At 44.8% G+C, this 57,671-nt stretch carries 48 protein-coding genes (1 of these 48 running past the window's edge); 46 read left to right on the top strand and 2 right to left on the bottom strand.

The genetic code is table 11. The annotated features are described in order from the left end of the window. The 15 genes from BJR36_RS14195 to BJR36_RS14125 form a co-directional block, all read left to right on the top strand. Positions 1-781 carry the 3' portion of a KilA-N domain-containing protein gene (locus BJR36_RS14195; protein WP_091235524.1) on the top strand. The gene continues 56 nt to the left of window position 1, outside the view, so 781 of the gene's 837 nt are visible here — the last part of the coding sequence; the start codon falls outside the window, past its left edge; it ends in the stop codon at positions 779-781. Between the two features lie 200 nt (positions 782-981). Further along, a complete protein-coding gene (locus tag BJR36_RS14190) occupies positions 982-1,437 on the top strand; it encodes a MarR family winged helix-turn-helix transcriptional regulator (protein WP_330387939.1) in 456 nt (151 codons plus the stop codon). Continuing rightward, complete coding sequence (locus BJR36_RS14185; RefSeq protein ID WP_278276591.1) at positions 1,427-2,866, top strand: MFS transporter; 1,440 nt, start codon at positions 1,427-1,429, stop codon at positions 2,864-2,866. The genes BJR36_RS14190 and BJR36_RS14185 overlap by 11 nt, the downstream gene beginning before the upstream one ends. A gap of 123 nt (positions 2,867-2,989) precedes the next feature. After that, on the top strand, positions 2,990-3,727 hold the full coding sequence (locus BJR36_RS14180) for an MBL fold metallo-hydrolase (protein WP_091235522.1): 738 nt from the start codon (positions 2,990-2,992) through the stop codon (positions 3,725-3,727). A 27-nt stretch (positions 3,728-3,754) separates the two neighbouring features. Next, entirely contained in the window at positions 3,755-4,135 is a 381-nt protein-coding gene (locus BJR36_RS14175) for a ribosomal maturation YjgA family protein (RefSeq protein WP_091235521.1), read from the top strand. Between the two features lie 1,345 nt (positions 4,136-5,480). Then, a complete protein-coding gene (locus BJR36_RS14170; protein WP_091235519.1) occupies positions 5,481-6,437 on the top strand; it encodes a flavodoxin family protein in 957 nt (318 codons plus the stop codon). A 116-nt stretch (positions 6,438-6,553) separates the two neighbouring features. Then, the gene (locus BJR36_RS14165) at positions 6,554-7,495 is read left to right on the top strand and encodes an ROK family glucokinase (RefSeq protein ID WP_091235518.1); all 942 of its coding nucleotides are present in this window, start codon (positions 6,554-6,556) and stop codon (positions 7,493-7,495) included. 37 nt (positions 7,496-7,532) lie between these two features. Continuing rightward, positions 7,533-8,543 carry a sugar phosphate isomerase/epimerase family protein gene (locus BJR36_RS14160; protein WP_091235516.1) on the top strand — a complete coding sequence of 337 codons (1,011 nt, stop codon included), beginning with the start codon at positions 7,533-7,535 and terminating at the stop codon, positions 8,541-8,543. 15 nt (positions 8,544-8,558) lie between these two features. After that, positions 8,559-8,954 (top strand): C-glycoside deglycosidase beta subunit domain-containing protein, encoded by a 396-nt coding sequence (locus tag BJR36_RS14155; protein WP_091235515.1) that lies wholly within the window; start codon positions 8,559-8,561, stop codon positions 8,952-8,954. 6 nt (positions 8,955-8,960) lie between these two features. Further along, positions 8,961-10,589, top strand: a complete 1,629-nt coding sequence (locus BJR36_RS14150) for a response regulator transcription factor (protein WP_091235514.1) — start codon at positions 8,961-8,963, stop codon at positions 10,587-10,589. Positions 10,590-10,606: 17 nt separating this feature from the next. Beyond that, positions 10,607-11,650, top strand: a complete 1,044-nt coding sequence (locus BJR36_RS14145) for a sensor histidine kinase (protein WP_091235512.1) — start codon at positions 10,607-10,609, stop codon at positions 11,648-11,650. Between the two features lie 50 nt (positions 11,651-11,700). Next, on the top strand, positions 11,701-13,134 hold the full coding sequence (locus BJR36_RS14140) for an ATP-binding cassette domain-containing protein (protein WP_091235510.1): 1,434 nt from the start codon (positions 11,701-11,703) through the stop codon (positions 13,132-13,134). A 148-nt stretch (positions 13,135-13,282) separates the two neighbouring features. Continuing rightward, positions 13,283-14,311 carry a sugar ABC transporter substrate-binding protein gene (locus tag BJR36_RS14135; RefSeq protein WP_091235509.1) on the top strand — a complete coding sequence of 343 codons (1,029 nt, stop codon included), beginning with the start codon at positions 13,283-13,285 and terminating at the stop codon, positions 14,309-14,311. Positions 14,312-14,838: 527 nt separating this feature from the next. Beyond that, a complete protein-coding gene (locus BJR36_RS14130) occupies positions 14,839-16,314 on the top strand; it encodes a sugar ABC transporter ATP-binding protein (RefSeq protein ID WP_091235507.1) in 1,476 nt (491 codons plus the stop codon). A 12-nt stretch (positions 16,315-16,326) separates the two neighbouring features. Beyond that, positions 16,327-17,301: an ABC transporter permease gene (locus BJR36_RS14125; protein ID WP_091235506.1), complete on the top strand. Its 975-nt coding sequence runs from the start codon at positions 16,327-16,329 to the stop codon at positions 17,299-17,301. A gap of 32 nt (positions 17,302-17,333) precedes the next feature. Here BJR36_RS14125 and BJR36_RS14120 read toward each other — a convergent pair whose 3' ends face one another. After that, positions 17,334-18,896 carry a PucR family transcriptional regulator gene (locus tag BJR36_RS14120; RefSeq protein ID WP_091235505.1) on the bottom strand — a complete coding sequence of 521 codons (1,563 nt, stop codon included), beginning with the start codon at positions 18,894-18,896 and terminating at the stop codon, positions 17,334-17,336. A 307-nt stretch (positions 18,897-19,203) separates the two neighbouring features. Between BJR36_RS14120 and BJR36_RS14115 the strand changes: the two genes are divergently transcribed. From BJR36_RS14115 to BJR36_RS14055, 13 genes are all read left to right on the top strand, one after another. Then, positions 19,204-19,551 (top strand): cupin domain-containing protein, encoded by a 348-nt coding sequence (locus tag BJR36_RS14115; RefSeq protein WP_091235503.1) that lies wholly within the window; start codon positions 19,204-19,206, stop codon positions 19,549-19,551. Positions 19,552-19,982: 431 nt separating this feature from the next. Next, the gene (locus tag BJR36_RS14110) at positions 19,983-20,774 is read left to right on the top strand and encodes an SDR family NAD(P)-dependent oxidoreductase (protein ID WP_091235501.1); all 792 of its coding nucleotides are present in this window, start codon (positions 19,983-19,985) and stop codon (positions 20,772-20,774) included. A 29-nt stretch (positions 20,775-20,803) separates the two neighbouring features. Then, positions 20,804-21,724, top strand: coding sequence for a 3-hydroxyacyl-CoA dehydrogenase family protein (locus tag BJR36_RS14105; RefSeq protein WP_091235500.1), 921 nt, complete (start codon positions 20,804-20,806; stop codon positions 21,722-21,724). Positions 21,725-21,826: 102 nt separating this feature from the next. Next, positions 21,827-22,765, top strand: coding sequence for a cyclase family protein (locus BJR36_RS14100; RefSeq protein WP_091235498.1), 939 nt, complete (start codon positions 21,827-21,829; stop codon positions 22,763-22,765). Positions 22,766-22,848: 83 nt separating this feature from the next. Continuing rightward, positions 22,849-23,694 (top strand): beta-keto acid cleavage family enzyme, encoded by an 846-nt coding sequence (locus BJR36_RS14095; RefSeq protein WP_091235497.1) that lies wholly within the window; start codon positions 22,849-22,851, stop codon positions 23,692-23,694. 49 nt (positions 23,695-23,743) lie between these two features. After that, positions 23,744-24,922, top strand: a complete 1,179-nt coding sequence (locus tag BJR36_RS14090; RefSeq protein ID WP_091235496.1) for an acetyl-CoA C-acetyltransferase — start codon at positions 23,744-23,746, stop codon at positions 24,920-24,922. Between the two features lie 218 nt (positions 24,923-25,140). Beyond that, entirely contained in the window at positions 25,141-25,797 is a 657-nt protein-coding gene (locus BJR36_RS14085; RefSeq protein WP_091235494.1) for a CoA transferase subunit A, read from the top strand. Continuing rightward, on the top strand, positions 25,797-26,450 hold the full coding sequence (locus BJR36_RS14080; protein ID WP_091235492.1) for a 3-oxoacid CoA-transferase subunit B: 654 nt from the start codon (positions 25,797-25,799) through the stop codon (positions 26,448-26,450). The genes BJR36_RS14085 and BJR36_RS14080 overlap by 1 nt, the downstream gene beginning before the upstream one ends. Positions 26,451-26,620: 170 nt before the next feature. Further along, positions 26,621-27,586, top strand: coding sequence for a flavodoxin family protein (locus BJR36_RS14075; protein WP_091235490.1), 966 nt, complete (start codon positions 26,621-26,623; stop codon positions 27,584-27,586). 109 nt (positions 27,587-27,695) lie between these two features. Then, complete coding sequence (locus BJR36_RS14070) at positions 27,696-27,923, top strand: HPr family phosphocarrier protein (RefSeq protein ID WP_169823708.1); 228 nt, start codon at positions 27,696-27,698, stop codon at positions 27,921-27,923. Between the two features lies 1 nt (position 27,924). Further along, positions 27,925-28,521: a nitroreductase family protein gene (locus tag BJR36_RS14065; RefSeq protein WP_091235486.1), complete on the top strand. Its 597-nt coding sequence runs from the start codon at positions 27,925-27,927 to the stop codon at positions 28,519-28,521. A gap of 331 nt (positions 28,522-28,852) precedes the next feature. After that, a complete protein-coding gene (locus BJR36_RS14060; RefSeq protein WP_091235484.1) occupies positions 28,853-30,265 on the top strand; it encodes an MFS transporter in 1,413 nt (470 codons plus the stop codon). 250 nt (positions 30,266-30,515) lie between these two features. Further along, entirely contained in the window at positions 30,516-31,334 is an 819-nt protein-coding gene (locus BJR36_RS14055) for a sugar phosphate isomerase/epimerase family protein (RefSeq protein WP_091235482.1), read from the top strand. A gap of 231 nt (positions 31,335-31,565) precedes the next feature. Here BJR36_RS14055 and BJR36_RS14050 read toward each other — a convergent pair whose 3' ends face one another. Further along, positions 31,566-31,907: a nuclear transport factor 2 family protein gene (locus BJR36_RS14050; protein ID WP_091235480.1), complete on the bottom strand. Its 342-nt coding sequence runs from the start codon at positions 31,905-31,907 to the stop codon at positions 31,566-31,568. Between the two features lie 259 nt (positions 31,908-32,166). On the opposite strand from BJR36_RS14050, the gene BJR36_RS14045 reads away from it, so the two are divergent. From BJR36_RS14045 to BJR36_RS13960, 18 genes are all read left to right on the top strand, one after another. Beyond that, on the top strand, positions 32,167-34,566 hold the full coding sequence (locus tag BJR36_RS14045) for a GH39 family glycosyl hydrolase (protein ID WP_091235478.1): 2,400 nt from the start codon (positions 32,167-32,169) through the stop codon (positions 34,564-34,566). Positions 34,567-34,736: 170 nt separating this feature from the next. Continuing rightward, on the top strand, positions 34,737-35,702 hold the full coding sequence (locus tag BJR36_RS14040; protein ID WP_091235476.1) for a flavodoxin family protein: 966 nt from the start codon (positions 34,737-34,739) through the stop codon (positions 35,700-35,702). Positions 35,703-35,724: 22 nt separating this feature from the next. Further along, the gene (locus BJR36_RS14035) at positions 35,725-37,143 is read left to right on the top strand and encodes an MFS transporter (protein WP_091235474.1); all 1,419 of its coding nucleotides are present in this window, start codon (positions 35,725-35,727) and stop codon (positions 37,141-37,143) included. Between the two features lie 412 nt (positions 37,144-37,555). Beyond that, positions 37,556-37,972, top strand: coding sequence for a C-glycoside deglycosidase beta subunit domain-containing protein (locus tag BJR36_RS14030; RefSeq protein ID WP_091235472.1), 417 nt, complete (start codon positions 37,556-37,558; stop codon positions 37,970-37,972). 23 nt (positions 37,973-37,995) lie between these two features. Next, a complete protein-coding gene (locus BJR36_RS14025) occupies positions 37,996-38,967 on the top strand; it encodes a sugar phosphate isomerase/epimerase family protein (RefSeq protein ID WP_091235470.1) in 972 nt (323 codons plus the stop codon). Positions 38,968-39,048: 81 nt separating this feature from the next. Continuing rightward, the gene (locus BJR36_RS14020) at positions 39,049-40,791 is read left to right on the top strand and encodes a CocE/NonD family hydrolase (RefSeq protein WP_091235467.1); all 1,743 of its coding nucleotides are present in this window, start codon (positions 39,049-39,051) and stop codon (positions 40,789-40,791) included. Positions 40,792-41,736: 945 nt separating this feature from the next. Beyond that, complete coding sequence (locus BJR36_RS14015) at positions 41,737-43,182, top strand: FAD-dependent oxidoreductase (RefSeq protein WP_091235465.1); 1,446 nt, start codon at positions 41,737-41,739, stop codon at positions 43,180-43,182. A 91-nt stretch (positions 43,183-43,273) separates the two neighbouring features. Beyond that, positions 43,274-45,397 (top strand): FAD-dependent oxidoreductase, encoded by a 2,124-nt coding sequence (locus tag BJR36_RS14010; RefSeq protein WP_091235463.1) that lies wholly within the window; start codon positions 43,274-43,276, stop codon positions 45,395-45,397. Positions 45,398-45,420: 23 nt separating this feature from the next. Continuing rightward, positions 45,421-46,617 carry an NADH-ubiquinone oxidoreductase-F iron-sulfur binding region domain-containing protein gene (locus BJR36_RS14005; RefSeq protein ID WP_091235462.1) on the top strand — a complete coding sequence of 399 codons (1,197 nt, stop codon included), beginning with the start codon at positions 45,421-45,423 and terminating at the stop codon, positions 46,615-46,617. 14 nt (positions 46,618-46,631) lie between these two features. Beyond that, the gene (locus BJR36_RS14000) at positions 46,632-46,874 is read left to right on the top strand and encodes an acyl carrier protein (RefSeq protein ID WP_091235460.1); all 243 of its coding nucleotides are present in this window, start codon (positions 46,632-46,634) and stop codon (positions 46,872-46,874) included. A gap of 108 nt (positions 46,875-46,982) precedes the next feature. After that, on the top strand, positions 46,983-47,390 hold the full coding sequence (acpS, locus tag BJR36_RS13995) for a holo-ACP synthase (protein ID WP_091235459.1): 408 nt from the start codon (positions 46,983-46,985) through the stop codon (positions 47,388-47,390). 309 nt (positions 47,391-47,699) lie between these two features. Next, positions 47,700-48,713, top strand: a complete 1,014-nt coding sequence (locus BJR36_RS13990; protein ID WP_091235458.1) for a phosphate acyltransferase — start codon at positions 47,700-47,702, stop codon at positions 48,711-48,713. Beyond that, positions 48,710-49,801 (top strand): butyrate kinase, encoded by a 1,092-nt coding sequence (gene buk / locus BJR36_RS13985; protein WP_091235456.1) that lies wholly within the window; start codon positions 48,710-48,712, stop codon positions 49,799-49,801. The genes BJR36_RS13990 and buk overlap by 4 nt, the downstream gene beginning before the upstream one ends. An 871-nt stretch (positions 49,802-50,672) precedes the next feature. Beyond that, positions 50,673-53,090, top strand: a complete 2,418-nt coding sequence (locus tag BJR36_RS13980) for a GH39 family glycosyl hydrolase (protein WP_091235454.1) — start codon at positions 50,673-50,675, stop codon at positions 53,088-53,090. A gap of 269 nt (positions 53,091-53,359) precedes the next feature. Then, entirely contained in the window at positions 53,360-53,776 is a 417-nt protein-coding gene (locus tag BJR36_RS13975; RefSeq protein ID WP_091235453.1) for a C-glycoside deglycosidase beta subunit domain-containing protein, read from the top strand. Positions 53,777-53,784: 8 nt separating this feature from the next. Further along, positions 53,785-54,750, top strand: a complete 966-nt coding sequence (locus BJR36_RS13970) for a sugar phosphate isomerase/epimerase family protein (protein WP_091235451.1) — start codon at positions 53,785-53,787, stop codon at positions 54,748-54,750. Between the two features lie 62 nt (positions 54,751-54,812). Further along, positions 54,813-55,859 carry a Gfo/Idh/MocA family protein gene (locus tag BJR36_RS13965; protein WP_091235532.1) on the top strand — a complete coding sequence of 349 codons (1,047 nt, stop codon included), beginning with the start codon at positions 54,813-54,815 and terminating at the stop codon, positions 55,857-55,859. Between the two features lie 228 nt (positions 55,860-56,087). Then, positions 56,088-57,203, top strand: coding sequence for a Gfo/Idh/MocA family protein (locus BJR36_RS13960; RefSeq protein ID WP_091235450.1), 1,116 nt, complete (start codon positions 56,088-56,090; stop codon positions 57,201-57,203). Positions 57,204-57,671: the final 468 nt, after the last annotated feature.

Here is a 57,671-nt window from a genome sequence, read left to right as displayed (position 1 = left end):
TACATCAGATTTTGAGAATGAGTTTATTTCCCTCACAGATATTGCGAAATATAAAAGTGATGCACCTAACGATGTTATTAAAAATTGGATGAGAAACAGGGATACTATAGTTTTTCTGGGATTATGGGAGAGTTTGCATAATCTAGATTTTAAACCCGTCGAATTCGACGGGTTTAAAAATGAAGCCGGTTCAAATGCATTTACAATGTCACCAACAAGATGGATAGAAAGTGTAAACGCAATTGGGATTGTCAGTAAATCAGGTCGTTATGGTGGAACTTTTGCCCATTCTGATATTGCCTTCGAGTTTGCATCCTGGGTTTCTCCAGAGTTTAAGTTGTATATCATTAAGGACTATAAACGTCTTAAGACGGAGGAAAATAGTCGATTATCTTTAAATTGGAATCTTAACAGAGAAATTTCAAAGCTGAACTATAAAATTCACACAGATGCAATTAAGGATAATCTTATTCCACTAGAATTAACACCGCTTCAAGTGTCTTATACTTATGCGAGTGAAGCAGATATGCTTAATGTAGTGTTATTTGGTAAGACTGCCAAACAATGGAGAGATGAAAATTCTGACAAAAAGGGAAACATACGTGACCAGGCAACAATTTATCAGTTGCTTGTATTGTCAAATATGGAAAGCTATAATGCTATTTTGATCAAACAAGGAAAGACGCAGGCTGAACGCATGCAACTATTACATGAATTGGCTGTTCAACAGATGACGACATTAAATGCATTGGATTTGAAGAATATTCCGGGTATTAAATAAAAAGAATAGCCAATTATTAGAATACAGCCCGGTATGGCTATTGCATTCACGCAGGATTCACAACCTTCGCCCTCAATCTTGAGGGCCTTTTTCGTGGAAAGACAATGGCGCTGATGCTCTTTTGAAAAACAAGTTGACATGTCAACAAATCAGGGCTTATACTAATCTTGTTGACATGTCAACGAAAAGGAGGCAACAAATTGAGTGAAATTATGAATTTTTTAAAACTGAACGCTAAAATATTCCGGAACGCACAGGTTTATCTGGACAGAATATTGAAAAAATATGAACTGAGCAGCGGAACCTTCCGGTATCTGTTCATCCTTGAGATGAATGAAGGAATCAGCCAGAACAAGCTGAGCCGCGCTGTCGGCAATGACAAGGCGATGTCGTCCAGAACGGTTATGAAATTGATGGAATCAGGATATATCCGCAAAGAGGAAGATAAGAAGGATGCAAGGGGCTGCAACCTGTACCTGACTGACAAGGCGAGGGAGATTATTCCGAAGCTTCATGAGGAACTCGAAGCTTTTGAAAACCTGATCACCATCGATCTGACGGAAAGCGAAAAATCAATCGTCGTGAATTCCCTGTTTAAGGTTTTTCAGAATACCCAGAAGGCAATCGAGAAAGGAGGGGTGGAAATTGGAGAATAACAACAGAAAAGGAAGCAATAAATGGTTGGTTCTGGTCATTGTACTGATGTCATCATTTATGGCATCCCTCGATGGAAGCATTGTAAATGTGGCACTTCCGGTCATGGCTGACAGCCTGCATGTAACGACGGCAGGCATTCAGCTTGTGGCGACGAGCTACCTGATCACGATTGTCGGAGTCATACTGATATTTGGAAAACTGGGAGATACGCTTGGAAAGACGAGAATGTTCAGCATCGGTCTGGGCCTGTTCACTTTGGGTTCCCTTCTCTGTGGGATCACAGACTCGTTTACAGTGCTGATTCTTGCAAGGATTGTCCAGGCAATCGGAGCTGCAGGAACCATGGCAAACAGCCAGGGAATCATTACGGAAACTTTTCATCCGAGTGAAAGGGGCAAGGCTCTGGGGCTTGTGGGAACTTCTGTTGCCCTGGGATCCCTTGCAGGACCGGGGCTTGGCGGAATCATCATAGGAGGAGTCAGCTGGAAATACATTTTCCTTATTAACGTGCCGATCGGATTGCTGTCCCTGCTTGCGGCAGTCAGACTGCTTCCAAAGAGCCAGAAAAAGGCAGAGGAAAAGCTTGATGTGGTAGGAGCGTTACTGTTCATGCTGTCGGTCATCCCTTTATTCACAGCTTTGAATGAGGGGGTAACGGCAGGATTTACAGAGCCTCTGATTCTGACGGGATTCGCCGTGTCTGCAGTGGCTTTCATCCTGTTCCTTTCAGTAGAGAAGAAAAAGGAAAATCCGCTGCTGCAGCTGCAGATCTTTGAGAACAGGCTGTTTTCCCTAAGCATCCTATGCGGATTCATCAGCTTCGTGGCAATCTTCTGCAGCAACATGGTCCTGTCTTTCTATCTGCAGAAAGTAATGGGGTATACACCGCAGAACAGCGGGTTTATACTGATGGTATATCCGGTTGTCCTGATGGCGGTTGCTCCCCTGAGCGGCCATTTGTCAGACAAGACAGGGGCTGAGCGGCTGACCTTCATCGGCCTTGTCCTTGCAGGCGTGGGACTCTTTATGATGAGCTTCCTGAATGAGCAGTCGGCCCCTGCTGTCATGGTCCTGTTCATTGCGATCATGTCCCTGGGAATGGGGATTTTCCAGTCCCCTAACAATTCCCTTGTGATGTCCACTGTGTCAAAGGATAAGCTGGGAATTGCAGGAAGCATCAACGCTCTTGTAAGGAACCTGGGGATGACTTGCGGAATCGCCCTGTCCACCACTCTTTTGTATGGCACCATGAGCAGGAAAATTGGCCACAGGGTTACAGACTTTACAGCAGACAGCAGCGACGCTTTTTTATATGGGATGAAAACCGTGTATGTCACCGCAGGGCTGATCAGTCTCTTCGGTGCGGGGATTACGTTTGCGCGAATGGTAAATGGAAGACAGAAGGAAGCGGAACAGACGACCGAATAATGAAAAGCGGCTGTAACTGTTGATCTATTCAGTACAGGAAAAAAGCGATGAATGAATTTAACCTTATCAAGCAGCACAAGCGGATTGGAATATCCGATTTGAGAGAAAGTGAGGCAGGATATCATGAAAATCACATATATAGGTCATAGCGGGTTCCTGGTAGAATGGGAAACCTGCTACTGGCTGTTTGATTATTACAAAGGCGAAATACCGGAAATGGACCCGGAGAAAAAGTTGTTCGTTTTTGCCAGCCATAGCCACCACGACCATTTCAATCCTGAAATCTTCAAATTGGCGGACAGATATCCGGATGTGGAATATGTCCTCTCATCCGATATCAGGATGACGGAACGGGAATGCAGGAAGTTTGGAATTGCGGATGCGATATTAGAAAAGACAGTATCAGTCAAGCCGTCCATGGAATATGCACTGCAGGATAAGGATGGTGGCTGCATCGCACTGGAAACCCTCAGATCCACAGATGCAGGAGTCGCGTTCCTGCTCCGGTACAAGGGAAAGACAATCTATCATGCCGGCGACCTGAACCTGTGGGTGTGGAGGGGCGAGACGAAGCAGTACAACAACCATATGACAACCATGTTCGAGCAGGAAATGGAGCATCTGAAGGACGTGCAGATTGACGTGGCATTCGCACCGCTGGACCCGCGGCAGGAGGACTGGTATTATATGGGGCTTGAAAAGCTCATGGAAACCGCCAGGATCAAATATGTGTTTCCTATGCATTTCTGGGAAAATCCAGCCATTATCCAGCAGTTTAAACAGGAGCGAATGGTAAAGGATAGTGATACGGCAGTTATGGACATCTTCCGGGACGGACAGGATTGGGAAATTGATGTTTAGAAAGAATGACAGAGGAAAGCGATAACCATGCAAAACCAGAAAAAAAGAAAACTGAGAATTCGTTACGCCCTCGCATTTGTGATGCTGCTGGGGATAGAAGTACTCATTGCCCTGTTCGTACATGATGCATTCATCAGACCCTATGTAGGAGACGTGCTTGTTGTGGCTGTCTTATATGCGGCTGTCAGAATCGTGATTCCGGACAGGTGCAGGCTTTTACCCCTATATATTTTTCTGTTCGCAGCTATGGTGGAGTGCCTGCAGTATTTTGAGCTGGTGCGGCTTCTTGGAGTCGCAGACAATGCGTTTCTGCGGGTACTGATCGGTTCAGTATTTGATTGGAAAGATGTTTTGTGTTACGGTGCAGGCTGTATTCTGCTTGGCATCTACGAATGGAAACGGAAATGAGTGTGTTTCTAATAAGCCGTAAGGCTGTTATAGAGTGACTGGCGGTAATTATTTAGAACCCTGGTTATGCAAGGTGTTTTTATGCTAATTTGCATAAAACCCGAGTTCAGCATGCGCCAAATTGCTGGTTTTGCAATTTGTGTGCATCATATGTGACTATGAATGACATAGTCCTGAATAGTTACGACTGGTGAACCCATTGCGGTTTGCCAGTTTTTTTGATATATAGGAAAATCCTTGAATTTCCCATATGTTAAAACTGCTCCGCGAGGAGGCGCATGACGCGCAAGAAGAATATATCGCAGAAGCGACTGCGCATCAGCGTGAGAGTTTTGCAAGCAAAACTCTTTGTTATGTCATCTGCTTAGTGTGTCAAAAGCCCTCTTGAAATGTCCGGCTTCGTCAATTTGCACATCCGCCATCTGTCGCACAGTGATGCAAAACATGATTCAATGAGCAGCTTTATGAAGACGTTGGTACTTGGGCCGCGTACTTTGCGGCCTTACGTACCACTACGTCTTCATCGAAGCGAGAGCGCGCTTCGAATGAACATGTTTTGTATCACGTCCTCATTCGAAACCCCGTGCGAATTGACGAATTCCATCGCACAGTGATGCAAAACATGATTCAATGAGCAGCTTTATGAAGACGTTGGTACTTGGGCCGCGTATTTTGCGGCCTTACGTACCACTACGTCTTCATTTAAGCGAGAGCGCGCTGCGAATGAACATGTTTTGTATCACGTCCTCATTCGAAACCCCGTGCGAATTGACGAATTCCATCGCACAGTGATGCAAAACATGATTCAATGAGCAGCTTTATGAAGACGTTGGTACTTGGGCCGCGTATTTTGCGGCCTTACGTACCACTACGTCTTCATTTAAGCGAGAGCGCGCTGCGAATGAACATGTTTTGTATCACGTCCTCATTCGAAACCCCGTGCGAATTGACGAATTCCATCGCACAGTGATGCAAAACATGATTCAATGAGCAGCTTTATGAAGACGTTGGTACTTAGGCCGCGTACTTTGCGGCCTTACGTACCACTACGTCTTCATCTAAGCGAGAGCGCGCTGCGAATGAACATGTTTTACATCACGTCCTCATTCGAAAACCCGTGCAAATTGTCATAACACCCCCTGCAGAACAAAAAACCACCCATATTTTTTGTTCTGTTTCGGCTGAAAAAGAGGGAAAGCATAAAATAGCCCTATTATTGAAGCGATAAAGAGATAAAACATCCCTCGATAGAATGCGGAATCCGGCATAAGATATAGGTAACGATTCAGAGCAGCTGCCCTGTCGGTCAGAGACAGGCGGAATAATAAGAGAAGAGGAAAAATAAATGAGTAAAAAAGTATTAGGTTTATCTTTTGGAAGAAAATTCGGCAATACCGAAGTTATGGTAAAAACAGCGTTAATGGAGTGCGAAAAGGCGGGAGATGAAGTGCAGTTTATCCGCGTGGATGATCTGGACATTAAGATCTGTACCGGGTGCATATCCTGCGTAGTCGGCATGGTATCGGGAAGGGGAAAAGGCGGATGTCCGATTAAGGACGATTTTCATATCATAGATGAAGCGCTTATGGAGTGTGATGCTGTTATCGTAGGCTCGCCAACATATGTGCTTTCCCCGACAGGCAGATTCAAAACGGTATGCGACCGCATTGGGCCTTCCCATGACATTACATTCAGAAAAGCAGCTTTCCAGGAAGGAATTGCGAAAAACATGCCGCTTGATAAGCTGCCGGATGAGCGCACATTCAAGCCACGCGTCGGCGCCCTTGTTTCGGTTGGCGGCGCAATGACTCAGAACTGGCTTTCCTTTATGCTTCCGACCATGTATGAATTCACAATGTCTATGGGGATCGACGTCATAGACTTCCACGAATATTTTGGTGCAATGGCCCATGAGCATGTACTGGGCAATGAAAAAGAGATGGAGCGCATGAAGCAGCTGGGACAGAATATCGCAGCAGCCCTGGCATCCCAAAGTGACGCGGAGCGTACAAAATGGCGCGGAGAGCAGGATGGAGTCTGCCCTGTCTGCCACTGTAACATGCTGACAGTGTCGCAGGACAGGACATTTGTGGAATGCCCGGTCTGCGGAATCCGCGGCGAACTGTCCATAACGGATGGAAAGATTGACGCTGCATTCAGCGAAGAAGAGCAGAACCGTTCCAGACTGCGCTGGGAAGGCAAATTGGAGCATTCCACAGAAATCAAGACATGTGCAGTCGGACCAGGCCAGATCAAAGATCTGAAAGAACTGCTGGCACCATATAAGGAATATCTGAAATAAGGCAGTTGTGACTGTGAAGGGCATAGTCCTGTATCAGTGCTTGCCAGAATATGACGAGTGCACTGACACTTTGGCATCAATGTGTCAGCACACTAGAATATGGAATGGAGATCATGATGAAAAAATATGGATTTGGTGTAGATATAGGTGGAACCACATGCAAAATAGGGTTGTTTGAGACGACAGGGAAGCTTGTTGAAAAATGGGAAATAAAAACGAATACAGAAAACAACGGAAGTTCAATTCTGGATGATATCGCTGATGCGGTTCAGAATAAGTTATCTGAAAAGCAGATCAGCATGGATGATGTGCAGGGCGTGGGACTTGGCGTCCCCGGACCGGTAATGGGGGACGGGACGGTATCTAAGTGCGTAAACCTTGGCTGGGACGTATTCAATGTGGAAAAGGCCATGGCAGAAAAAACCGGTCTGCCCGTAAAAGCTGGGAATGATGCCAATGTGGCTGCCCTTGGCGAAATGTGGCAGGGTGGCGGAAAAGGCTATCAGAATGTTGTAATGGTAACGCTTGGGACAGGTGTCGGCGGTGGCATTATCATAGATGGTAAAATTGTTTCGGGTTCTCATGGAGCAGGTGGCGAAATAGGCCATATCAAAATGAAAAATGACGAAACGGACTCATGCGGATGCGGAAAAAAAGGATGCCTGGAGCAATATGCATCGGCGACAGGAATTGTCCGCATGGCAAAACAGAAACTGACATCTGATACGACGGCAACCCGGTTAAGAGATATAGAAGAGCTGACTGCAAAAGATATTTTTGATGCTGCAAAAGCCGGAGATGCAGTTGCAGCGGAATTAGTCGATACCTTGGGAGAAATGCTTGGGATAGCCCTTGCCAACATATCCTGCATTGCAGACCCGCAGATCGTTGTAATCGGAGGCGGTGTATCCATGGCAGGTCAGATTCTGTTGGATGCGGTCCGTAAACATTATGTGGAGAGAGCATTTCATGCATGTGAAGATACAAAGTTTGAGGTGGCGTCTCTTGGAAATGATGCGGGCATGTACGGGTGTGCGCAGCTGTTATTAACAGTATAAGGATAATCATATACAACACCGGAAAGGGGTTATAAAAATGAGTGATATTAAGAGAGCAGTCAGTATGTACAGCTTGCAGGATCAGTACGCCAGAAAAAAAATGACTTTAAGTGATATATTTGAATATTTAAATGATCTGGACGCTGGTTTGGAGTTCATAAGCGATCAGATGCTGAAAGGAACACCGGAACCCTCAGAAGAAAGCCTGGCTGAATGGGACAGGCTTGTAGAACAGTATAAGCCGGATCTGGTATGTAACGATATTTTTATCAATACCTGTTTATATAAAAACCGCACGCTGACAAAAAAAGAATCAGTTGATCTGCTGATCAAGGAAATAAAATTAGCGCACCGACTGGGATTTAAAATGGTAAGGCTGGTATCGAATACACCGGCCAATATCATTGAACCGGCACTTCCGTATGCAGAAAAATACGATGTCGTGCTGACCTTGGAGATACATGCAGGCATGAGTTTTGACAGTCCTCTCACAATGGAATTTATCGAAGTGATGAAAAAGCTGAACTCGCCATATGTAGGATTAACAGTCGATACGGGCATTTTTTGCAGACGGCATCCAAGGGTATCCACAAATTATTTCAGAGATCTCGGAACAAATGAAGAAGTGATCAGCTATATCGATCATATTTTTGCAAGCGGAACAGATCCAAAGCAGTTTTTTGCAGGGGTTCGTTCCGAAGGAAAGCAATTTCCAGAGGAATTGAGCCTATTCTTGAAAACACAGAATGATTTTGAATATGCACTATTTGCAGACGGATATGAGATGAGTCCGTTTACCATACTTGATGAGTATATGCCGTATGTGAAACATATTCATGGCAAGATCTATGAAATGACAGAGGAAGGCGTTGAATATTCCATTCCATTTGACGAATTGATCAAGTATCTGCATAAGGCAGGTTACAATGGCTATATTGCTACAGAGTATGAAGGCAACCGGTTTACGCTTCCCGATATGCCGATACTGGACAAGGAAAATGTAACCGCGCATCAGAAAATGCTGAAAAAATATATTGATGAGTTATAAGGAAGGAGACGGCATATGTTTGATAATTATGTTTTTACTGAAGGAACGTGTAAAAATGTTGAAGACAAGGGGCAGATTACTGGATTCAGTTTACAGTCACTGATTACCTATTATCGCGGAATACCATGCTCCATGATTCATGATATAAAGGTGATGGTAGATGGACAGGAAATACCCAGAGAAAAAATACGGTTCAGCCCGGACGGGACAGATTACTTTACATTGGATGAACTGACAACGGTTACCACGTATAAATGGGAGTATGGCGAGCAGGGGACGATTTTTGTTGAACAGGCAGGAGGCCTTTCTGGCGGGGAACATGACGTCACTCTTTCAATCGCTGTGCGTGTGGCATATATTCCGGTTCCGTTTGGAGGAACAAAAACAAGACAGGTTATGATTACACAATAATGATATATGGAAAAGGTTGCAGGTGCTGTTATGTATAAGGTTTTGATTGCAGATGATGAAAAAAACGTATGCATGCTGATAAAGAAATTAATTGATTGGGAATCAATGGGCTTAGAAGTGATCGATATCGTCCATAATGCCGTTGCGGCCTATGAATGTATCAGGACCAGGAAGCCGGATATTGTGATCAGCGATATCCGTATGCCGGGATATGACGGACTTGAATTGATCAGGAAGTCCATCGAACTGGGCAATCCAATGGATTTCATCATTATCAGCGGTTATAAATATTTTGAGTATGCCCACAAAGCATTGGGAATGGGTATTGAACATTATTTATTGAAACCGATCAACCAGAGGGAATTAGAAGAAGCCCTGCAGAAGATCATTCACAAAAAAAGGACAGAAGAAGAGAAGCAGCAGGCAGAAGAAGAACTGCGTGAAGAAATATATGAAAGCCAGAAAAAGATGAAAAAGCATTTCCTGACCAGCGTAATGTCCCAGCAGAATAGTAATCTGGATCTGATTCAGATGAAGGAAGAGTTTTCAGGTGCCTTCAGCGAAAACTATTTCCAGGCTTTTTTTGTGAAGGTGGATTTCCCGGCAGAGGCAGGCTGTAATTTAGACAGCCTGCTGGTGATTATCGAGGGAATTATCGAAAAGATCCTGGCAGGAATGAAATGTGAATACATTAACAGCAGGATGAAAAGCGGCATTGTTACGGTCTTGAATTTCGATGCCAAGAATAAGGATGCTATACACAATATGTATGAATTTTTAATGCGCCAGCTGATCCGGGAAATGGATAAATTCAATATGTTTTCGGTAACAGTAGGCGTTGGGGGATATGTTGGAACGATCACGGACATCAGGGTATCCATCAATAGTGCTGTGGGCGCAGTAAAATGCAGACTGAAAAAAGGAGTAAACAGGCTCATTTTTGCCGAGGAGCTGAATTATGCAGGCGTTGATATTTCTGCCATTTTAAATGAGAGCGAAAAGAAGAAACTGGAAAATATGGTTGATACGCTAGATAGTTTTGCCTTTCATAATTTCCTTGAGGCGATCATGCAGAGCGTCCGAAAAGTGACATTCTACTCACCGGTAGCAGTCTATGATATGCTGGAGAATATCGGCCATATCATAATTGAGACCTTAAAAAAGAATGAAGCAGAGGAAGAGCAGATTACTCACCTGCAGGAAACGATCGATATTGCATTGGATCGGAATACGGACGAAGAAAATCTGGTCCGGGACTTTGAAAACCAGGTGGTCTCCTGCATGGACCAGTCCATTCAGATGAAAAAATCCAGGAGCCAGCTGCCGGTACGTATGGCAAAGCAGTATATCCAGGAGCATTACAGGGAACAGCTTTCTCTTGAAGATGTGGGGAATGCAATCAACCTGAGTCCCGCATACCTGAGCACCATATTTAAAAAAGAACTGGGAATCAATTTTACGGATTACATCATCTATTGCCGTATGGAAGAAGCAAAGGAACTGCTGAAAAATTCAGAGAAGAGCATTGCGGAAGTTGCTGAACAGGTGGGGTATTCAGACTCCAGGTATTTCAGCAAATTATTTGTCAAGGTGATCGGATTAAAGCCTTCGGTATACCGGAAGTTATATTCTTAAGGCCAGGTGGAGCCAGTATGAAAAAAACAAAAAGATTATTTCGGAAAAGGATTCTGTTCAGTGGATGGATTGTGTTTGGGATGCTTATCCTGTTGATGCTCCTGTTTTTGGCAGGCTCCCTGTTTCAGATCAACAGGGAATTTAACAGAACGTTTTATAATGCCACAATAATAGCAGGTATGATGATGATGGCTGCTTTGTTGTGGTTTTATAAGCATACGATCATCAATCCAATCAGTAAATTAGAGGATGCACTAAAATTATTAGAGGAAGTGAACGATGGAGAAATCCTGAAAATGGACGGGCGGACGGATTACCTGGCTGACAGCCTCTCGGAAGTGCTGAGGAAACTGATCGAGTCCCTGGAACGGGAGCATATGGAAGTGGTGCTGCGTCAGGAGTCGGAATATGCAGAACTGCAAAGTCAGATCAATCCTCATTTTCTGTATAATACACTGGAGACCATCCGGGGACAGGCGGTTATAGACGACAACTATAAAATCGCAGACATGACTGAAGCGCTGGCCAAATATTTTCGTTATAACATTGGAAAAGACAACGACCAGGCTACCGTGGCTGACGAAATAGAAAATATATACAATTATATCCATATCCAGCAGTACCGCTTTGATGACAGGTTCAGATTCAATGTCTATCCCCATGATGATTCCGGGGAATACCTGAACTGTATCATCCCTAAGATGACCTTGCAGCCGATTGTTGAAAATGCGATTTTCCATGGAGTTGAAAGCAAGATCGAACAGGGCCATATCAGCATCCATATTGAAACCACAGAGAATTGCCTGAGCATCACGGTAGCAGATGATGGTGTTGGAATGGATGAGGATGCCTTGCGTAAAATGAATGATAAGCTGAACAATCCGCAGGGGATCATAACCTACAATAAAAAGGATTCCCATAATGGAATTGCCATGGATAATGTCAACAAAAGACTGAAGCTGCTGTTCGGAAAAGAATATGGCATCCGTGTTTCCAGTACGCATATGTTCGGAACAGAGGTTGAAATCAGGATTCCCAAAATCATCAGAGAAGGCAGTTGAGAAAACCTGAATAATTAGCAGTTGAAGGTATAAAAGGGCGGGGAATACGGATGAAAAAAGAAATACTTAGGATGGAAACTGTTTATATCGGTGATGCAGAACCTTATTTGCTGAATAATTTCTGCCTGAGTATGTATGAGGGCGAAATCGTAAATCTGATCGGGCTCTCCGGATCCGGGAAAACGCTGCTGCTGCATTATTTTTACGGGAATGTCCCGATCGATAAGGGCCGTGTGGTCTGGAACGAAAAAGAATTTGGTCCTGGAAAATGCTTTGTCCCGGAGCAAAAACTGATCTGCATCGGACAGGAAAGCTCTCTGGTCAGTAAAATGACGGTTGCTGAAAATATATGTATTCTGTCCAGGAAGAAAAAAGGCAGTTTTTTTATAAAAGGCAATATTTCCTATCGCGCCAAGCTGCTGTTGAGCCAGTATGCGCCGGATATAAGACCTGACATGCTTGTGGAAGAACTGACCCCGTTTCAGCAGCATGTAGTTTCGCTGCTGCGTGCAATTGAAAATGAAGCTGCGCTGGTAGTCATAGATGATATCTTTCAGTCCTATGGATACCAGGAAGTGCTGAAGATAAAAACGCTGCTAACGGAACTGAAAAATCTGAAAATCTCGATTTTGTATGAGAGCCACCGGTCGGATTTCATGCTGAATCTGTCGGATCGGATCGTCGTTATGAGAAAGGGTATGAACGTCAGAACCTTTTATCAGGAAGATTACAACGAAGAGCTGTGTAAACAATTGCTGGTTGGAAATGAACTGCCAAAGGCTTATACCAGGAAGTCGCATATGCAGAAGGAGGAAATTCTCAGGCTGAGTGATTTTTCCTGTGGTGAAACCATGCGGGATGTCGACCTGCATATTAACAAAGGTGAAGTAGTGGGATTGTATGATCAGGAGAACTATGGGAATAAAGAGCTGGTCCTTTCCCTGATAGGAGAATGCGCCATTAATAAAGGGATGATCCAGTATCAGGGAAAACCATATGTCCCTAAAAATCTGGACTTTGCCATTCAGAACAACATCGGCTATCTCCCGCGAAACAGGAACGGTGTCAGTCTGGTGGAATCCATGAGCTTCATGGATAATCTGTTCCTTCCGGTGATGAAAAAGACAAGCAGATTCCATTTCATCAATGAGTACGCTGTCCTGAATTTTTTGTCAAACGAATACATGGAAGAATTGGGAATTACGGAAAAAGACAAAAACCGGAATGTAAGATGCTTTGATTCCTATATCCATAACAGCATTCTGCTGACCAGGTGGCTGCTCTTTCGGCCGTCCCTGATGATCTGCGTGGAACCCTGTGCCAATGCCGACATCCTGATGCAGAATATCATCTATGATTCCCTGGAAAAAATGTCGGAGCAGGGGAGCGGTGTCCTGATTTCCGCTTCGGACCTGAATGAACTGAAGCCCATATGCGACCGGATCTTCACCATACAGCAGGGAAAGCTGATGCTGCTGGACTAGCTGGTAAATCGTAACTATTCAGAACCCGGGTATAGCATGCGACAAATCAAAAGATATTGCACATATTCAAAAGATGGTCACATTGTTTGAGGCTTCACAAGCAGATATAATGAGCCTATCAAACAAATAAGCAAAGGAGAGAGCGTTTATGAAAAAGAAAATGATCAGTGTTCTTCTTGGATTAGCAATGGTTGCAGGGCTGCTTTCAGGATGTGGGGCAAAGGCAGAGGATGCTGCTAAAGAAGAGACTGCAGCAGAAGAAACAGCAAGGGCGGCGGAAGCTGATAAGAGCGACACCCTGGTAGGATTTGCGATTTCCTATACGGGAAATGGCTTTATGCAGCAGTTATCCAATGTTGTAAAAGAAGGATTCGAAAAAGAAGGTTACACCTGTGAAGTGGCTTCTGCTGACGGTGATGCAACGACCCAGATTGAGCAGATTGAAAACTTCGTAACCATGGGCGCCAAATTAGTGGTTGTTATGGGGGTTGATCCAACAGGACTTACCGATGTAGGCAAAAGGGCAATGGAACAGGGTACTGCAATTGTTGCCTTCACCACTAAAATTGAAGGCGGAGAAACGACTTACGTAGGTTCAGCCAGTGAAGCGGAAATCGGAGAGGGCATTGCACAGCTGGGTTCAGACTGGGTAGATAAAACTTTTGCAGATGCAGGCGATGGAGAAATCGAAGCTGTTATTTTCGGATATTCAGGAACACCGGAAGCGGCTGAAAGATCCGAAGCAATCAAGACTGCATTGGCTGACAATGCAAAACTGAAGATCACTTACATGGAACCGGAAAGCAATAGTCTCGATGCGGCGCAGCAGGCTGCTGAGAACTTATTCCAGACAAAACCGGATACAAAACTGATCCTCTGCTATAACTCCGGCATGTCAAACGGCGTAAATGCATACGTGATGTCAGGCGGATCGGCAGTTAAAGACAAGTCTCAGTTTGCAACGTTTGGTTCAGATATCAGCGAAGAAATCATCAATAATATCATGGCTTCCGAAAATAATGAAAGCGTTGTAAGGGGCTGCGTATCTCTTGGCGATTTCGATACGATCTGGGCAGATCTGTATGCACCATGCGCTCTTATTCTGGAAGGAAAAGAAGTAGAACCAGAATATTTAGGTGAGATCCAGCTGGTAACAGCAGAAGCATTCAAAAAATAGACTTAAGAATCCCAGAAGACCAGATTTCAGCAGGCAATCAAGAGGCTGTCATCTGGTCTTTTAATTTTAAATCAAGGGAAATTCCCTTGATTTCTCATGAATTGAAAATGCTCCGCGAGGAAGCGCATGACGCGCAAGAAGAATATGTCGCAGAATCGACTGCGCGTCAGCGCGAGAGTTTCGCAAGAGAAACTCTTTGTTCTAGGATTAGCGTAGTCAATTTGCACATTCGTCAGCTATCACGCAGTGATAAAAAACATGATTCAATGAGCAGCTTTATGAAGACGTTGGCACTTAGGCCGCGTACTTTGCGGCCTTACGTACCACTACGTCTTCATCTAAGCGAGAGCGCGCTGCGAATGAACATGTTTTGCATCACGTCCTCATTCGAAAACCTGTGCAAATTGACGAACGGTTTACTAAAAATGCAAATCGAAAGATTTTACACTTTTTCAAAAGGTGTCCGCATTGTTGAGGGCCAGGTGCTTTAGTAGAATAGGGTTATAAAGTAAAACAGGAGGTAAACCATGAGTGAAACAATACTATCAATGAAAGATATTACAAAACGTTATCCTGGCGTAGTAGCGTTAAATAAAGTTTCGGTGGATTTTCATAAAGGCGAGGTGCATGCGCTGCTTGGCGAAAATGGTGCAGGAAAATCCACTCTGATCAAAGTCCTTTCAGGTGCAATCGAAAACGATGAGGGAAGCATCGATATTGATGGCTGCACATATGAAAAGATGACGCCGAAGATCTCCCGCTCCCATGGGATCGAAGTGATCTATCAGGAGTACAACCTGATCAATTCCCTGACGGTGGCTGAGAACATCTGTCTGGGAGCCAAAAGCAAAGGTCTTGTTGATTACAAGGAAATGGAACAGATTACAAATGATATTTTCAAACCATACAACATCAATATCCATCCGAAGACGCTGGTAAGGGACCTGTCACCGGCACATCAGCAGCTTGTTGAGATTGCAAAGGCGATTTCAAAAAATGCAAAAATCATTGTAATGGATGAGCCGACAGCACAGCTTACTGTTTCAGAGGTAGAAAATCTATATGATATCATCCGTACGCTGCAGAAGAAGAATGTCACCATCATATACATCTCGCACCGCATGGAAGAATTGTTCACAATCACAGACAGGGTCACCATTATGCGGGACGGGCAATATGTGACGACTGTAAAGACGGACGAGACAGACCGCAAATCATTGATTTCATTAATGGTCGGGCGTGAACTGACAGAAACCTATCCGGGCAGGGACTGCATAAAAGACGAGATAGTCCTGGAAGTGAAAAACCTGACCGGATATAAAAACGAGGACGTGTCCTTCAAATTGAAAAAAGGCGAAATTTTAGGATTCTCAGGACTGATAGGCGCAGGCCGCACCGAATTGATGAGAGCCGTGTTCGGGGCGGATAAAAAGCACAGCGGACAGATCTTTATAAAAGGTAAAAATGTGGATATCAAGTCCCCGAAAATTGCCATTATGAACGGAATCGGACTGATACCGGAAGACAGGAAATGGCAGGGCTGCTTTTTGAATATGACAATAGAGTGGAATATTGCAATCACGAATATCAGAAAATTATCCAGACGCTTTGTGGTAAATGATGCAAGAGTAAAAGCGCAGGCTGAGGAATACGTAAATAAACTGAACATAAAGACCCCATCCATCTTACAGAAAGCCGGCAACCTAAGCGGAGGAAACCAGCAGAAAGTCGTGCTGGCAAAGGTACTGGCAGGGGATTCGGATATTATTATATTTGACGAACCCACAAGAGGGATTGACGTAGGCGCAAGACACGAAATCTACTTATTGATGTCAGAGCTTGTCAAACAAGGCAGATCGATCATCATGATCAGTTCCGATATGGAAGAGCTGCTTGGCATGTCAGACCGCATCATCGTCCTCCGGGAGGGGAAAGTATCAGGAGAACTGGCGAGAGAAGAATTTTCGCAAAATCAGATATTAGAATTAGCTTCATTAGAATAGGAGGATATAAAAATGGAAACAACAAAAGTTCAGTCATTTATAAGAAATAATGTTTTGGTATTTATATTAATCGGGATATGTGCACTGTTTTCGATACTGTCACCTAACTTTTTATCGGTTACGAATCTGCTGAATGTCGCAACTCAGAATGCGTACCTGATTATCGCATCGATCGGGGTTTCCCTGGTTATGATCAGCGGCGGAACCGACCTGTCGATCGGACAGCTTATCTCAGTGGTGGCGATCTGCACGGGAGCGGCTCTGGAATGGATGCAGCTGCCACTGCCCATCGTCCTGCTCTTTGGACTGACAGTCGGAGTCCTGCTTGGATTATTCAATGGTTTTGTTGCAAACCTGCTGAATATCCATCCCATGATCGTAACACTGGCTACCATGACCATGTTCCAGGGAATTTCCTTCCTGATATCCGGATCCAAGGCAATCTATGATCTGGATGCCAGTTTCAAATATATCGGACAGGGTTACGTGGGACCGATTCCGGTTCCGGTAATCATCGTAATCGTGATTGCGGTGATCGTGGATTTTGTCGCAAAGAAAACATATTTCGGACGTTTTATCTATGCAGCCGGAGGAAATCCGGAAGCGGCAAGGCTGGCCGGCGTCAGCGTAAAGACAATCAAACTGGCCGTATTTGCGATCTGCGGATTTTTAGGAGCAGTAGCCAGCATCGTGATGGTTGCAAGAGCAGGTTCTGCGAACTCGACCATGGGCCCCGGAACGGAGTTTAACGCAATCACAGCCTGCGTACTGGGCGGTATCAGCTTTATCGGCGGTGAGGGCAGGGTGAAAGGTGTTGTTGTCGGCGTCCTGATTCTTGGCGTACTGTCAAACGGCATGCAGCTGGTCGGGCTTGGGATCTACGTACAGTATGTGGTGAAAGGATTGATTCTTCTTCTTTCCATCGGATATGACACCTACCAGAAACAGGCAAAAGTGAAGAAAGTAGTGACTACGAAAACAGCGTAAAGAATGCAGAATTTTTTCTGGCACAGCCGGACCTATAGCAATTTCAGATATTTCATAATCTTATAGGACAGCCCAAAGGACAGGAATTCATCCCCGGATTCAATCCTGCAGTCCATGATGCCGCGGATCTTGTCCATGCGATACAACAGGGTGTTTTTGTGGATATGAAGACGTTTGGAAATCTGGGTCGGCTGGCCGGGCGATTCTAAATATTCATGAAGCGTAAGCAGAAAATCCGTTCCATGGTTCTGGTCATACTCCAATAATTTGAGCATGCCGGGATGAATGAAGAAATGAATGTTTTCCTGGCTTTCGCACATCTCAAAAATATGATAGAGATAATTATCCGAATAATAGTGAATAGGTGATTTAACCCCCAGCTTCTGGCCAAGTTCCACGGATTTCAAGGCTTGCTGATAGAATCGCCTTGCATCTTTTAAATCATAAAAAAAGTTGCTCATTCCGGAGGTCAGATTGTTTGTCTTCAGGAAATCGATCAAACGTTTATATTCCTGTTCCTTAATGCCGTCTTTACGGCTGCGGCTGATCAGAATTGCAATTGTATTCTCGTAAACGGCAAATATACTGCTGGGTAAAATCTGGTGCAGCTGGTCAACAATTACATCCAGCCTTACCTTGGAATTCCGGTAACTGCGTGCGGGTATCACTAATATGTACTGTTCTTCTTTTAAATCATAATCCAGTACAGAAAGGCGTTCCTTTACGGCAGCATAATTAATCTCAGGATTATCCAGCAAATCAGCTAAAAAGTAGGAATAGAGAAACCCTTTGTTGGCATTTAAAAAACTGTTTTTCTGCAGCTCCATGGAAATAATACGGCTTGTGCGGTGAAGCATAACGCTGTCAAACTCCTGAAAAGGCTGATCCAGTTCGTAGAGCATGACATGACCAACTTCGATGTTATGAATGGTAATGGCGTCTGCCAGCATTCCCTTTTCGTGCAGAGGATTTTTGAAATAGACAGGGGAATTCTGTTTTCTGATCTGTTCATCGATTTTAGCCTGCTTAATAAAGGCCAGGCCCTGCTGCCTGATGTATCCTTCCTTGTTTTCTTCAGAAGCGAAGACGCTGTCGGCCATAATACCAGACGAGATGGCAAGATATTTGTAATTATTGTCAATGATAAAAAGAGGGTTCCCAAATACCTGGTATGCAACATCAGCTAAATATTGCAGGCCCTGTTCTGTGAAAAAGGCATTGATCAGCATATGCAGGCCTGCATTAATCTGCTGGATATCCTGTAAGACATCCTGAATCTGATTAAATAATTTTAAAGGATCAAACTCTTTTCGTTCCCCGGAGGATAGTTCCGGTTCTACATACAAAATAGGAAAAGAACTATGTTCATAGACAGACCAGTCGCAGGGGGGACCATAACACAAAAATGCAAATTGCCCCGGCGTATCCGGACCAGGAATACATTCGGTTCCACCCATGTAAATAATCTTGTTATGGAACTGCTTCTGATTCTGGGTGAAAAATTTTATGGTGCTGATATCTATATTTAAATTTTTGTTACCATGCAAACTCAATTTATAGTCTGACAGATGATCTGTTACGGCAAATAATTCCACTGTGTTCCTCCTGATCTGATGCTTGAAATTGGTTACGGTGAAGGGAAGGACATAGTCCCAAATAGCTGCGAAAATTGTGTGGGGAAGGCTTTGTGCGTTCGCACAATAAATGTGTTTTTCGGGAAGGCAGATTTGTGCTCAACCCCATATAATATCTGTGTTTTATTATATATACTAATAGTATATAAAGCAATTGATTTTATAAACAAGGGGTTCATATACGTGAGCAGTTTGTAGAAGGTTAACAAAAAACGAATATCTCAAAATAGGAAAATAAGAAATCCAAAATAAGAAAGGGAACAAAATCATGATAAAAAGAACAATTGAGGACTTAAAAGCATATGATGCACCTGGCCACTTTGGAATGACAGCAATGCGTATTCACGGAAAAGAGGAAACCGGAGCGGAAAAGTTCTGGGTGGGATTGTCTACATTCTTACCTGGTGGTGGAGCGGAGTATGCATATGAGGATAATCCGCTTGAAAAAGTCTATTATGTGCTGGAAGGCGAAATGACTGTTACTGACAAAGAAGGCAACAAATTCGTCATTCATGCAGACGAAACGATTTCCTTCCCGCCAAATGAAGGACGCCATCTAATAAATGAATCCAACAAACCTGCCAGAATGTTAGTGATTATTAACTACCTTTCGTAATCAGGACGTGATGAAAAACATGTTCATTCGCAGCGCGCTCTCGCTTAGATGAAGACGTAGTGGTACGTAAGGCCGCAAAACACGCGGCCTAAGTACCAACGTCTTCATAAAGCTGCTCATTGAATCATGTTTTGCATCACTGCGTGATGGCTAGCACATGTGCAAATTGACGAAGCAGAGGTTTTCGAATGAGGACGTGATGGAAAACATGTTCATTCGCAGCGCGCTCTCGCTTAGATGAAGACGTAGTGGTACGTAGGGCCGCAAAACACGCGGCCTAAGTACCAACGTCTTCATAAAGCTGCTCATTGAATCATGTTTTGCATCACTGCGTATTGGCTAGCGCAGGTGCAAATTGACGAAACGAACGTTACCAGAGGGCTTTGACCCGCTAAATTAATATTTATATATAAAAACCGGAGGATGAAAATATGGCAGTTGAAAAACAATTTGTTAACAATCTATTTGACGTAAAAGGAAAAGTTGCACTTATAACAGGCGCTACGGGCGCATTGGGGAAAGCGGTTGCATTTGGGTATGGACATGCAGGAATGAAAGTTATGGTTACTGGCCGTGGAGATGCTAAATGTAAGGCACTTTGTGATGAATTGGAGGCAGCGGGAATTGAATGCGGCTACTCGGCAGGAGAACCTTCCGTGGAAGCAGACGTAATCAGGATCGTGAATGATACCGTAGCAAAATTCGGTGAAATTAATGTCCTGTTTACGGCAGCAGGATATAATCACGCACAGCCAATTATTGAACAGGAATTAGAAGAATGGAAGAAGATCATGGACTCTGATGTGCAGGCGACCTGGCTGTTCTGCAAATATGCAGGAAAGAAGATGATCGACCAGGGAAAGGGCGGAAAAGTAATCCTTGTTTCCTCGGCGCGCTCTAAGATGGGGATGGCTGGTTATACCGGCTACTGTACGGCAAAAGCCGGAATCGACCTTATGGCACAGTCCCTTGCATGCGAGTGGACCGCGAAATACAAGATCAATGTCAACACGATTAATCCGACTGTATTCCGTTCCGAACTGACAGAATGGATGTTTGATCCGGAAAGCAATGTATACCAGAACTTTTTAAGACGTCTCCCGGCAGGCCGTCTTGGTGAACCGGAAGATTTCGTTGGACCAAGCATCTTCCTTGCATCAGGTGCAAGTGATTTCATGACAGGAGCAAATGTGGCTACTGAAGGCGGATACTGGGCAAATTAATACATTTCTGCAGGAATGAGGTAACAAGAATGAGAGAAATAAAAAATGTTTTGATCTGCGGCGGCGGCATGATGGGAAAAGGAATTGCCCACATTCTGTCGGGAAGGGATGATTTGAACATTACCGTTTATGATATGTATGAGTCTCCTTTTATAGAAGGATTAAAAAGTACGTTTCAGCAGCTGGTTGACAACAACATCCTGTCCGAAGACGAGGTGGAAAAAAGGGTGGCAAGGGTCAGTTTTACGACTGATCTTGAGAGCCGTGAAATCAAAGCTGCCGATCTTGTGATTGAATGCGTATTCGAGAAGCTGGATGTCAAGCAGGAGATGTTTGCCAAATTAGAGGAAAGATGCTCTGCATATACAATCTTTTGTACCAATACATCTGTAATCAGTCCGACGGAGATATCTGCCAAACTAGTGCATAAAGAACGTCTGATAGGCACCCATTTCTGGAATCCGGCATTTTTAATTCCGCTTGTAGAAGTGGTGAAATCCGAATATACGAAGGCGGAAGTTGCGGATACTGTAATGGAATTTCTGCGCAAGGCAGGGAAAAAACCGGTACTCTGTCAGAAGGATGTACCAGGATTTATAGCGAACCGTATGCAGCATGCCCTCTGGAGAGAGGCGATTTATATAGTGGAGCAGGGGATTGCAGATGCGGCAACCGTGGATGAAGCGGTGAAAAACAGCTTCGGCCTCAGACTTCCGCAGTTAGGTCCTCTTGAGAATGTGGACATGGTAGGAACCGATCTTACCTACAACATCCACAGCTACATATTCAAAGATCTATGCAGAGATACGGAACCGTCTCCGCTGCTGATTGAGAAACTCGAAAAAGGCGATATCGGCTTCAAGACTGGAAGAGGATTCCAGGAATGGACGCAGGAAGAGACAGAAGAGTCAAAAAAAGCATTAAATGAATACCTGATTAAAATGTTATGATACCACAACGTGCGGAACAATCCGCAGGTATCAGGGGCAAAATACTTTTTGACCCCTACATCATGTTATACAACGAAAACATAAACTGGAGGAAATAAAAAAATGGGAAAAAAAGTAGTAGTAGATTTAACACATCCATTCCATGCGGATATTCCTGTATGGCCATATTTTGCAAAACCGAAAATTGATACCATGCATAACCTTTCAAAGAGCGGAGTTCTGACACAGAAAATCGATGTGGTAATGCATTGCGGAACCCACGCAGATGCGCCACGCCATGTCATGGAATATGAGTTTGACGGAAAACGTGCACGTTATACCCATGAAATGCCTGCTGATGCTTATTATGGCGATGCAGTTTGTCTGGATATCCAGGTAGAGCGTTGGGGCCTCATTAATGCAGCTCATCTGGAAGACGCCTGCAAACGCGCTGACATCAGACCGGAAGAATTAAAAGATATGGTCATCTGCTTAAGGACCGGCATGCACCTGAAATTCGATGATTCAAAGGAATACTATCACTATTCCTGCGGATGCGGAAGGGAAGCAGGGGAATGGTTTGAAAAATACCAGCCAAAATGCGTGGCAATGGATATGCAGGCTCTTGATCATCCGTTACATACGACCATGGGAAAGAACGCAGGACCTCTTGGCATGAATCTCAATGGATATTCCGGAAAACCAATTACAGAAGAATACATCGAGCAGTTCGGTGTGGAAGCATATGCGGAATTCAATAAAGAAACTTATATCAAAACATTTGGTATGGAAAAATATATGGAGGCCTATGGAAAACTGGAAAGACACGGTCTTGAAGGAACCTGGGAGCCTTGCCATAAGTACATGCTGGGCAACGGTATCGTGGGCGTGGAAAATCTGGGCGGAAACCTGGAAAAAGTGGTAAATAAGAGATTCAAATTTATGGCGTTCCCAATCCGCTGGTGGATGGGTGACGGATCCATGGTCCGTGCCGTAGCTGAAATTGATGAAGATGATTTAAATGATGTTCCGGACCGTGTTTATGGCTTCGGAGCAATATAATCCATAATTAAATGAAAGGCTGTTGCATTTACTAATTATGTGTGACAGCCTTTTTTTCAAAAAACAGAAAGGTGATTTTTAATATGAGTAATCCAAGCGACAAGGTAATATTAACCGTAGCCTGTACTGGCGCATGGCCAAAGAAAACAGATACTCCCTATGTACCGCTGACTCCACAGGAAGAAGCAGATGAGATTGTAGCATGCTGTGAAGCTGGTGCTTCTGTAGCTCATATCCACGTAAGGGATGATGAGTTCAATGCTTCCATGGATTTTGACAAGTTTGAAGAGACCGTAAAGCTGGTAAGGGAGCGTTGTGATATCGTCATAAACCTGACCACTTCCGGAGGAATCGGCCTGGAAGATGAAGTGAGAATCAGACCGTTTCGTGAACTAAGACCGGAAATGGCATCTTATGACTGCGGTTCCATGAACTGGCAGAATAACTGTGTGTTTGAAAATAGTCCGCAGTTTCTGGAAAAGCTGGCAGTGGAGATGAACCAGGTGGACGTAAAACCTGAGATTGAGATTTTTGATGCCGGCATGGTATATAATGCCCTGTATCTGCTGAAAAAAGGTTTCTTAAAGGCCCCGCTCCACTTCCAGTTTGTGCTTGGAGTACCAGGTGGAATGACTGCAACGGTGGAGAATCTGGTATTTCTCGTAAATCTGCTGCCGGAAGACTGTACCTGGGGTGCACTGGGGATTGGAAAAGGACATCTTCCAATCATGTATGCAGCCCTGGCCCTTGGCGGAAATGTCCGTGTCGGCATGGAAGATAATATTTTGTATGAAAAAGGGAAGCTGGCAAAATCCAATGTGGAATTTGTGGAACGGACAAAACGAATTGTAACGGAACTTGGCAAGACTATCGCGACACCTGACGAAACACGTTTGATTTTGGGGTTGAAAAACTGTAATACAAAATAAATATAACAACGACCGGTATCTCCGGTAATCAGAAATGGAGAATTACAGAATGAGAGATGTAGTAATCGTATCGGCGGCAAGAACGGCCATCGGCAGCTTCGGCGGTGCGCTGAAAGAGATCAGTGCCGTAGAGCTGGGTAAAATTGCTGCCCAGGAAGTAATTAAGAGGGCTGGAATAGACAGCAGCCTTATAGAAGAAGTGGTAATCGGAAATGTGCTGTCTGCCGGACATGGACAGAACCCGGCAAGACAGGTTGCCATCCAGGCAGGCATTCCGGAAACAACGCCAGCCATGACGATCAGTAAAGTCTGCGGTTCAGGGCTTCGTGCCATCAGTCTTGCAGCACAGATGATCAAGGCAGGGGACTGCGACGTGGTTCTGGCGGGCGGAACAGAAAGTATGAGCAATGCGGCTTATGTCATGAAAAAGGCACGATTTGGACTGAAGATGGGGCATGATACAATTCTGGACAGCATGATTCAGGACGGTTTATGGGATGCTTTTAACAATTATCACATGGGAATGACAGCAGAAAACATTGCAGAAAAATGGAACATTACCAGGGAAGAACAGGACGCTTTTGCGGCAGAAAGCCAGAAACGGGCAGAAGAAGCCATAAAAGCCGGAAAATTCAAAGATGAGATTGTGCCTGTTATCATCCCTCAGCGAAAAGGAGATCCGATCATATTTGATACAGACGAATTTCCACGCTACGGAACGACTGCAGAAAAACTTTCAAAGCTCGGGGCGGCATTTCAGAAAGATGGTACGGTAACCGCAGGCAATGCTTCCGGCATTAATGATGGGGCAGCCATGCTGCTTCTGATGTCCAGGGACAAAGCGGAAAGCCTGGGACTTCCGGTTATGGCAACGATTAAATCCTACGCCTCTGCCGGAGTGGATCCGTCCATTATGGGATATGGCGTGGTTCCATCCTGTGAAAAAGCCATGAAAATTGCCGGAATCAAGTCAGAAGACCTGGATCTTGTGGAAGCAAATGAGGCGTTCGCAGTACAGGCGCTGTGCGTGTGCAATGAGTTGGGCTTTGATGCAGAAAAGACAAATGTAAATGGCGGCGCCATTGCTCTGGGACACCCTATCGGATGTTCTGGTGCAAGAATTCTGACCACCCTGCTTTATGAGATGAAAAAGAGAGAGTCAAAACTTGGTCTTGCCTCACTGTGCATCGGCGGCGGAATGGGTACTGCCATGATTGTGGAAAGATAACTGTTCAGACCCCCTGTCTCGCGAGGTGTTTTTATGCTGATTTTGCATAAAAATCTGAGAAATTCGTGCGCCAAATTGCTGGTTTTGCAATTTGTGTGCCTCATATGTGACTATGAAGGACGTAGTCCTGAATAGTTACGTAGAAAGATAAGATATTCCCGGTTAAACTATATGCCTGCAGTTCCTGAGTGGCAGGCTGTTGCAGAATGGAGATAATTATGAAAAATAAGATTGTTACGGTGGAAGAAGCCATGAGCCATATCCACGACGGAGACACGGTGATGATCGGTGGATTTATGGCCTGCGGCACACCAGAAATCCTGGTGGATGGAATCGTGAAAAAAGAAATCAGAGAGTTACACGTGATTGCCAACGATTCCGGCATACCAGGACGGGGGATTGGAAAACTGATCAGTGCAAAAGCAATCAAAAGCATCACTGCTTCCCACATCGGGCTCAATCCGGAAACGGGAGCGCAGATGGTAAACGGGGAACTTGAGGTGGAACTGGTGCCACAGGGCTCTCTGGCGGAAAAAATCCGTGCCGGCGGAGCAGGACTTGGCGGGGTACTGACCCCTACAGGAGTTGGAACTGACGTGGAGAACGGAAAGCAGAAAATCACCCTGGCCGGAGTGGAATATCTGATCGAGATGCCCTTGAAAGCGGATGTAGCCCTGATTCGCGGCAGTATTGTGGACAAGGCAGGCAACGTATACTACAATGCCACGACCAAAAACTTCAACCCATGTATGGCCACGGCAGCAAAGACAGTGATTGTGGCGGCAGAAAAGATAGTGGAGGTTGGGGAACTGGATCCGAACCAGGTCATGACCCCGGCCATCTTTGTGGATTATATCGTAGGAGGTGAAGTCTGATGGCAACCGAAAAAGAGCTGATAGCCCGCCGTGTAGCACAGGAGCTGCAGGACGGAGATGTGGTAAACTTAGGAATCGGGCTTCCTACATTGGTATCCAATTATCTGCCTAAGGATGTGCACATTACCCTGCAGTCAGAGAACGGGATACTGGGTATGGGTGGATTATGCGAGTCTGGAACTGAGGATAAGGACTGCGTGAATTCTGGAAACCAGCATGTAAATGTCCTTCCGGGAGCGTGCTACTTTGACAGCTGTACTGCGTTTGGTATTATCCGTGGAGGCCATGTAGACGCAACGATTCTGGGTGCACTTCAGGTGGATGAAACGGGAACTCTGGCCAGCCACATCGTACCGGGAAAGATGGTGCCGGGAATGGGTGGAGCCATGGATCTGGTAGTCGGTGCAAAGAAAGTGATTATTGCCACCACCCATACAGTAAAAGGCGCACCGAAACTGCTAAAGAAGGTAACACTGCCACCAACGGCTGTGAACAAAGTAAATCTGATTGTGACGGAACTGGCCGTGATTGAAGTGACGGCTGAAGGATTCCTGCTAAAAGAGATTGCCGGAAATACCACAGTAGAAGAGGTGCAGAGACTCACGGAAGCAGAACTGATCGTGGATGCAGATTTAAAAACAATAGAGCTATAAAAGTGTAAAAAGAACATATCAAAAATCATACGTGGATTTTTGTTGTGTTCTTTTTTACAACATTCTGACAGACGAAAATGAACGGTATATAAGCGATAATACAGAAAGCGCAAACGAATGATTTGGTGTAAATTATAAGTACAGATTAAGAAAATATGTGGAGGACTAACATGAAAATTTTAGGAATATCGTTTGGAAGAATGAATCAACGTAGTGATGTGATGGTAAAAGAAGCTCTTTTTGCAGCAAAAGCTGCTGGTGCAGATGTACAGTTCATCAATGCAGTTCGTATGGACATAGGCCATTGCCGGGCATGTGATTACTGCAGCCGTTTGCGGGAAAAAGGAGAAGTTGAAATTCATTGCTGTTTTAAAGATGATTATCACATTTTGGAAGAAGCCTGTCTGGAGGCAGATGGCATTATTATAGCTGCTCCGGTATATGCGGTAGGTATTGTAGGACAATTCAAGAACTTTGTGGACCGTTTTGGACCGTCTCATGACAGAGCTGCCCTTATTGAAGAAAACAGGAAAAGGAAAGAAGAAGGAAAGCCTGAATTAGATGCGAGATATTTTAAGGATCGTTATACGGGGTATATCTCTGTTGGCGGAGCGGAAACGCACAATTGGGTGTCTCTGGGGCTTCCGATGCTTGATTTATTCGGTTTTTCGTTCTGCATGAAGTGTGTGGGGCATGTAGATGCCTATGACCAGGGAAGAACCGGGCATCCGCTTTTTGATTCGGCATTGATGGAAAAATGTGCTGAATTAGGAAAAACAGTTGCAGAATCGATTGGAAAACCATATGAAGAAGTAAATGAATGGTCAGGCGATGAAGGGATTTGTCCTGCATGCCATAATTCGCTGCTCTCCATGAACGGCACTACAAAAGTAGAATGTCCGATTTGCGGAATCTGGGGCGATATGTCAATTGATGATGGCAAGGTAAAAATAAACTGGCCAGAGGAAGAAATTGCCCGCGCACGAAATACGAAGATTGGTATTTATGAACACTATAATGAAATTCAAAATATGATCAAGGTATGCGTTCCTAAGCTGGTAGCAAACAAGGAAACCTTACCGAAGATGATGGAGAAATATATAAACTTCGAGGATACAATCGCAAATATGCAGTAAATTCGGAGAAGACTTATCAGCATTTTGCACCAGATCCGAATGTTTTTGGGAGGAGCAGTCAGGGCATTTTGGGAAATAAAATTTTAAATTATAAAAGGAGATGAATTTTATGACAAAAGTTTCAGTGGAATTAGGTGGGGTAGAGGAAGTGGCAGGCTTTATCAATATCCTGAATAAATATGAGTATGAATGTGATTTGCGTTGTGGCAGTTATTATGTGGATGCAAAATCTTTACTTGGAGTACTGACCCTGCATAACTCTTCTGATGTTGAACTGATTATACATGCTGATAAGCCGGACGAATTATTAAAAAATATAGAGCAGTATAGGATATAAGATGCAAGGAAGGGAGGAAGATGGATCCGCATCAGCTGATGCACACTGCGGATTCATCAGAAGCAATATGGAAACAATGAAAGCAATTGAACAAAGGCAGTCCTGCAGGTCTTACCTGGGAGAACAGATTTCAGACAAGGACCTGCAGACCATACTGGAAGCGGCGAATGCGGCTCCGATAGGAGGTGCCAAGTTTGAGACTGTGAAGCTTACCGTAATTCAGAATGCAGATATGCTTGCGAAAATAAATGCAGCTGCCGTGAAGGCAACTGGAAATCCGGACATACGCCCTACTTATGGGGCACCGACGGTAATCCTTATATCAGCACAGATTCCGGAGAACCAGAATCCGTCTCTCTACTGCAACGCTGCCTGTATCGTAGAAAACATGTCGCTGGCCGCAACAGACCTTGGGCTTGGAACTGTATATCTGCTGGGGGTTATGGCAGCCTTATCGGCGGATGAAGAACTTTGCAGAGAGCTGATGGTGCCGCAAGGCTTCGTACCTGTTTCAGCCATGGCATTGGGAAAAGCGGCCGCTCCGTTTAAAGAAAGGAAATTGACGCTGTCGAAGATTGCCACGGATTATGTAATATAAATTGCGGGCAGCGATTCCGTTCAGCATTTTACGTAGTCACCAGAAAAATCATACCTATTTTTAAACATAAGAAAGCAGTTTAGAACAAAATATAGAACAAAAAAGAAGGCCTGGCGCCTTCTTTTTGTTTGTGCGGAAACAAAAAGAAACATTTTAGACAAAAAGAACAAAAAACATGCTATAATATTTGTCTGGATATCAAAAAACACCATAGGAGAGTCAGGAAGTAGTCAAAAATCAACGTGATATTAACTAAAATGTTGAATGGAAGGAACGCTGTTTTCGATTATTATATATATGTAATCAAAAATACTGTTTCGGGAGGAATAATATGAATCAGAAAATGTCATTATTTACGAAAATATCCTATGGGCTTGGAGATTTCGCCAGCCAGCTGATCTGGACATTTGTGGGTACTTATCTCACAGTATATTATACGGACGTAGTAGGCCTTACACCATTGGCGGTCAGTATCATCATGCTGATTGCGAGAGCGTACGATGCAGTCGATGATCCGTTGACTGGAGCAATTGCGGAAAGGACCAGAACAAGATTCGGACGATTCAGACCATATATTTTATATGGAACGCCGCTGCTTGCGATTGTAAACGTGCTGGCATTTACATCTCCGGCTTTCGGAGGAAACCAGACAGCCAAAGTCATCTGGGCAGGAGCTACTTATCTCCTCCTGGGGATGCTGTATTCTATCGTTAATCTTTCTTATGGCGCATTGAGTACGGTCATGACTAACAAGCCGGAAGAAATCATCCAGCTGAATTCCGCCAGAATGATCGGTACGAATTTAGGCGCGGTACTGTTAAGCGGAGCTGCAATGCCCCTGCTTCTGAAGTTCAGCAACGGGGATGCGCCGACAGCCCAGGGCTACACCATGGCAGTTGCAGTCTTCTCGCTTCTGGCTATACCATTGTTCTACCTGCTGTTCTTCTCAAGCAAAGAAGTCATACAGCCTGTAAAAGAAGAAAAGATTCCATTCAGGACTACGTTCAAGGTAGTATTGACAAACAAGCCGCTGATCTGCATCTTCATGATTATGCTGTTTTCCCTGATAGCGATTTTTGGACGTCTTGGTACCGTAATCTACTATTACATCTATGTACTGAAACGCTTTGACCTGATCGCACCGCTAATGATGCTTCCGTCAATCTGCACCGCAGTTTCCATCCTGGTAACATCCAGATTCGTGGAAAAAGTCGGAAAGAAGAAGATGTGCACGATTTCCTATATCGGATCTGCAGCAGTACTGACAGCATTATTTTTTACAGATATCAGCAACATTACCATGCTGATGATCCTTACAGCTCTGTTCGGAATCTTCAGTTTCTCAGCTCCGATTCCAATGTCCATGATTGCAGAAGCAATCGATTATGCAGAGGATAAAACAGGCGTACGTGCAGATGGTACATCTTATGCAACAGTAAGCTTATCAACAAAAATGGCAAGCGCTATCGGCGGTTCTATCGGAATCATGATGATCGGTGCTTTCGGATATGTGGCTAATGCTGAACAGACCCTTCAGGCGATGAATGGAATCAACCTTGTTGTTAATCTGATCCCTGCGGCATTCATGCTCTTATCTCTGGTTCCCCTGTATTTATATCCGCTGAATCAGGAGAAAAATGAAGCCATCCGTAACAGGCTTCGTTCAAAAGAAGTGACAGCAAGAGAAGAGATCGCAAGAGAAGAGGTCGCAAGAGGTGTGGCGGCAAGAGAAGTGACAGAATAATACAGCCAGGAAGTAATGAATAAAATAGAAATAAGAAACTCAAATATAAAAAGTACAAAAAGATAAAAAACAACAAAAGCAAGAATCCCCTTACAGAGAAAGACACTTTCAGACAGGTGTCTTTCTTTTTCTCACAGGACAGGTGTTCTGAACAGTTACAATGAGCAAAAAAAAATACTCTGCGTGAGGCGAACGATTCGATCGTTAAAAGGAGCCGGGGGCAGAAAGAAGGTTAACAGGGAGGAAAACGATGGATAAATTATATGTACAGATGTACTCATTCGACAGCTTCAATCCGGCTGAGAATGAGAAGAACTTCAGGAGTGCTGCTGAATTGGGATTTGACGGGGTGGAGCTGTTCGGACCAAATCTGGCTATGGAGCCGGAGAAACTGGCGGATATGCTGAAAGAAACAGGCCTGGAGGCGGTTTCCCTGCATGCGGATGCAGACAAGATAGAAGGGATGATTCCTTATGCAGAAACGCTGGGGCTGAAGTTCATGGGGATCGGTATGCATTACCTTCCTGACGAGGCAGCGGCAATTGAATTTGCGGTGAAGCTGAACAGCATCGGGGCGGAATGTTCCAGGCACGGAATCATGCTGACCTACCACAACCATACGCAGGAGTTCCTTGACTGCGGCGGGAAAATGATTCTGGAAATCCTGATGGAGCATACGGATCCTGACAAGGTTGGATTTGAACTGGATGCGGGATGGTGTGCCGCAGCCGGAGTGGATCCGATTGCATTTATAAACAGGCACGCAGGCAGGATCAAGCTGGTCCATATCAAGGAGAGCGGGGAAGTCCTCGGGGTTCAGCCACCGTTCAATCCGGCAGATATCAGAACCGGGGAAGATGGGAAAGTCCAGTTTTCAGAGGAACAGAAGCAGGCCATGGAGCGCAGCAAGAAAATCAACTGCCCGGCAGGGGATGGACTTGTGGACTGGAAGAAACTGAAGGCGGCAGCAGATGCCCAGGGATGTGCAGCTTATATCGTGGAACGGGAATATACCTATGAAGGAACAAGATATGACTGCCTGAAAGCGGATATCGAATATTACAGGTAACTGTTCAGAACCCCTGTTCCGCGAGATGTTTTTATGCTGGTTTTGCATGAAAACTCGAGTTCTGCATGCGCAAAATTGCTGGTTCTGCAATTTTTGTGCATTATATGTGACTATGAAGGACATAGTCCTGAATAGTTACTATTACAGACAGATGTAGAACACGAAAAACAGAGGATGCCTGAAGCCAGAATAAGGAAAGGTTTCGGGCAGCCTCTGTTTTGTGTGTGAAAGTTATTTTGTTACGGGCTGCAGAACATCCCAGTGTTCAGCCAGCTGACCGTCCTGAATCCGGTAGATATCTACAACGCGGCATTTCGTATTGCCTTCCGGATCTACGTTCTTCAGATAGACGGCGACCATGTCGTCTTCAGCAATCATCATTTTGATTTCCAGTCTGAACGTAGGGTCGGATTCAAATTTTTTTGCGAAGCCCTCCTTTAATGCTTCCCTGCCATGGGTGAGGCCGGGATTGTGCTGGATGTAGTCTTCGCGTACATAGAGGTTCGCAGCTTCGATCTTGTGCATGTTAAAAAATTCATTGTAGAAATTCTGTATCAGTTCTTTATTTGTCATAAAAGTATCTCCTTTTCTGCACCTGCAGAAGTTAAATATTACAGGCAAATTTGCTTCTGCTACTATTCTATTATAAATGCGGAGGCAGGGATATATATGTATCGTCTGAATATAATTGGATTTTTGGTTAAAGTGTAAATGGGGATAATGGATATTGAAAAAAGGACAATTATTTACATAGAAAAAATGGTTTTCTTTTGTTTTTTGTAAAGCATCCGTCCCGATAAAATTATGAAAAGATTAAGGATATGAGGTAAAAATGGATAGAGAAAGAGAGTTGATGGAGTTCTATTTCATTACAAGCACGGAAGTAGATACGCATTACCATCAAAATTTAGAAATTTTATATGTGATAAAGGGTAAAATGGAAATTCAGATTGATGATGCAGTATACCATCTTAAAGAAGGAGATTTTATTTTGGTAAATGCAAATAAAAGGCATGCAATTTCCACAAAAGGGTTATTTGGTGCAAGATTTGTAATCGATTTTCATGTGCTCGCAGAATATATGGATACATTACAGCTGATGTTTTGGTGCAACACGGTTGCAGATAAGAATGATGCCTATGAGAGCATGAGAAAAATCCTGGACAGAATGTTAAGATGGTATTTCGAAAAAGGTGAAAAAGGTGGACAGTTATATTTAAATGCGCTTAGCTTCGAGGCCGTTTTTATTCTGGTAAGTAACTTCATGGTCAAGGCAGATGATACGCGTTTACATAAGGAAAATACGCAAGACCGCATACGTGTTGCGCAAATTCAAAATTACATTCAGGCAAACTTTCAAAATCAAATGAGTTTAAATGATCTTGCTGAAAAATTATTTCTTACAAATGCATATCTTTCGAAGTATATAAAGAAACATATGGGGCTGACATTTGGTGAATATATAAATAATGTCCGGCTATTTCATGCGGTAGACGAATTGCTTTACTCGAACAAGAATATTACACATATAGCAATGGATAATGGTTTTCCGAATCCAGCGGCATTTACAAAAGCGTTTCGGGATATTCATGGTCTGACACCAAGTGAATATCGAAAAGAAATGAAAAAACCAAAAGATTCAGGTGATGAAAAGTATTACAGAGAGGAAAAAAACCAACAGAAGATACTGGAATATTTAGAGTATATAGAACTGGAAGAAAAACAAAAGGCGGAAAACTACTGGGAGTGTTCTGCGGATGTGGAAAAATATAAAAGCAGAGAGCAGTTATGGAATAAAATGGCAAATGTGGGAGAAGCATATTCGCTTCTTCAATCGGATGTTCAAAGCCAGATCTTAGAAATCAAGCGTGAGACAGGCATGGTATATGCCAGGATTTGGAATCTGTTATCAGAACAAAACAGTTTTGATGAAAAAGAAGGTTATAATTTCCGAAAATTAGATTTGGTCTTAGATTTCATTGTGGATAATCATATGAAGCCATATATTGAGTTGGGGCATAAACCTGGTATATTTATGTATACGCCGGAGCGGACTCTTGTGGAAAAAGAACAGCAGGAACGTATTTATACATACGATGTGTTTACCACCATTGTGGAGAAGCTGTGCTTGCATCTGGTTAACAGGTATGGACTTGATGAAGTGGAAAGCTGGATTTTCGAATTTTGGAATAATCCTCAACTTCATATGGTGGAAGCGGATGGAGAGTATTATAAGTACTTTGAGATGATTTATCGCACGTTAAAGGAAATTTCGCCAAAAATAAAAGTTGGCGGCGCAGGATTTGTTTTGGGATATGAAACACCATTATATAAGAAAATTTTTGATATATGGTCAAAGAGAAACATACATCCGGATTTTTTGTCTTTCGGCTCCTTTCAATACGTTTCTTTTTTGGAATCGGGAAGAATGTATGGTCAGAAATCCATAGACGGGCATTATATCCAGAATCAAGTTGAGCTGCTGCATAAAGTTATGGATGAAACAGGATTCCAAATTTCGGAACTTCATATTAATGAATGGAATTTTACCGTGTCGAATCGAAATGTTTTAAATGACAGTTGTGGGCAAGGTGCATATATTATAAGGAATAGCATTAACATGGAAGGCAAAGTTGATTTTATGGCATATTGGCATGGGTTGGATGTATATTCAGAGTATTATGATACGGATTCTATTTTAAATGGAGATTCCGGCATTATTTCCAGAGATGGCATAAGAAAACCTTCTTTTTATGCATTTCAATTTCTCAATAAACTGCAGCCAAGCTTAATAATAAAAGATGAACACTGCATTGTGACTACGAATGGAAGAGACCGTTATACTCTGATATGCCATAATTATAAAAAGCTTTCTTCAAAATATGTCTTTACAGAAGAAGATAAAATCAAAATCGAGGAACAAGACTTGTTTGTGGAGGACACAGAGTCACTGGATTTAAAGTTCAGATTGAAAAACGTGAAGGATGGAAACTATTTGGTTAAAACCAGTTATATAAACAATGAAAATGGGGACATTCAGGAGCTATGGAAAAAGCTTGAATTTGAAAAAAAATTATCATCCGAAGAAATTGAATATTTGAAAAAGAAAGCGATACCAAGTGTAGAAATGAAAACGATTAAGGTGGCAAAAGAAGTTCTGGAAATAGAAAGTATTTTAAAAGCACAAGAAATAAGGCTAATAGAGATTCAATACCGTTATGGACAAGATTGATTTATCAAAGGAACAGAGCAAAAATCATGTGAGGATTTTTGCTCTGTTCCTTTTTTGCAACATTTTGACAGGCATAATTTAAGGGTATTTAAGCAATAATACACAAAGCGTAAAAGAATGAGTTGGTGTAAATTATAGGTATCGACAAAGAGAATAAGTGGAGGAAAGACATGAAAGTTTTAGGAATATCGTTTGGAAGGATTAATCAACGGAGTGATGTGATGGTAAAAGAAGCTCTGTTTGCAGCAAAGGCAGCTGGTGCCGACGTTCAGTTCATCAATGCAATTCGTATGGACATAGGCCATTGCAGGGCGTGTGATTACTGCAGCCGCCTGCGGGATAACGGAGAAGTTGAGATTCATTGCTGTTTTAAAGATGATTACCACATTTTAGAAGAGGCCTGCCTGGAAGCAGATGGCATTATTATAGCAGCACCGGTATATGCGGTAGGTATTGTAGGACAATTCAAGAATTTTATTGACCGCTTTGGACCGTCGCACGACAGAGCTGCACTTCTTGAAGAAAACAAGAAAAGAAAAGAAGAAGGAAAGCCTGAATTAGACGCCAGATATTTCAAGGATCGTTATACAGGGTATATCTCTGTTGGTGGAGCTGAAACTCACAATTGGGTGTCTCTGGGGCTTCCGATGTTAGATTTATTCAGTTTTTCGTTTTGCATGAAGTGTGTGGGGCATGTAGATGCTTATGACCAGGGAAGAACGGGACATCCGCTTTTTGATGCGGCATTGATGGAAAAATGTGCCGGGTTAGGAAAAACAGTTGCAGAATCGCTAGGAAAGCCATACGAGGAAGTAAATGAATGGTCAGGCGATGATGGGATTTGTCCTGTATGCCATAATTCATTACTCTCCATGAATGGAACTACAAAAGTAGAATGTCCGATTTGCGGAATCTGGGGCGATATGTCAATTGATGATGGAAAAGTAAAAATAAATTGGACAGAGGAAGAAATTGCCCGCGCACGCAATACCAATATCGGTATTTATGAACATTATAATGAGATTCAGAATATGATTGAGGTATGCGTTCCTAAGCTGGTAGCAAACAAGGAAACCTTACCGCAGATGATGGCGAAATATATTAAGTTCGAGGAAACAATAGCAACTATGCAGTAAATTCAAAGGAGACTATACGATAATGGAAAGAGAATTAGAAATAAGTGAAGTGGCTGATGTCAAAACGAATGCACTGAAATTAAATTCCGATGGAAAAGCGTGCTTGACTGGGAAAAACTATTTTGTATATGGAATGGGTAATTTTGCTTCTCAGCTGTCCTGGACAATGGTAAGTACCTATCTGTCAATATTTTATACGGATGTTTTTGGCCTGGGTGTTGGTGCGGTAGCGCTTTTAATGCTGATCGCTAAAATCTGGGATGGTATTAATGATCCTATGATGGGAACAATCATGGAACGTACACATACCAGGTGGGGCCGTTTCAGACCATATATTTTTCTGGGTGCTCCCCTTTTGGTGCTCTTTACAATCTTGACATTTACAGTTCCGGGATTCGGAAGTACCGGTAAATTGATCTATGCGTACATCACTTACATCGGATTGGGAATGGCATATACAATGACAAATGTGCCGTATGTTGCATTGCCGGTAGTTATGACACGCGATCCCAAAGAAGTAAACAGATTGAATGCCGCCCAGATGATGGGCATGACAATTGGGCAGATTGTACTGAATCTAAGTGTATTGCCATTGGTAACCTTTATCGGAAAAGGAGATCAGGCGCAGGGATATCAGAAAACAGCTGCATTGCTTGCGGTAATAGCATTGCCGATCTTCTGGGCTGTTGTTGCAATGTCAAAAGAAAAGATCACAGTAAGAAAAGAGAATCAGGGAAATGTAATCGATGGATTAAAAACGGTATTTAAAAACAAAAATCTATTGCTGGCGATGCTTTATACATTCTGCAATATGTTTGGTATATTAGGACGTATCTCCGTTGCAGTTTTCTTTTATATACACTGCGTGAAAAATTTTGCTCTTATTATGGTTTTTATGATGATGCAGATGATAGTAGGTACCTTTGTTCTTCCTTTTGCACCTAAGCTGATCGAAAAAATAGGGAAGCGAAATACTGCAGTTATTTCTATGATTCTTCAAGGTGGAGCATTAATCATGTTGTTTTTCGGACCATCCACAAATATACCGTTCAATTTTGTATGTATGATTATATATGGATTAGGCTATATTGCGGGACCGTCAGGAAGCGGCATGATGATTGATGCAATCAATGATTTTGATGATAAATATGGCATTAGAAATGATGGTATGGCTTTTTCTTTTAATGGCACAAGCATAAAAATAGCTACTGCGATTGCAAACGCTGCCTTTTTGCTTGTAATGGGAGCATTTGGATATGTAGGTGGCGGAGAAATTACTCCACATGTGCAGAGTGGTATTAACCTGGCGGCAAACTTATTACCTGGTATCGTATTTTTCGTTGGAATCATTCCTTTGATGTTTTATGAATTAGATAAACCGGGATATATGGATAGCGTAAGAGAACGTTTATCAGCCAGAGACAGAGCAGGAAAAGAATAGGTAGTAAAAAAATATTATAATGCAAAAAACCGAGTCAATAAAGCAGCCGGTCTGCTTTAGGGGCTCGGTTTTTTATTAGAAGCCTTTTTTCTTTTGGAGAGTCCTTTCTTCTGAAATAATGTATGCACATGGCAGGCTGCTTTCATTCCGCAGGAACATGAGACTTTCTTAACAAGGTAAATAATTGATTGGAATCAGAGTGAGGACAGATTTTCACGTTGGGAAATTGTTCTTTTGTTAAGGACGGGAAAAAAGAAGATATAATCATGCCAAAAACTGCTGTAATAAGCAGTAAGAATTAGACTGTGGCAGGAAGCTATAAATTATATAATTTGACTATCGATAAAGTTGAATCCGGAAGAACCGCCTTCCGGAATTGAATGAGGATGCGGATAGTAGAAAGGATGAGAATATGGATTTTCAGGCTTATAATAAAATCTTTGTATGTAAAGAGAATATTCAAAATGTAAAAGTAGAGGGGACTGTAATCGGATATGAATTCAAGATTAAATATCCTTCCTATAGAGGAACATTTTTAAGCTGCATTGAAGAATTGAGATTCAAAATGGACGGGGAAGAGATTGCGAAGGACGACATCTATTTCTGTCTGAATAACAAACAGTTCTTATTGGACGAGCTTCCTGAGTGTTTTAAAGAGTACTGGTTCGTACGTGAAAAAGCAACTGTAAGGGTCATGAAAGCTGGCGGGATTGAAAGCGGCGAACATGAACTGAATGCGTTTATGAAGCACAGGATTCCTTATACCGGCTATTTCGGACAGTACCTGGTACTGGACAGCGACGTTACGGACAGACTGACAGCAGAATAAGAAGAGAGGAAGCGTGAGAAATAATGAGTGATATTAAGTTTGGAATAACATTATACAGCTTTTCAACGGAATACATCCATGAAAAATTAGATCTGGAAGGCGTTCTGAAAAAAGTAAAAGACATGGGATATAAAGGGATAGAAATCATTCCGGCCCAGATGGCACCGGAGTACCCGTACCTTTCCGACGAATGGATTGAAGAACTGAAGGGACTGCTGGTTAAATACGAACTGGAGCCTGTATGCTGGAGCGCCTACATTGACATGGGAATCCGTTCGGACAGGGATCTTACTGAACAGGAGATTATCCAGTACACGGTGAACGATATGATTTATGCAAAGAAGGCAGGTTTCCCGATGGTGCGTACCCAGCATGCCATTTCTCCGGAAATTTTCCGCAAGATGATTCCTTTCTGCAAGCAGCTGGATATGAAGCTTACCATTGAGATGCATCATCCGCACCACCCGGAAGTTCCAGTGTGGAAAGAATTTTTTGAAATCATGAAGGGCGAAGGAAAAGGATACCTCGGCTATGTCATCGACTTCAGTATCTACCAGACAATGCCTCACAAACTGTATCTGGACCAGGCTCTGGAATACGGATGCAGGCCTGAAAAGCTGGATGAGATCATCGAGATGCACAAAAAGGGCGGAGATATGGAAGCTATTGAAAATGGCGATTACAACAGCATTGAAAAGCATACGGCAGAAGAGATGTTCGGAAAATTCTCTGCCCCTGCAAGAATCGACCAGATCAAGGATACCATTGACTGCTGTTTCTATATTCATGGAAAATTCTACTATTTAGACAATTCCGAGCATGATCCATGCATCCCATTCGAAGAGCTGATTCCGACAATCCGCAACGCAGGATTCAAGGGATACATCGCGAGTGAGTATGAGGGACATCATTTCGATGAGACAATCGATTCGGAAGAGCAGCTTACTCATTTCATTGAACTGAACACAAAAATATTAGACGCTATTCAGGATTAAGTCCTTCGCAGTTACAGAGGATGCACCTGACACGTGAATATGCACAGGGTTTTACAAGAAGAATAGAACAGGAGAAAAAACATGTCTGAATTGGAAAAGAAAATCAAACAGGTCGAAATGTGCGGAGAGATGGTCGATGTTGTATTTACCGAGATGATCCGCCCTACTACAAAGGAAGAACTGGAAAAGATGGATCCTGATACAAGGATGAATTACAAATACCTTCCTCCTCTTAATACGAATACTTATATTGCAGAAGAAGGAATCGAATGCATGCAGGATATTCCTGTTGCAATGCGTGACGGAATTATCATTTATGCAGATATATACAGGCCAGTAGGAACTGGTCCTGTGCCGCTGATCGTTTCCTGGAGCTTTTATGGAAAACGTCCTTTTGACGGACAGAGCGAATGGCAGATCATGGGGGTTCCGCCACAGACGGTATCCAACATGTCAAAATTCGAAAGCGCCGATCCTGGATACTGGTGCCGCAGAGGCTATGCGGTAGCTAACGTGGATCCTCGTGGAATCGGACATTCAGAAGGAGACTTCATTCTGTTCGGTACCCAGGATGGAAAAGACGGATACGACTTCATCGAATGGGCAGCCAGACAGACCTGGTGTAACGGAAGAGTCGCTCTTTCAGGCAATTCCTGCGTGGCAATGACCCAGTGGAGAATCGCTTCCCAGTGTCCTCCTCACCTTGCATGTATCGCTCCATGGGAAGGAACAAGCGATATGTACCGCGAATCCCTCTATGAAGGCGGAATCCCTGCACATGCATTCGTATCCATGGTACTGCGCGATGCAGTGGGCCATAACTATGTGGACAACATGGTGCTGAATGCCCAGAAATATCCGTTCATCGATTCTCCTTACTGGAAGGACAAGGATCCTGACTGGAGTGCAATCAAGATACCTGTTTATGTGACTGCATGCTGGAACCATTTCCATCTGCGCGGCTCTATCAACGGCTTCCGAAAAATCAAGACGTCAAAGAAATGGCTGCGTACGCACCGCAACTTCGAATGGCCGGATGCATACTGCAACAAATATCTGACTGACCTGGAAAAATTCTTTGACCGTTATCTGAAATGGGAAAGAAATGGCTGGGAACTGACTCCGAAGGTACGCATCGAGGTACAGGATGCTTTTGATTACGACTACCAGACAGACAGGCCGGAAGAGAACTTCCCGTTAAAGAGAACAAAATATGAAAAATTATACCTGGATGCTTCCGACATGTCCATGAAAGCGGAGCCGGTTGCTTCTGAAAGCAAAACGAGCTACGAAGGAGCTTCCGAAGAAGTATGCTTCGACTATCGCTTTGAAGAAGAGACTGAATTGACAGGATTTTTAAAGCTCCGCCTCTGGGTTGAAGCAGAGGGACATGATGATATGGACCTTTTCATCAATGTACAGAAATTGAGTACAACTGGCGAATGGCTTCCGGTTACGCTTTTCGGAGAAAATCATCCGGGAGTATGGGGCAAGATGAGGGTTTCAAGACGTAAGCTTGATGAAAAATTATCTACCAGCTACCAGCCGGTACAGGCACATACCTGCAGCGAAAAATTAAGCCCTGGCGAAATCGTTCCTGTAGACATCGAAATCTGGCCGACAAGCCGTATCTGGCATAAGGGACAGCAGATCCGTGTGCAGATTGCAGGACGCTATATCCGTGAAGGATGGTTCGAACCGCTTCAGTGGGAAGCAGACAATAAAGGACAGCATATTATCCACACCGGCGGCAAATATGATTCCTATCTGCAGATTCCTGTCATCCCTCCAAAATACCAGGATGGGGATTTCATCTACCGCTAGGTTTTAGCAAGGCGGACGCGATGCAAAACATGTTCATTCGCAGCGCGCTCTCGCTTAGATGAAGACGTAGTGGTACGTAAGGCCGCAGAGTACGCGGCCCAAGTACCAACGTCTTCATAAAGCTGCTCATTGAGCCATGTTTTGCATCGCTGTGCGTTGAGGGGCGAAAGGCGGACGCCCAGGTTTCATCAAGGAGGACGCGATGAAAAACATGTTCACTCGCAGCGCATCCTCGCTTAGATGAAGACGTAGTAACTGTTCAGGTGTCCGGTGCTGCGAGGTGTTTTTGTGCTGACTTTGCATAAAAACCCGAGTTGTGCATGCGCCAAATTGCCGATTTTGCAATTTGTGTGCATCATTGTGACTTTGAAGGACGTAGTCCTGAAGAGTTACACGTAGTGGTACGTAAGGCCGCAGAGTACGCGGCCTAAGTACCAACGTCTTCATAAAGCTGCTCATTGAGCCATGTTTTGCATCGCTGTGCGTTGGATGGCGAAAGACGGACGATCAGGGTTCATCAAGGAGGACGCGATGGAAAACATGTTTGCTCGCAGCGTGCTTTCGCTTGGATGAAGATGTAGTAACTGTTCAGGTGTCCGGTGCTGCGAGGTGTTTTTGTGCTGACTTTGCATAAAAACCCGAGTTGTGCATGCGCCAAATTGCCGATTTTGCAATTTGTGTGCATCATTGTGACTTTGAAGGACGTAGTCCAGAAGAGTTACATGTAGTGGTACGCAGGGCGGCGGGATGGAATAGAGATAATGTAACTATTCAGAACCCGTGTCTCGCAAGGTGTTTTTATGCTGAATTTGCATAAAAACCCGAGACATGCGTGTGCCAAATTGCTGATTTTGCAATTTGTGTGCATCATCTGTGACTATGAAGGACTTAGTCCTGAATAGTTACGAGATAATTAGTGAAACAGAGTTAGAGAGGAGATTAACGATGAAAAATATAGAGACACAAATCGTTGTAATTGCAGCAGGACCATCTGGGTTAGCGGCGGCGGTACAGGCGGCGGAGGATGGAGCGAAGGTTGTTGTGCTGGAGAAAGCGGCTACGGTCGGAGGAGCAGCCAACATGGGAATGGGGCCTCTTGGGATTGGGACTAAACACCAGAAGAGGCAGATGATCGACATTTCAGTTGAAAAGGCGTTCAACATGTTTATGGAATATACGCATTATATGGTTGATGCGAGGCTTGTGAAGAGGTATTTTGAACAGTCGGCAGAGACTATCGAATGGCTGGAGGATATGGGCGTGGAATTTGAAGGCGCATTCCGCTATTTCCCGAAATCGGAAGCTACATGGCATATCGTAAAGACTGATCAGGAAATCGGACCGAGAGCGGCATCTTTCATGAACAAGGCGCTGTATGCAAGGGCGCTGGAGCTTGGTGTAACCTTTTTCATGGAAACACCGGTGAAGAAGATTCTGATGGAAGACGGCAAGGTTGTTGGCGTTCTGGCGACTGATAAAGACGGGGAAGAGCTGCAGGTTTCATGTCAGGCTGCGATTGTCTGTACAGGTGGCGCGGGTGCCAATAAAGAGCTGATCAAGCAGGAAACAGGATTTACACAGGGAGTTGATATGTTCAACTTTGCAATTCCGGGGCTTATGGGCGAGGGAATGAAGATGGCATGGGAGGCAGGAGCAGGAAAAACGCCTGTCCGCATCGAAATGGCTGCGAATATCGAGGGCTGCGATGAGCTTCCACAGGGCGTGTCCAATGTATTTTCACAGCCGAACCTTCTGGTAAATAAATTCGGCAAGAGGGTCATGAACGAGGATCAGATGCAGAATGCAACCTACCTTTCCAATGTGGTCATGCACCAGAAAGACAGAGTGTGCTTCAGCATCGTGGATACTTCAATTGTGAAAAATTATGTGCGCAATGGTGTTGACAATGTGAGCCTTGTACGTACGAACCCTGATGTTTCTGATTTCTTCGAAGGCATTAAGATTGCGAAGGAGAACGGATCAAATGACTTCATAGTAGCAGACAGCATTGAAGAGTTGGCAGAGATGGCCGGCATTGACGCAGAGAGCCTCCAGGATACGGTTGACCAGTATAACGACTACTGCGACAGCGTGGATGAAGAGTTCTTTAAAGATAAAAAGTATCTGAGGCCTGTCGTGAAAGCGCCATTCTACTGCGCGAAAGTACGCGGCGGCGGATACGGAACTGTCGGCGGCGTTAAGATCAACGAGAACTGCGAAGCGATTGACGAAGATTTTGAACCGGTTCCAGGCCTCTACTGCGCAGGTACAGATTCCTGCAATATTTACGATGACAGCTACATGTTCCTGCTCCCTGGAAATTCCATGGGCTATGCAGTCAACACTGGACGTATCGCGGGAATGAGCGCTGCGGAATACGTAGAAGAATAGAAGAATAGAAAAATAGAAGAACAGATAAATAGAAGAATAAATAAACAGAAGAACAGAAGAAAAGAAGAAAAGAAAGAGAAGGTAGCCGCATATGGTGAACATTACAATTGACGGGATCCGTTTGGAGGTGCCGGAAAATAAAAATGTATTGGATTGCGCACTGGATGCCGGGATTTATATCCCGCATCTTTGCCATCATCCGAATCTGAAAGAACTTGGTTCCTGCCGCATGTGCATCGTTGAGATGGAGGGCGAATCAGAAGTCATCACATCCTGCACACTGAAGGCAAAAGAAGGGCTGAATATCCAGACCAACAGCGACCGCATCCGAAAGCTCAGGAATCTGGCGCTGGAACTGCTGCTGGCGGGGCATCCGGAGGAATGCACCACCTGTCCGAAATATGGAAACTGCGAACTGCAGTCTCTGATCCAGTATATCGGAGCCAACAATGCAAGGATGAAGCATCGTTCCAAGGGCTTCAAGGTGGAAGAGGGAAATCCTCTGATCGTCCATGATATGAACCGCTGTGTCTTATGCGGAAGATGCGTCCGTGCCTGCAACGAGCTGCGGGGCGTCAATGTTCTGCAGTACCAGAGAAAGGATCTGGAAGACTATGTCGGAACTCTGCACAATAAGCTGCTGAAGGATGCGGACTGCCGTTTCTGTACGGCCTGTACCGAAGTCTGCCCGACAGGAACGATCAGGGACAAGATTTCCGTGGCAGGAGCAGAACAGAAACGCGAGGATGTGCTGGTTCCATGCCGTTATGCATGTCCGGCCCATACGAACATACCAAGATACCTCCGTTATATAAAAGAGGAAAAATACGACGAAGCAACAGCAGTGATACGCGAGAAACTGCCGTTCCCGAAAGCCCTCGGATACATATGCAACCATGCGTGCGAACTGGAATGCAAGCGGAAAGAGCTGAACGAACCGATGGCAATCAGAGACCTGAAACGCCATGCGGCAGAACAGGATACGGGACGTTTCTGGAAGGGAAAAGGAAAGCAGCTTACGGATACCGGGAAAAAGGTATGCGTTATCGGCGGCGGCCCTGCAGGAATGACTGCAGCCTATTATCTTAGAAAACAGGGACATGAAGTCACCATAAAAGAAGCGCTGCCTGCACTTGGCGGCATGATGCGCTACGGAATCCCGGAATACCGTCTGCCAGGTACCATTATCGATGAGGAAGCAGCCGTGATTCTGGAAACAGGCGTGAAGGTCGAGACAAACGCCAGGGTGGAAAACCCTGCAGAACTGCTGAAGGAATATGATGCCGTCCTTATGGCGGTAGGCACCCATAAAGGAGTGAAGCTTCCAATAGAGGGAAATGACCTGGAAGGCGTGCTTCTGAACATTGATTTTCTGCGCAATGCAAGCATGGGAAAAGAGACAGGAATGGGCAGGAAAGTAATCGTATTGGGAGGCGGAAATGTTGCCTTCGACTGCGCGAGAACTGCAAAACGGCTCGGAGCAGAAGAGATCCATCTGGCATGCCTCGAGTCGGCGGATACGATGCCGGCCGATGAGGAAGAAATCCTTCAGGCAAGGGAAGAAGGCATCCATGTCTACCCTTCCAGGACTTTTGAAAGCATTACCGGTACGGATCAGGTGACAGGCGCTCTTTTCATGGAGGTGGAATCCTTTACCTTTGACGAAAACAGAAGAGCCGTTATCCAGAAGAAGACGGATTCGGAACATCACATTGAGGCAGACACGGTCATCTTCGCAGTCGGACAGATTCCTGCAATTTCGGAAGAAGCCGGATTAAAGCTGGAAAGAGGCAACAGGATTGCCATCGAAGAAGGACAGAACACCACCGGACTGAAAGGCATGTTTGCAGCCGGCGATGCAGTATACGGAACAAAATCAGTGGTCCAGGCCGTTGCATCAGGAAGAACGGCAGCAAGCGAAATCGACAGGTATCTTGGCGGAGACGGGGATATTTCTGAACAGCTGGCGCCTGAAGAAACACCGGAACCATATATCGGACAGATAGAAGGATTCGGATATCTGGGACGGGCAGAAGCAGATGTTCTGGATGCCGAAGCGAGAAAAGACAATTTCAAACTGGTCAACTTAGGAATCCCGGCAGAGAAAGCCTGCGGGGAAGCTGGAAGATGCCTGCAGTGCGATCTGCGGCTGCAGATTGCAAAACCAAAGATATGGAGCGATTTTTCAGATAAGAAGGAGGCGAATGAATCATAGGAGCGATAGATCAGGTAAAAAAAATGACAAAAGAAGAAGCAGTGGGAACTGTAGCCTCTCTTGGAATCAGGGAATTAGGCGTTTATAACGGCAGCCTGGCTGACAGCTGGAAACCTTTTCTGAGCGGTGATGATTCAGAAAAGCTTCCTGTAAAATTAGTTGCCGCACTGAACAACAACGATTCCGAAAAGGTGTTGCTGGAAGTGGTCAGAAGCAGTCCGGAGAAGGTACTGGATGGCATGGAGATAGCCGGGTACCTGCTGGGGGCAGAGGAGATGATCCTCTACCTGCCGGAAGCGGAGACTGCATTGAAGGCGGAACTGGAAGCTTCGGCTGCTGACCGGGGGATCAGAATCGTCAATGATGACTTCGTCGACAGGAGATGCTTCGAAGGGTGTGCAATCCACCATATCGCAACCACGGCTGCTCTGGCCGATGGGTTTGCAGGCAGCTATGCCCCGGGGGTGTACGCCGCAGTCCGGAAAAACGGAGTGACAGGCGAACTGAAAAAAATCCCTTATGGAACCAAAGTTTCCGATATCATCGGGACGGAGCAGGGAGAGATCAAGGCAGTTCAAATCGGCTCAAGGCTCTATGACGCTTCGGCGCTTGAACTGGAGATTGACGAGAATTTCCCGATGGGGAACGGAGTCATCACGGTATTTGACAAAACAGCCTGCATGATAGAAGAGGCGGAGAAAAGGCTTTATGAATCCCGAAAGATGGGATGCGGAAAATGCACATTCTGCAGGGAAGGGCTCCTGCAGCTCCAGTCTTTTGTGAAGGATATCACAAAAGGAAAAGGAAAGAACGAATACCTTCCCCTGCTTCATGAAATCGGGGAAGCCCTTCCTTACAGCACCATGTGCTCTATCGGGCAGACCGGCGCAGACTTCCTGACCGGAACCCTTACCAGGTTTGAGTCGGAATATGACGGCCATATCAGGAAAAAAGCCTGTGTGGCAGAGGTGTGTACTGCATTTGTAACCATTTACATCGATCCGGAGCTCTGCACAGGATGCGGAGAATGTATGGACGTATGCCCAGAGGACTGTATCGAAGGCAAATCAGGATTTATTCATATGATTGATAACCTGGACTGTACAAAATGCGGAAAATGCATCGAAGTGTGCGAAGAAGGGGCAGTAAAGAAGACAGCCGGCCGTGTGCCGAAGCTGCCTGACCGCCTGACAAAGTGCGGAAAATTTAAAAAACGTTAAATGGAGGAATTATTATGAGAGAAGAAATATTAGAGAAGATCATCGGACGTGCCGCACCAATATTCGGCATGGATCCTGCAGACATCACGGAAGCTACGAAATTTGAGGACTGCAACGCAAAATCGGCGCATATCTCCCAGATTACCACTTTTTTAGAAGACGAATTCGATATTGAAATTCCGTTCATGAATTTCAGAAGACAGAAGACGTTCGGAGAAGCAGCTGACTTTGTACAGGAACTGATAGAAGACAATTAATGGTTGGGAAGAACGGCGTTCTTCGTAATCACAAAAGATGCGCACAAATTGTAGAATCAGCAGTTTGGCGCATTCTTTTTAAGTAAATGTAAAGGTGAAGGTGATTGTATGGTTCTTGGCGTTGGCACTGATATCATGAGAATTGAACAGCTGCACAGGGAGTATCTCTCTGCGGAGGATCCGTTTGCAAAAAAGAATTTTACCAAAAGGGAACTGGAAGAAGCAGGCAGGAGGGATAATCCCCTCCATTATCTTGCGACAAGATTTGCCGGCAAGGAAGCAGTCTATAAAGCGTTGGACTGGAATGGGGAGCATATCCTGTTCCGTGACATCGAAATCCAGAACCGGGAAAATGGAAAGCCTTTTGTGGCGCTCAGCGGTAAGGTAAAAGAGTTTGCCATGGAGAAGGGGATCACGGACATCCAGATATCCCTGTCTTACGATACGGGATACGCCATAGCATATGCAGTTGCACAAAATGATAGTATCCGTCAATTTGCACAGGTTTTCGAATGAGGACGTGATGCAAAACATGTTGATTCGCAGTGCGCTCTCGCTTAGATGAAGACGTAGTGGTACGTAAGGACGCAGAGCACGCGCCCTAAGTACCAACGTCTTCATAAAGCTGCTCATCAATTCATGTTTTGTATCACTGCGTGATAGATGGCACATGTGCAAATTGACTAAGCGAAGGTTACAGGATGGCTTTTGACACGCTATCCTCAGAGGACGTGATAGATGGCGGATGTGCAAATTGACGAAGCCGAGGTTTACGATATGCTTTTGACACTCTAATCCATAAAATAAAGAAAGTGAAGGATCAGTATGAGTAATTTAGTGGAAGAATTAATCGAGAGGGCGAAACAGAGCCCTAAAAAAGTGGCATTCCCGGAAACAGGAAATGCAGATATATTGAAATGTGCAGAGCAGGCCTATGTGCAGAAAATCGCGTATCCTGTCATGATCGGAAATAGGGAAACAATCGAAAAGCTGGCAGCGGAAAACAAGATCCAGACCGAAGGATTCGAGTACTATGACAATACGGAGGAAGCATTCCGTGTCGGGCTGGCAGAGGAGTACGCAGGAAGATTCGGCAACATCTCACAGAAAGGCATCCTGAGAAAGGCAAAGGATCCTGTCAACTGTGCAATGATCCTGCTGAAGCTTGGAAAAACGGATGCGGTTGCAGCCGGAAAGGATTATTCCACCGGAGACGTGCTGATTGCAGCACAGAGCATCATCGGCATGCAGGAGGGCGTGGAGAGCGTATCTTCTCTTGGGATAGCGGACATACCTGGATTTGCAGGCCCACAGGGACAGTACCTGGGGATAGCGGATTGTGCCATTACGGCATGGCCGGATGCAAAGGACCTTGCGGGAATCGCAATCGCTTCTGCTGATACTGTCAGGACACTTCTGGACTGGGAACCGAGGGTGGCCATGCTGGCATTTTCCACCTGCGGCAGCGCAGAGCATGAGACCATTGATGTCATACGCGAAGCGGTTGAACAGGTCAGAAGCATCCGTCCGGACATCAAAATCGACGGGGAGTTCCAGCTGGATTCCGCCATCCTTCCGGAAGTTGCCAAAAAGAAGGTTCCAAGGGAAAGCGAAGTAGCCGGAAAGGCCAACGTCCTGATTTTCCCAAACCTCCATGCTGGAAACATCGGCGTGAAGCTGATCCAGATCTTCGGCCATGCCAATGCATACGGTCCGGTCCTGCAGGGATTCGCACAGCCGGTCTGCGATTTTTCGAGAAGCGCACCGGTGTCAGAGATGCTTGGCAATGTGGCGATGCTTGTTCTGAGAGCTTCGGCTGGAAACGGAGGTAAGGAATGAAGATATTTGCAGTAAACCCGGGATCCACATCAACAAAAATCGCATTGATCGAGGATGGAAACGTAGTATTTTCAAAAAACGTATCACATGATGCCGAAAAGCTGGCCCAGTATGACGGAATTTCCGGACAGCTTCCATACAGGAAGGAAACGATTATGAACCAGCTCCAGGAGAGCGGCATTTCCCTGGAAGGAACAGCGGCATTCGTCGGAAGGGGAGGAGGACTTCTTCCGCTGGAAGGCGGAACCTATGAAATCGATGACCTGCTGCTGTCCCATGCCGTAACAGGAGCAAACGGAGTCAAACATCCAGCACAGCTGGGACCGCAGCTGGCAAGGGTATTTGCTAAAGAATACGGTGGAAGATCCTTCGTCGTTAATCCGCCGGATGTGGATGAACTCCAGGATCTTGCCAGGCTGACGGGGATAAAAGGGGTATACAGGAACGTGCATCTCCATGCCCTCAATTTAAAGGAGACAGCAATCCGCCATGCGGAATCCATGGGGAAAAAGTATGAGGACTGCAACTTTGTCGTCTGCCACATCGGAGGCGGGATTTCGGTATCTGCCCACCGCAATGGAAAAATGATAGACGGGAATGATATCGTCGGGGGCGAAGGTCCCATGGCTCCGACCCGCTGCGGTGCAGTTCCGGTTTCGGCCCTCCTGAAATACTGCGAAGGAAAAGAACTGAAGGACGTGAAGGCCCTCTGCACCCAGAGCGGCGGCTTCGTAAGCCATCTCGGGACCTCCGATGCCCTTGAGGTTATCAGACGGGGGAAAGAAGGGGACAGGCAGGCACAGATGCTGTGGAACACCATGATCTACCAGATTACGAAATACATCGGCGCAATGGCCGCAAGCCTGCACGGAAAAGTGGATGGCATTCTGCTTGGCGGCGGCATGGTCTACAGCGAAGATCTTGTGGGCCAGATCAAAGAAGCCTGTGAATGGATTGCTCCGGTATCCGCTTATCCAGGAGAATTCGAAATGGAGGCTATGGCCGCAGGAACGCAGCGCGTTCTGAATGGCGAAGAGGAAGCAAAACAGTATACGGGAATACCTGTATGGAATGGATTTGATTTTTAATTGTAGGCCTATCGCAATCATGGTATAATTCAATAAGGTGATACAAGGGTCAAAAGGTCATGTGTTTCATGCTTGCATGAAAAAACATGATCTTTTGATCCCTACATCAAGGATATGAGCAGCTTTATGAAGACGTTGGTACTTAGGACGCGTAGTCTGCGTCCTTACGTACCACTACGTCTTCATCTAAGCGGGACTACGCTTCGAATGAACATGTTTTGCTCACCGCCATCAGATAAGCAGTGATACAAAACATGATTCAATGAGCAGCTTTATAAAGACGTTGGTACTTAGGCCGCGTACTTTGCAGCCTTACGTACCACTACGTCTTCATCTAAGCGAAAGCACACTGCGAATGAACATGTTTTGCCCACCGCCATCTGATAAGCAGTGATACAAAACATGATTCAATGAGCAGCTTTATGAAGACGTTGGTACTTAGGACGCGTAGTTTGCGTCCTTACGTACCACTACGTCTTCATCTAAGCGAGAGCGCGCTGCGAGTGAACATGTTTTGCCCACCGCCATCTGATAAGCAGTGATACAAAACATGATTCAATGAGCAGCTTTATGAAGACGTTGGTACTTAGGACGCGTAGTTTGCGTCCTTACGTACCACTACGTCTTCATCTAAGCGAGAGCGCGCTGCGAGTGAACATGTTTTGCCCACCGCCATCTGATAAGCAGTGATACAAAACATGATTCAATGAGCAGCTTTATGAAGACGTTGGTACTTAGGACGCGTAGTTTGCGTCCTTACGTACCACTACGTCTTCATCTAAGCGAGAGCGCGCTGCGAATGAACATGTTTTGTATCACGTCCTCATTACAGGAAACTTGGCGAAGAATTTTATAGGAAAGGCAGATAAGGATGCAGGATTTAATCTTAAAAAGCGGAGAAATAATGGATTTTGATTTTTATATCAACTCCTATGAACAGCTTCATTTTCATCAGGATATCGAGCTGTTTTATGTGGTGGAAGGATCCGTCGAGCTGACCATTGAGCAGGATACATTTTCTATGGAACAGGATGACTTCATTATCATCAATGCAAATAAAAAGCATGGCTACACCATGAAAGAAGAGGCATTGATCTGCTGCATCCATATCAGCTACCAGATGCTCAACCAGCTGCTGAAGACGAATCTGCTTCTCTTCTGGTGCAACTCGGTCATTGATAAGAATGAGGCGTACGAAGAGATCAGAAGGATCATCAGGCAGATGCTCAATCAGTACTTCGAGAAGAAGGACAGAGGGATGATCTATTTAAACAGCCTGTACTATGAACTGCTTCATGTGGTTACGAGCAATTTCCTGATGAGCAGCTCAGACAAACGTTTCTTCTCGGAAAAGAAGGACAAGTATGATAACAGGCTGGACGAGATCATCAATTATCTGCGCGCGAACTACAACCGCCCGATCAGCCTCAATGACCTGGCTGACAAGCTTTATCTGTCGAATTCCTATCTTTCAAAATATATCAAAAAGCAGCTGGGCATGAGCTTTATCGATTACCTGAACAAGGAACGCCTTCACCATGCCATGGAAGAACTGCTTTATACGGATCATTCCATTACAAGGATCTCCCTGGATAACGGGTTTGCCAATGCGGCGGCCTTCAACAAGGCCTTTAAGGAAGCGTATCACACCACCCCTTCCGTATATCAGGCAGAGCGGAAAAACAAGTCCGAACTCAGGGGCGGCGGCCAGTCGGAGAAGAAAAAGAAGCTGATTGAGAAGCGGATCCAGAATTATTATGAAAAGAATCCCGTCAAGCAGGAGGTTACGGCTAACCTGGGAGAACGGTTCGTCATAGTGGATTCCGCAAAAGGAGAGTCTTACAGTCAGAACTGGAACCGCATGATCAATATCGGGGAGGCAGGCGCCCTGCTCAGCTCCGATATTCAGGAACATGTGCTGATACTGAAAAAGGAGCTGGACTTCACCTATATCCGATTCTGGGATCTCTGGGGCAAGGATATGTATATGGATATCAACGATCCCGGCGGAAATTACAATTTCGACAAGATCGTAAGGGTCCTGGATTTCCTTGTCAGCAACAAGCTGAAGCCTTATCTGGAGCTTGGCTTCAAACCGAAGGCGCTTTTGAAGTCAGTCAGCAATGTGCTGATCATGGAAAAGAGCAGCGTGGTGTTTGACAGCCTTGCGGAATGCCGCAAATTCATGCCGGCCTTTATGTCCCATGTTATGAACCGTTATGGGATAGAGGAGGTAGAAACCTGGTATTTCGAATTATGGAAAGACGAATATGACGGAAAAGAGGCTTCCCATTATTTTGACATGTTTGACATGACGTATGAAATCGTCAAGTCATTTTCCCATAAAATCAAGTTCGGGGGAGCAGGACTTTCTCCACGTTTCGGAATGAAGAATTTTTATGAGATCCTGGAAGGATGGGAGAAGAGGAAGAACCATCCGGATTTCCTGTCCCTCTATTTATATCCCTATGTACCTGTAGAGGAAGGGGCAGAGAATTTCACGAAGCAGTCCACAGACAGCAAATATGTGCAGAACCAGCTGATCATGGCAAACCAGGTTCTGGAGGAGCTCAATTTCAAAGTTAAGGAGCTGCATGTGTCGGAATGGAACCTGACCGTATCCCAGAGGAATATCATGAACGACAGCTGCTATAAGGGCGCGTATATCATGAAGAATACCATCGAGAGCATCGGACTTGCTGATGTGATGGGATACTGGATTGGATCCGACTGCTACGGCGATTACTATGACAGCAAGGCATTCCTCAACGGAAGCGGTGGAATTTTAAGCAAAAACGGAATCCGAAAGCCGGCTTTCTATGCGTTCGACTTTTTGAACCACATGGGCGAACTGCTCCTCAAGAAGGAAGACAACTGCATGGTGACCACGAACGGGCATTACGATTATTTCATTGCCTGCCATAATTACAAGCACTTCAACTATCAGTATTACATGAAGGCAGAGGACGAGCTGGATATCCGGAAACAGCACAGGATGTTTGTGGACAATGAAAACATGCGCCTCAATTTTCAGATCAACAACGTGAAGAACGGCACATACCGCATCATCACCCATATGATCAACCAGGAGTGCGGAAGCGTCCAGGACGAATGGATGAGGATGGATTTTTATGAACATATGCACCAGAAAGAAATCGAGTATCTGAACCGGGTGTGCACCCCGAGAATCTTCATGCGCACCTGCGTTGCGAAGGAAGGCGTCCTCAACTTAGAGGCGATACTGGAGCCCAACGAGATACAGCTGATACAGGTCGTATATCAGTATTAGCAAGAGTAAAGAGTCTGCCTTGGCAGACTTTGCGCCGGGCGCAGCCGCTTTCGCGGCATGATTCACATCAGAGATACAGAAGGACAGAAATCATAGTATGATTTCTGTCCTTTTTTTATTGCAATCAAAGAGAACCAAAAAACAAGGATGAAATGCATGCCACATTAAGCAAAATCAAAGATGCCGCATCATTCGGCCGGGGGTAGAATGGATATATGAAAGACATTAGTGTGAGCAGTTGTAACGGCGCTTGAATGGGGGAAGAGGGGATGAAGTTCCAGGCATACAATAAAATTTTAATCGAAGAGCAGACAGTAACGAATTATGTGGTCGAGGGGGTCATTCTGGGATATGAATTCAAGATCCGCTACCCATCTTATCGCGGAACCTATTTGAGCTGCATCGAAAAGCTTGAGATAAAAATAGATGAAGAGCCTGTGAATCAGCGAATTATATATTTTTCACTGAATGGAAAGCAGTATCTGATTGATGAGCTGAAGGATCAGTACAAGGATTATTGGAATATTCTGGATGAAGCTACCATCACGATTCTTCAAAAAGGCGGAATTACAAAAGGAATCCATATGGTCAGCGTAGAGATGTGCCACAGGATACCCTATGCGGAAAATGACGGGAAGTATCTGATCTTATCCAGCGCTGCCGCCAGGCCGCTGATGGCAGAATAGGAGGCAGGATGAAGCAGGATATCAGGATGGGACTGGCTTTGTACAGTTTCACAAGTGAATATATCAACCGGAGAATGACGCTGGAGGAGATCCTGCGGCAGGCGCAGAAAATGGGATGCAGAGGAATTGAAATCATCCCGGCGCAGATGGCACCAGGCTATCCGCATATTACCGAAGAATGGGTCAGGGAGCTGAAAGGGCTGCTTGAAAAATACAATCTTGAGCCTGTATGCTGGGGAGCCTACCTGGACAGGGGAACAGTAACGGGAAGGGATCTGACGGAAGATGAGATTTTCCAATATACGATCCGGGAACTGGTGAATGCAAAAAAGGCGGGATTTCCGATCGTCAGAACCCAGCATACGATCACGCCGAAGATATTGAAATCCCTGATTCCCTACTGCAGATCCCTGGACATGAAGCTGGGAATTGAAATCTACCCGCCGCTCCAGATGGAGAGGGAATTATGGGATGACTATTTTGGCATCATGCATGGCGAAGGGAAGGGCTGCCTTGGGATTATTCCGGATTTTGGGATTTTCATGAACCGTCCCCATAAGCTGTGGCTGGAACAGGCCATTGAAAGGGGGTTCCGCCCGCGGCTCCTGAAGAGGGTGCATGCCAGGTTTCTGGAAGGGACATCTTTTGAAGAGGCGGTCTCTGGACTGAATGACAGAGAAACAGAAATCACAAAAGAAATGTACGGGACATTCGGCAATGCGGCATCCCCGTCATGGATTAAAGAACTGGCGGAGATCTCCTTCTACATGCACGGGAAATTCTATTACGTGGATGAGACGGCAAAGGACGATTCGATTCCCTATGAAGAGTTGCTCCGGAATGTTGTTGAAGCCGGATATCAGGGATATCTGGCATGTGAATACGAAGGACATCATTTTTCGGATATGATATCCTCCGCCGAACAGTCAGAACGGTATGTATCCATGTGCAAATGGATTTTAGCTGGCATATAAAAAAAGGATACTTGTACAGTAGTCCTGAATAATAGAAAAATGGAAAGGTTATGGTGAACATAATGGAAAAATTGAAACTTGGTATTATCGGATATGGATTTATGGGACATGAGCATGTAAATGCTTTGGAGAAGTTTGAGAATGCGGAGATCATCGCAGTCTGTGACAACAATCCGCAGCAGCTTGAAGACGCGAAGGAGGGAGTCCTTACATTCGAGGATTACCGCGACCTTCTGAACGTTGAGGAAATCAACACGGTAATCATCGCAGTGCCGAACACGCTGCATAAAGAGGTATCCATTGCAGCCGCAAAAGCAGGGAAAAACATCATCTGCGAAAAGCCGGCCGCAATGTCGGTGGAAGAATTCGATGAAATGGTGAAAGCGGCAGAAGAATGCAAGGTTCTGTTCTCCATCCATCATCAGAGAAGATGGGACAAGGATTTCCGCGTCATGAAGGAAGTATACGACCAGAAACTCCTGGGAGATATCTATCTGATCAAATCCCAGCTCTACGGAGTCAACGGAAATATGCATGACTGGCATGTGTTCAAGGAAATGGGCGGCGGGATGCTCTACGACTGGGGCGTTCATCTGATCGACCAGATGCTTGATATGGTAGACAGCAAAATAGATACCATTTTCGCTGACGTACAGAATGTAATCAACAAGGAAGTGGATGACTACTTCAAAATCATCATCAAATTCAAGAACAAAGTGACAGCGGAAATCGAGCTTGGAACCTACTACCTGGTTCCGGACAGATCCTGGTTCATGGGCGGGAAAAAAGGAAGCGCCCTGAGCAATGGATTTGGACAGAACGGAAAAATAGTAAGGACAAGGCACCTTCTTGAAAATGTGCCAGGCAAGATCACCATGAGCGCATCTGGCCCTACCAGGTCATTCGGACCGCCTGAACCAGGCCTCCTCTACGAAGAAGAGCTTCCGAAGGTTGAAGTTTCCGCACTGGATTATTTTGAAAATTACTGGAACGCATTGAATGGAAAAGAAGAGATCGTGGTGAAGGCAGACCAGGTAAGAAGGGTTCTCACATTTATGGATGCCGTACGCAAATCAGCTGAGACCAACGAAGCAATCCAGTTTGAATAACAGCAGGCAGAAGCTGAACAGGATCCAAATATGACATAAAAGAGAGGCGGCTTTTTGATGCGTTTCAGGGCAGGACAGAAAAAAGAGGACAGAATCATGCCTGTATGTGTGTAAATAATCAAATGCCGCCAATGCTCATGTACGTTAAGATAGTAGTATCAAATCATTCATTCGCAAAATGAAAATAGACAAAGTAGACAAATAAAAAGACTTATGGAGGTTGAACAAATGAAAAATGGAAAATTACAGATCGGTATCGTAGGATGCGGCGGAATCGCAAACAACAAGCACATGCCGTCATTGAAAAAACTGGCAGACAAATGCGAAATGGTCGCATTCTGTGATACGATTGAGGAAAGAGCAGTTAAAGCAGCTGGAGAATATGGAACTGAAGATGCGAAAGTATACACCGATTACCTGGAAATGTACAAGGACGAAACTATCGATATCATCCATGTGCTGACTCCAAATGTGGTACATTGTCCGGCGACTGTAGCGGCATTTGAAGCAGGAAAGCATGTACTTTGCGAAAAGCCAATGGCCCACACTTCCGAAGATGCAAGGAAAATGATGGACGCATGGAAGAAGAGCGGCAAAAAATTCACGATCGGATATCAGAACCGTTTCAGGGAAGAGATCCAGTCGCTGCATACAGCATGCGAGAACGACGAATTAGGCGATATCTATTATGCAAAAGCCCATGCAGTCCGCAGAAGGGCAGTTCCTACATGGGGCGTATTCCCGAACAAGGCTCTGCAGGGCGGTGGTCCATTGATCGACATCGGAACACATGCGCTTGACATCACCTTATGGATGATGGACAACTACAAGCCAGTGAGCGTTACCGGTTCTGTTTTCTACAAATTAGGAAGCCTTGCACAGGCAACAGAAGGAAATATGTTCGGACCATGGGATCCGGAAACTTATGAAGTTGAAGATTCTGCATTCGGCATGATCAAGATGGAGAACGGAGCTGCAATCTACCTGGAAGCAGCCTGGGCGCTTAATGTATCCGAATCAAAAGAAGCATCCACCACACTCTGCGGAACAAAAGCCGGCGCTGAAGTATTATCCGGAATGAGCTATCCAATCGACCAGCTTGTCTACAACCGCGGTCACCATGGCGTGCTGACGGAAGAAAAGATTTCAAAAGCAGGAAATATCGCATACTTTGAAGGCGGCACAGGAGAACCTGGATATATGGAAGCAAAACAGTGGCTGGATGCGATCCTCAACGACACAGACGCACTTGTAAAACCTGAGCAGGCATTCGTGGTAACCCAGATTCTTGAAGCCATCTACGAATCCAACAGAACTGGAAAAGAGGTTTTCCTTAGCAGATAGGACGTGATACAAAACATGTTCATTCGCAGCGCGCTCTCGCTTAGATGAAGACGTAGTGGTACGTAGGGCCGCAAAATACGCAGCCCAAGTACCAACGTCTTCATAAAGCTGCTCATTGAATCATGTTTTGTATCACTGCGTGATGGCTGGCGAAGGAAGTCTTCCTGAGCAGATAGGACGTGATGCAAAACATGTTCATTCGCAGCGCGCTCTCGCTTAGATGAAGACGTAGTGGTACGTAAGGACGCAGAGTACGCGTCCTAAGTACCAACGTCTTCATAAAGCTGCTCATTGAATCATGTTTTGTATCACTGTGTAATGGCTGGCGAAGGAAGTTTGCCTTGGCAGGTAGGACGTGATACAAAACATGTATATTCGCAGCGCGCTCTCGCTTAGATGAAGACGTAGTGGTACGTAAGGACGCAGAGTACGCGTCCTAAGTACCAACGTCTTCATAAAGCTGCTCAT

The organism is Anaerobium acetethylicum, assembly GCF_900096945.1.
GTDB lineage: Bacteria > Bacillota > Clostridia > Lachnospirales > Lachnospiraceae > Anaerobium > Anaerobium acetethylicum.
The sequence above is the reverse complement of the archived record's forward strand: the minus strand, read 5'-3'. Positions and strand labels throughout refer to the sequence as shown.

What these genes read in the sequence shown, in the direction of transcription:
- BJR36_RS14105 (WP_091235500.1), top strand. Translation starts at nt 20,804, where the DNA reads ATGAGAGAAATAAAAAATGTTTTGATCTGCGGCGGCGGCATGATGGGA.
- BJR36_RS14055 (WP_091235482.1), top strand. Translation starts at nt 30,516, where the DNA reads ATGGATAAATTATATGTACAGATGTACTCATTCGACAGCTTCAATCCG.
- BJR36_RS14060 (WP_091235484.1), top strand. Translation starts at nt 28,853, where the DNA reads ATGAATCAGAAAATGTCATTATTTACGAAAATATCCTATGGGCTTGGA.
- BJR36_RS14045 (WP_091235478.1), top strand. Translation starts at nt 32,167, where the DNA reads ATGGATAGAGAAAGAGAGTTGATGGAGTTCTATTTCATTACAAGCACG.
- BJR36_RS14145 (WP_091235512.1), top strand. Translation starts at nt 10,607, where the DNA reads ATGAAAAAAACAAAAAGATTATTTCGGAAAAGGATTCTGTTCAGTGGA.
- BJR36_RS13970 (WP_091235451.1), top strand. Translation starts at nt 53,785, where the DNA reads ATGAAGCAGGATATCAGGATGGGACTGGCTTTGTACAGTTTCACAAGT.
- BJR36_RS14100 (WP_091235498.1), top strand. Translation starts at nt 21,827, where the DNA reads ATGGGAAAAAAAGTAGTAGTAGATTTAACACATCCATTCCATGCGGAT.
- BJR36_RS14005 (WP_091235462.1), top strand. Translation starts at nt 45,421, where the DNA reads ATGACAAAAGAAGAAGCAGTGGGAACTGTAGCCTCTCTTGGAATCAGG.
- BJR36_RS14160 (WP_091235516.1), top strand. Translation starts at nt 7,533, where the DNA reads ATGAGTGATATTAAGAGAGCAGTCAGTATGTACAGCTTGCAGGATCAG.
- BJR36_RS14170 (WP_091235519.1), top strand. Translation starts at nt 5,481, where the DNA reads ATGAGTAAAAAAGTATTAGGTTTATCTTTTGGAAGAAAATTCGGCAAT.
- BJR36_RS14085 (WP_091235494.1), top strand. Translation starts at nt 25,141, where the DNA reads ATGAAAAATAAGATTGTTACGGTGGAAGAAGCCATGAGCCATATCCAC.
- BJR36_RS13990 (WP_091235458.1), top strand. Translation starts at nt 47,700, where the DNA reads ATGAGTAATTTAGTGGAAGAATTAATCGAGAGGGCGAAACAGAGCCCT.
- BJR36_RS14075 (WP_091235490.1), top strand. Translation starts at nt 26,621, where the DNA reads ATGAAAATTTTAGGAATATCGTTTGGAAGAATGAATCAACGTAGTGAT.
- BJR36_RS14140 (WP_091235510.1), top strand. Translation starts at nt 11,701, where the DNA reads ATGAAAAAAGAAATACTTAGGATGGAAACTGTTTATATCGGTGATGCA.
- BJR36_RS14020 (WP_091235467.1), top strand. Translation starts at nt 39,049, where the DNA reads ATGTCTGAATTGGAAAAGAAAATCAAACAGGTCGAAATGTGCGGAGAG.
- BJR36_RS14035 (WP_091235474.1), top strand. Translation starts at nt 35,725, where the DNA reads ATGGAAAGAGAATTAGAAATAAGTGAAGTGGCTGATGTCAAAACGAAT.
- BJR36_RS13980 (WP_091235454.1), top strand. Translation starts at nt 50,673, where the DNA reads ATGCAGGATTTAATCTTAAAAAGCGGAGAAATAATGGATTTTGATTTT.
- BJR36_RS14135 (WP_091235509.1), top strand. Translation starts at nt 13,283, where the DNA reads ATGAAAAAGAAAATGATCAGTGTTCTTCTTGGATTAGCAATGGTTGCA.
- BJR36_RS14040 (WP_091235476.1), top strand. Translation starts at nt 34,737, where the DNA reads ATGAAAGTTTTAGGAATATCGTTTGGAAGGATTAATCAACGGAGTGAT.
- BJR36_RS14125 (WP_091235506.1), top strand. Translation starts at nt 16,327, where the DNA reads ATGGAAACAACAAAAGTTCAGTCATTTATAAGAAATAATGTTTTGGTA.
- BJR36_RS14115 (WP_091235503.1), top strand. Translation starts at nt 19,204, where the DNA reads ATGATAAAAAGAACAATTGAGGACTTAAAAGCATATGATGCACCTGGC.
- acpS (WP_091235459.1), top strand. Translation starts at nt 46,983, where the DNA reads ATGGTTCTTGGCGTTGGCACTGATATCATGAGAATTGAACAGCTGCAC.
- BJR36_RS14025 (WP_091235470.1), top strand. Translation starts at nt 37,996, where the DNA reads ATGAGTGATATTAAGTTTGGAATAACATTATACAGCTTTTCAACGGAA.
- BJR36_RS14090 (WP_091235496.1), top strand. Translation starts at nt 23,744, where the DNA reads ATGAGAGATGTAGTAATCGTATCGGCGGCAAGAACGGCCATCGGCAGC.
- BJR36_RS14130 (WP_091235507.1), top strand. Translation starts at nt 14,839, where the DNA reads ATGAGTGAAACAATACTATCAATGAAAGATATTACAAAACGTTATCCT.
- BJR36_RS14095 (WP_091235497.1), top strand. Translation starts at nt 22,849, where the DNA reads ATGAGTAATCCAAGCGACAAGGTAATATTAACCGTAGCCTGTACTGGC.
- BJR36_RS14050 (WP_091235480.1), bottom strand. Translation starts at nt 31,907, where the DNA reads ATGACAAATAAAGAACTGATACAGAATTTCTACAATGAATTTTTTAAC.
- BJR36_RS13965 (WP_091235532.1), top strand. Translation starts at nt 54,813, where the DNA reads ATGGAAAAATTGAAACTTGGTATTATCGGATATGGATTTATGGGACAT.
- BJR36_RS14015 (WP_091235465.1), top strand. Translation starts at nt 41,737, where the DNA reads ATGAAAAATATAGAGACACAAATCGTTGTAATTGCAGCAGGACCATCT.
- BJR36_RS13960 (WP_091235450.1), top strand. Translation starts at nt 56,088, where the DNA reads ATGAAAAATGGAAAATTACAGATCGGTATCGTAGGATGCGGCGGAATC.
- BJR36_RS14010 (WP_091235463.1), top strand. Translation starts at nt 43,274, where the DNA reads ATGGTGAACATTACAATTGACGGGATCCGTTTGGAGGTGCCGGAAAAT.
- BJR36_RS13975 (WP_091235453.1), top strand. Translation starts at nt 53,360, where the DNA reads ATGAAGTTCCAGGCATACAATAAAATTTTAATCGAAGAGCAGACAGTA.
- BJR36_RS14155 (WP_091235515.1), top strand. Translation starts at nt 8,559, where the DNA reads ATGTTTGATAATTATGTTTTTACTGAAGGAACGTGTAAAAATGTTGAA.
- BJR36_RS14180 (WP_091235522.1), top strand. Translation starts at nt 2,990, where the DNA reads ATGAAAATCACATATATAGGTCATAGCGGGTTCCTGGTAGAATGGGAA.
- BJR36_RS14150 (WP_091235514.1), top strand. Translation starts at nt 8,961, where the DNA reads ATGGAAAAGGTTGCAGGTGCTGTTATGTATAAGGTTTTGATTGCAGAT.
- BJR36_RS14175 (WP_091235521.1), top strand. Translation starts at nt 3,755, where the DNA reads ATGCAAAACCAGAAAAAAAGAAAACTGAGAATTCGTTACGCCCTCGCA.
- BJR36_RS14165 (WP_091235518.1), top strand. Translation starts at nt 6,554, where the DNA reads ATGAAAAAATATGGATTTGGTGTAGATATAGGTGGAACCACATGCAAA.
- BJR36_RS14110 (WP_091235501.1), top strand. Translation starts at nt 19,983, where the DNA reads ATGGCAGTTGAAAAACAATTTGTTAACAATCTATTTGACGTAAAAGGA.
- BJR36_RS14080 (WP_091235492.1), top strand. Translation starts at nt 25,797, where the DNA reads ATGGCAACCGAAAAAGAGCTGATAGCCCGCCGTGTAGCACAGGAGCTG.
- BJR36_RS14065 (WP_091235486.1), top strand. Translation starts at nt 27,925, where the DNA reads ATGCAAGGAAGGGAGGAAGATGGATCCGCATCAGCTGATGCACACTGC.
- BJR36_RS14030 (WP_091235472.1), top strand. Translation starts at nt 37,556, where the DNA reads ATGGATTTTCAGGCTTATAATAAAATCTTTGTATGTAAAGAGAATATT.
- BJR36_RS14070 (WP_169823708.1), top strand. Translation starts at nt 27,696, where the DNA reads ATGACAAAAGTTTCAGTGGAATTAGGTGGGGTAGAGGAAGTGGCAGGC.
- BJR36_RS14000 (WP_091235460.1), top strand. Translation starts at nt 46,632, where the DNA reads ATGAGAGAAGAAATATTAGAGAAGATCATCGGACGTGCCGCACCAATA.
- buk (WP_091235456.1), top strand. Translation starts at nt 48,710, where the DNA reads ATGAAGATATTTGCAGTAAACCCGGGATCCACATCAACAAAAATCGCA.